Genomic DNA, 56526 nt, shown 5'->3' with positions numbered 1-56526 from the left:
CTTTGGCTTGAGCCGGGGCAGCATCGACATCTGCGCCCGCGATTCGATCTGGAACACGCCGATGGTGTCGGCGCGGCCGATCATCTCGTAGGTGGCCGGGTCCTCGGCGGGGATGCTGGCCAGGCTTAGCCGCTGGTCCCGATAGCCATGGATCAGGTCGAAACAGCGGCGAATCGCGCTGAGCATGCCCAGCGCCAGCACATCCACCTTGAGCAGCCCGACCGCGTCCAGGTCGTCCTTGTCCCACTGGATGATGGTGCGCTCGGCCATGGCCGCGTTTTCCACCGGCACCAGGGTGTCCAGCGGCTGTTCGGAAATCACGAAGCCGCCGGGGTGCTGGGACAGGTGCCGGGGAAAGCCGATCAGTTGCCCGGTCAGGCTCAGGACCCGGCGCAGCACCGGGCTGTCGGGGTCGAAACCGGCCTCCAGCAGACGCTCGACGGCCGGCGGAGTATCGCTCCAATGGCCGCAGCAGTCGGCCAGGGCATTGACCTGGTCCGGCGGCAGGCCCAGGGCCTTGGCCACATCGCGCACCGCGCCGGCGCCGTGGTAGGTGCTGACCACCGCGGTCAGCGCGGCGCGATGGCGGCCGTAACGCTGGAACACGTACTGCAGGACTTCCTCGCGGCGTTCGTGCTCGAAGTCCACGTCGATATCCGGCGGCTCGTTGCGCTCGCGGGAGAGAAAACGCTCGAACAACAGGGTCGAGCGGTCCGGGTCGATCTCGGTGATGCCCAGGGCGAAACACACCGCCGAGTTGGCCGCCGAGCCCCGGCCCTGGCAGAGGATCGACTGGCTGCGGGCAAAACTGACGATGTCGTGCACTGTGAGGAAATAGCTCTCGTACCCCAGCTCGGCGATCAGTTCCAGCTCATCGTCGATCTGCTTGAGCACCTTGGGCTTGGCGCCCCCGGGCCAGCGCTTGACGATGCCGCGCTCGGTCAGCTCACGCAGCCAGCTGGTGGGCGTCTGGCCTTGGGGCACCAGCTCCCGCGGGTATTGGTAGTGCAGCTGGCCGAGGTCGAACTGGCAGCGCTCCGCGATCCTCAGCGACTCCTCCAACAGAGCCGGCGGATACAGCCCCTGCAACGCCTCGAGACTGCGCAAATGCCGCTCGCCATTGGGGTGCAGGCGCTGGCCGGCCTCGGCCACCCGCACGTGATGGCGGATCGCGGTCATGGTGTCCTGCAAGGCCCGGCGCCCACGCACATGCATATGCACATCGCCGCAGGCCACGGCGGCAATACCCAGTTCCCGGGCCAGCGCCAGCAGCTCGCCCAGGCGCCGCTGATCGTCCTGGCCGCAGTGCAACTCCACGGCCAGCCACAGCCGGTCGGCGAACACCTGTTGCAGCCAGCGCCCGGCCTCTTGCTGCTCGCTCTGTGGCTGAGCGTCCGCCAGCCACAGGGCCAACAGCCCCGGCAAGGGTTGCTCGAAGTCTTCCCGCAGCAACTGGTACTGGCCCTTCTGCGCCCGGCGCCGGCCACGGGTGATCAGCCGGCACAGGCCCTGGTAACCCTCCAGGTTCTCCACCAGCAGCACCAGCTTCGGGCCGTCGTCGAGGCGCATTTCACTGCCGACGATCAGCGCTAGGTTGCAGTCCTTCGAGGCCTGCCAGGCACGGACGATGCCGGCCAGGCTGCACTCGTCGGTAATCGCCAGGGCCTGGTAGCCCTGGGCTGCCGCCCGCTCGAACAGCTCGCGGGCACTGGAGGCACCGCGCTGGAAACTGAAGTTCGACAGGCAGTGCAGTTCGGCGTAGCCCTTCATGCGAACCAGCCCTGCAACAGCAAGGGCCCCGCCTCGCCCACCGGGCGATACGCCCAGCCCTGCTGGCCGCCGCGGGTCTCGATCAGGTAATAGTCGCGGCGCACGTCACCGCCGTCCCACCAGCCGGACTCGATGCGTTCCGGCCCCATAAGGATGCGCGCCGCCCCCTCCGACAGCGCCAGCGGCTCGCGCAACAGCCAGCCCGGGCGCCGGGGCCCGGGCAGCAGCGGGCTGGCCTGGCTGTCGCCGAGCGGCTGCCAGCTGCATTCGGGACGGTGGTCAGAGTGGAAACGCAAGCCATGCACCGCCTCGTCCCCCAGGCGGGCCCGCAGGCGCTCGCGCAACTGCTCCCAGGGCAAGGACTGCTGCGGACGCTCGTCGAACAATTCGCGGTTCTGCGGCACGAAGCGCGGCAAATCCTCGGCCACCAGGCGCACGCCACGCACCGGCGCCGGTACCTGGACCTGCTCCAGGCGCCCGCGCGCCAGTTCGAACAGCATCCCCGGCTCGCGTTCGGCGCTGAGCAGGCCGACCTTGATCAGGCTGTCGGGCAACTCGACATGTTCCAGGTGCAGGTCGAAGCGCTGCACCCCGCTGTCACGGCCACAGAGAAACGCCGCCAGATCGCTGGTCAGCCGGCGCAGGGGAAACAGCAGGGCCTGATGGGACAGCACGTCGAAATTCAATTCGATGCGCAGGTCGAAACGGTCCGGCGGCTGATAGAACGCCAGCGCCAGGGAGCGCTCGCCCAAAAGAGTATCCAGGTGCTTGAGCAGGCCCGCATCGAAACGCCGGGCCAGGGTGTCCCGGGGCAGCCCGCGAACCTGGGCGAAAGTGCGCAGGCCCATGCGCGACAGGGCCGTGGCCGCGCCCGGCGGCAGGCCGAGACGCTCCACGGGCATGCCCCCCAGGGCCTGGCGCAATTGTTCCAGGTCGGTCACCGCCAGCCCGTCGTAGGCATTGGCCAGCACCCGGGCCGCCGCCGGATTCGGCGCGCTGACGATGCGGTGGCGAAAGCCCAGCGCGCTCAGCTCCTGGCGCAGGCGCGCCTCCAGCTGTGGCCAGGGGCCGAACAGGCCCAGGCTCGACTCGATCTCGAACACCAGGGTGCGCGGGTAATGAAGGCTGACCTGGGAACTGAAGCGGTAGGCCCAGGCCGCGAGAAACTGCTGCCAATGGGCGATCTCGTCGGCGTCGTATTCGGCGCTGGCGAAGTTCTTGCTCAGGGCCTGGGCGGCGGTCAACGACTGCCCGGGCCGCAACCCCAGCTCACGGGCGGCGGCATTCACCGCCTGGATCACCCGGCGCTGCGGCGTCCCGCTGAGCAGCGCCAGCGCAGCATCCGGCTCGGGGCGCTGGCGCAGCGCCGCGTCCAGCGCCAATTGCGGGAACAGAATACAGACCCAGCGCATGGCAACCTCAGTGCCCCGGGGCGAAGGCGATCGGCGCCGCATGGGCCAGGCCGCCGCGGCACTTGAGTATCCGCAGCTGCGCCGGCCGGGCCTCCACGGCAAGGCGCAGGGCCGCTGGCGAGGGGTTGATGGCTTCCTTGAGGGGACGGTAGGCAAAGGCCAGGGTCTGGCCGGTTTCGGCCGCCACCTGCAAACGCCGCAAGGCGCGGTCGTCGGCCTGTTGCGGCCAGCACAGCACGGCCCCGCAACTGCCCGAACGCAGGCATTGTTCGGCGGCCCACAGGGCGTCCCGTTCGCCGGCCTGGATCACCGACAGTTGGCGCAGGTCGACCCCGGCGCTCTGCCAGGCCTGGGGGTACGGCACATGGGGCGGCGCCACCAGCACGATGCGCTCGCCGGCGGCCGAAAGCCGGGCCAGGGTCGGCCACAGCAGTTGCAGCTCGCCGACACCCTGGGCGGCGATGAGGATTTCCGTCAGCGCCGCTTCCGGCCAGCCGCCGCTGGGCAAGGCCGCGTCCAGCATGGGGTGGCCGGTGGGTTGCGGGCTGGCGGCGGGTGCCGTCGGGCGGCCCTTCCACACCCGGCCGGCATTGAACAGCGTCTCCAGTGCCACGACGGCGCCCATCAGCCTTGCCTCACCAGGCCACAGAACACCCCTTCGATGGCCAGGTCCCGGTCCTCGCCGATCAGGATCGGGGCATAGGCCGGGTTGCGCGGCAGCAGGCGCACGCCATCGGCCAGGCGCTCGAAACGCTTGATGGTGACCTCGCCGTCCAGCCGTGCCACCACGATCTGGCCGTTGCGCACTTCGCTGTCGCGGCGCACCGCCACCAGGTCGCCGTCGAGGATGCCGTCCTCGATCATCGAGTCGCCCTGGACCCGCAGCAGGTAATCGGGGGTACGGGAAAACAGCGCCGGGTCGAGCAGCAAGCGGCTGTGCACCTCGGCATCGGCGCCGATCGGCAGGCCGGCGGCGACCCGGCCTAGCACCGGGATCTCCAGCAGCTCGGGGCGCGATGGCTGGTTGAGCAGGCGGATGCCCCGGGCCTGGTTGGGGTTGACCTCGATGAAGCCGGCCTCGGTCAGGGCTATGACATGCTTGCGCGCCACGCTGCGCGAGGCGAAGCCGAAGGCCTCGCTGATTTCAGCGAGGCTCGGGGGCTGGCCATGTTCGGCGATGCGCTCGCGGATAAAGGTCAGGATGGCACTGCGGCGGGGAGATAAAGTGGTCATGGAGTACATTTGTACTCCTCTCGGGTTTTCCTGACAAGAACCGCCAGTCAGCCCAGGCCACGGCTCGCCAGGAAAGCGCTGATGTAATCGATGAACGCCAGCACCTTGGCCGTGGCCCGCCGGTGGCTGGGGTAGACCGCGAGGATGTGCGGCCCGAAGCAGTCCGGGTCGATGGCATAGTCGGCCATCACCCGCACCAGGCGGCCGTCGGCCAGGTAAGGCGCGGCGCTCCATAGCGGGGTGTGCAGCAGCCCGCGCCCGGCCAGGGCATTGGCCAGCAGCAGGTCGTAATTGTCGCTGCGCAAGCGCGGCGCCCGGGGTTGCGGCAGGCTCAGGCGCTGCCCGTCCCGTTCGACCCACCAGAACTCACGGCTGAGCAAGGGATGGCGATAGAGCAGCCATTCGTGTTCGTCGAGGGTCTGCGGCGTCACCGCCACGCCCTTGCGCGCCAGGTAGGCCGGGCTGGCGCACAAGGCCAGACAATTGCTGCCGACCACCCGGGCGATCAGCCCCGGCAGGTCGTCATGGCCTTCGCGCAGGGCCAGGTCGTAGCCGCTTTCCAGCAGGTTGACGAACTCGTCGCACAGGTCCACCTGCAGGTCGATCTGCGGATACTGCTCAAGGAAACCGCCACACACCTGGTCGAGAAAAGCCTGCCCATAAGCCAGCGGCGCGGTGATCTTCAGGTTGCCGCGCAGGCCATGCTGCAACTGCTCGATTTCCTCGCCGGCCTCCTCCAGCCGCTGCAGGACCTGGCGCGCGGTTTCCAGGTAGAGCCGCCCCACTTCCGTCAGCAGGATCCGCCGGGTACTGCGCTCGAACAAGCGCGCGCCCAACTCGACTTCCAGGTGATTGACCGCCTTGGTCAGGGCCGAGGGGGTCTTGCCCAACTGCTCGGCGGCGCGGCTGAAACTGCCCAGCTGCGCGGTGACCACGAACATTTTCAGTGCACTCAACTTGTCCATGCTTTTTCCATTCAGGCAAAAACGTTTTTCGTCAGCGAGGCGTTCTGTCGGCTATGGCAAGCCACTAATCTGGGCATCAGACGCAATAACAAGGAAATACTCAATGAAAAGATTCATCCCGAATCTGCTGACGATTGCAGTAAGTTTTGCCTCGATGGAAGCCATGGCCGCCACCGACCTGGTGCTGTTCAACGGCCAGGTGTTCACCGCCGATCGCGCCCAACCCAAGGTCCAGGCCCTGGCGGTGGCCGACGGCAAAGTGCTGCAAGTGGGCAGCGACGCGCAGATCAAGGCCCTGATCGAAACCGGCACCCGAGTCATCGACCTCGGCGGCAAGACCCTGATGCCCGGCCTGATCGACAGCCATTCCCACGCGATCTTCGGCGGCCTGGAAATGACCTCGGCCAATATGCAGGACAAGGTGGTCGGCCTCGACGAGCTGGAGCGAAAGCTGCGCGCCTGGCGCGACGACGGCAAGGCCCGGCATGGCGATGTCCTCAGCATCGCCGGCATGAGTTCGGCCTACTGGGCCCAGGCCGAAGCCCTGGGCCAGCGCTTCAACACCGGCGAATGGGCCAAGGTGCCCGTGGTGTTCACCGGCAGCGATCACCATACCGCCTGGGCCAACGCTGTGATGCTTGAGCGCGCCGGCATCGACGCCGCCCTGCTCAAGACCCTGCCGCAGGCCGAGCGCGACACCATAGGCCAGCTCGCCGACGGCCGCCCCAACGGCTTCCTGGTGGACGCCGGCTGGGACCGGGTCGCGGCGAAAATGCCGGTGCCCAGCAGCGCCGCCCTGCTCAACGCGGCGCAATCGGCGGTGCGCTACAACAACAGCCTGGGCATCACCGCCTGGATGGATCCGGCGGCCAACGCGGCCCCCGGCGAAGCGGTGTTCGCCCTCAAGCCCACCGCCCAGACCGTCGGCGTGCTGCCGGCCTACAAGGCGCTCGCCGAGAGCGGCGGCATGAGCGCCCATGTCGCCGCGCTGCTGGTGGCCAACCCGAAAAGCCGCCCTGCCGACCTCGACGTGCTGGAGCAGGTGCGCCAGCAATTCCAGGGCATCCCCAACCTGACCCTGCCCGGCGTCAAGATCTTCGCCGACGGGGTGATCGAGTACCCGGCCCAGAGCGCGGCGATGATCGATCCCTACAGCAACTCGCACAAACAGGGCGAACTGCTGATCGATCCCGAGCATTTCGGCGAACTGGTCAGCGCCATCGACCAGCGCGGCTGGCTAGTGCACATCCATGCCATCGGCGACCGCGCGGTGCGCGAATCCCTCAATGGCATCGCCCAGGCGCGCCAGGACCGCCAGAGCGGCATCGCCCACTCCATCACCCACCTGCAAATGGTCAACCCGAAAGAGTTCACCCGCTTCAAGCCGCTGGGGGTCATCGCCTCGATGCAACTGCTGTGGGCCTCGGCGGACGACTACACCCTGGACATGATCAAGCCCTACGTCAGCGCCCTGGCCTTCCGTTACCAGTACCCGGCGCACTCCCTGCTCAAGCAGGGCGCGACCCTCGCCGGGGCCAGCGACTGGCCGGTGTCCTCGCCCAACCCGTGGAATGCCATCGCCCAGGCCATCACCCGCAAGGGGCCGCTGGGGGTGCTCAACGCCGACGAACGCCTGGACCGCGAAACCATGTTCTACGCCTACACCCTCAATGCCGCGCGCGCCATCGGCCTGGAGCAGCAGATCGGCTCGCTGAGCGCCGGCAAGCAGGCCGACTTCATCGTGCTGGACCGCGACGTGTTCCGCGTCGACGAAAAGGCCCTGCATGAAACCCAGGTGCTGCAGACCTGGTTCGCCGGCCGCGAAGTCTACGCCCGGCCTCTCTAACCTGATGCATCTAACCCGATGCATCTAACCCGATTCATCTAGACCGGTTCATCTAAAAAACACCTGCCCCACTGCCCGCCCCCACGTCCTTGCGCACGTGGGGCCGGCGCAGCCTTGCCTGAAATCCGCCCCTAACAATCACAACAACACGGGACGCCCACATGAAGACCCTCAGCCTGTTCGCCATCGCTGCCTTGAGCCTGTTGCCCCTGGGCAGCCAGGCCCTGCCCTTGAACGATGACGTTGCCCTGGAGATGGAACTGACCCTGGCCAGCGACTACCGCACCCGCGGTATTTCCCAGACCCAGAACGACCCCGCCGCGCAGGCTGCCGCAACCCTGCTGCACAGCAGCGGCCTGTACCTCGGTGCATGGACCTCCAACGTGGATTTCGGCGGCGGCCTGAAGACCCGCCAGGAAGTCGACTACTACGCCGGCTGGCTGTGGCAGGCCAGCGACGCGATCAGCCTCGACCTGGGCTACCTCAAGTACAGCTACCCCAGGGAAGGGCAATTCAACCAGAGCGAGGTCTACGGGATTTTCAGCGCCTACGGGTTCAGCCTGGCGGCCTACTACTCCAGCGACGCCGCGGGCATCGACAGCCAGCAAAGCACCCTGTACCGCTACCTCGGCTACGAAACCGAGCTGCCCCTGGGCCTGGGCTTGAAGCTGCGTTACGGCGAGATGGACTTCAAGGATCCGCGGTTGATCCCAGCCTCGGGCCAGGGCGAGGATGCCTACCACGAATGGGAGGCCAGATTGACCCGCGAAGTGGCGGGCGTGGTGCTGGGCCTGAGCTATATCGATACCGATCTGTCGAAAAGCCAGTGCACCAGCAACTACGGGTTCAGCGACCTGTGTGGCGCGACCTGGGTCGCCAGTGCCAGGAAAACCTTCTGAATCCGATGGGCGCTGGTCGGCACGAATCGATATGCAGACCCGCGCCCTTTCGACATTTTTTGACCAATCCCTATCTATGACAACACCATCCTCTACACCGACCACTTCCTGGCCCGGGTCATCGAGTTGCTCAAGCACAACCAGGAACGCTTCGACACCTCGATGCTGTACGTCTCCGACCATGGCGAGTCCCTCGGCGAAAACGGCCTGTACCTGCACGCCGCGCCCTACGCCCTGGCGCCGCAGGCGCAGCCCCATGTGCCGATGCTGATGTGGTTCGGCCAGCAGGCCCTGGCCGACCTGGGCATCCAGCGCGACTGCCTGCAAGGCAAGAGCAGCGAGCCGGACCTGAGCCACGACAACCTGTTCCACTCGGTGCTCGGGCTGTTCGAGGTCAGGACCAGCCTGTACCAGCCGCGGCTGGACATCTTCCATTCCTGCCGGCCGAACATGACCGCGGCGCACTAAAGGCACAGAACCTGTAGGAGCAGCCGGTCGACGCTCGATTGCTCGCGATGGCCGCACCGCGGAATGCCTGGCACACCGCGTTATCGTTCATCGCGGGCAAGTCGGATCGCCGCCCGCTCGCTCCTACAGAAGAAGATCGCGCACGTCCTGTAGGAGCGAAGCTTGCTCGCGAAGGCCGTGACGCGGAATGTCTGGGAAACCGCGTTATCCTTCATCGCACGCAAGCTGTGCTCCTACAGAAGAAGACCGCGCACGTCCTGTAGGAGCGAGGCTTGCCCGCGATGGCCGTGACGCGGAATGTCTGGGAAACCGCGTTATCCTTCATCGCACGCAAGCTGTGCTCCTACAGAAGAAGATCGCGCACGTCCTGTAGGAGCGAAGCTTGCTCGCGAAGGCCGCGACGCGGAGTTTCTGATGCACCGCGTGATCGTTCATCGCGGGCAAGTCGGCTCGCCGCCCGCTCGCTCCTACAGAAGAAGACCGCGCACGTTCCGTAAGGCCTAACCGCGCTTGAGGATCAGGTCCATGACCCGGTCGGTTTTCAGCGCCTCGGCGGCCAGCGCCGGATGCTGCGCTTGGCCACGGATATGGGCGTTCATGCCGAGCACGTGGTGCCACTGGATGTGCTCAGGGTTGTCGATGAAGAGGCTCAGCTGTTCATCGGCGTCCAACTGCAGCGGGTGCTCGTCGAACACCGAGAAGCTGATACGCCCCTGGCTGCCGATGATTTCCACCCGGTCCACCCGACGGTCCGCGACGAGGTTCCAGGCACCCGTGCCCAGGGCGCCACAGGCGAAGCGCCAACTGGCACTCACCGCGTCCTCGGCGCTGTATAGCCCAGCCTGCCGCGCGGTGAAACCAGCGACATCGGTGATGTCCCCCAGCAGGTACTGGAACAGGTCCAGGCCATGGCTCGCCAGGTCGGCGAAGTAACCGCCGCCAACGATCCGCGGGTCGGTGCGCCAGTTGCGGCCGCCACTGCGATCGGCCTCGGACGGGGCCTTGGTCAGGGTCCAGCTCAGGTGGCGCACCTCACCGATGCGCCCGTCCCGCAGCCATTGCCGCACTTGCTGGAAGCGCGGCAGGGAACGGCGGTAGTAGGACACGAACAGGTGCAATCCGGCCTGCTGGAAAACCTGCTGCATCTCCAGGCTTTGCCCGGCGTTCAATGCCATCGGTTTTTCCACGCAGCAGTGCTTGCCGGCGGCGGCCACCTGCAAGCTGTAGGCGTGGTGACTGTCGGGTGGCGTGGCGATGTACACCGCGTCCACTTCGGGGTCGTCGATCAGCGCCTGGGCATCGGTGTAGAAGCGCGCGATGCCGTGGCGTGCCGCATAGTCCTGCACCGCTTCCAGGCGCCGGCCCATCACCGCCACCAGGGCCGAGCCCGGTGCCTTGTAGAAGGCCGGGCCGCTCTTGCGCTCGGTGACGCTGCCGCAACCGATCATGCCCCAGCGCACGAGCGGCATGCCCTCTCCTCCTGTGCCCATTGGCCGGTCAGACCGCTTGCAGGGCGCGCAGGTCGAGACGGCCGTCCTGCAGCGGCGGACACCAGTAGTAGCCGCCGGTGATCGGCCGGCTCATGCGGTACAGGCCGTCGACTATGCCGTCTTCCAGGCCGCTCATGCGCCGCAGCTGGACTTCGAAGGCGTGGAGGCTGTGGCCGAAGGCGAGGAACATCAGGCCGCCCTTGTCGCCTTCAATCCACGGCATCGAGCGGCGCACCATAAAGGCCTCGGGGGTGAAGCTCTCCTGGGCGGTGCGCTTGACGTGGGCCGAGTCCGGCGCGTCGTCCAGCTCTTCGTTGTCGCTCAGGCGGCGGCCGATGATGTTGTCGCGCTCCTCCTGATGCATCGCGGCAAAGCCCTTGAAGTCGTGCTGCCACTGCTGGATCGCGGCGAAGCTGCCACCGCGCAGGCCATCAGCGCCTTCGGCCAAGGCCGCGGCGATGGCTTCTTCATCGTGGGGGTTTTCGGTGCCGTCCTCGTAACCGGTCAGGTCGTGGCCGGTCTTGTGGCGGAAGGTTTCGTTCATCTGCACCAGGCGCAGCGCCGGGGCCAAGGCGGCCGCCAGGTCGTTGCTGCGGTGCAGCAGCTCGCCGCGGTCTTCGCCATGCAGCCAGACCCACAGCGCATGCTGGGTCGAAGGGTTGTCGACGCCGACCCCGGTCAGCGCCGGGAAGGCCTTGAGCCCCTGCACGCGGGCGCCCAGCGCCTTGACCAGCGACGCGCCGAAACCTGCTACCGCCGTTTTCCCGTCCACCAGCGCCAGCAAGCGATCGATCGCCGCTGGCAGCGCCTCGATGGATTCGAGGGCGAAAAACAGGTGACGAGCCTGGGTCGGAACGGGGGTGGCAAGAATGCCCGGCTGGTAGTAACTCATAGCGACTCCTTGAAGAAAGCCCGGAGTTTACCCGGCGCACCACAATTTGTGGGGGTTTAGACACGCATGGGCCGACGTGGTGAATGGTCACGCCGCCGGAGCCGTGCCCTACAACTGGCCGCCCTCTTCCCGATAGGCACTGGGGCTCAGCCCGGTCCAGCGCTTGAATGCCCGGCGAAAACTGCGCACGTCGCTGTAGCCCACCGCCTCGGTGATGCGCTCGATGGACAGCTGCGGGTTGGCCAGCAGGCTCAGGGTGCGCGCCCGGCGCACCTGCTCCAGCAGCGCGTCGAAGGTCAGGTCATGCTCGCTCAGGCGTCGGCGCAGGGTGCGCCCGCTCATGTTCAGGTCGCTGGCGACCTGCTCGATATGGCTGCCCTGGGTCAGGTCGCGGGAGATGGCCCGCTCCACCGCCTGGATCAGGTCCAGCTTGCGGTGCACCTGGGCGCTTTCCAGCTCCAGCAGCTTGAGCGCCTGGCGCAGGGCCACGGCGTGGTGGTTGGGCAGGCGCGTGTCGAGCCAGTGGCCGGCGATGACCATGCGGTTGTGCAGGCAGCCGAAGTGCACGTCTGGCCCCAGCAGGCGCAGGTACTCGTCCTGGTAAGCCGGGGCGGCGTGCATGAACTCGACCCGCAGCGCCTTGAAGTCGGCGCCGACCAGGGCGCGGCCATAGACCGGCAGGCTGGCGAAGAACTCTTCGACGGCAAAGATCTGCACATCGCTGTAGGGCAGCCGGCATTCGGCCTCGACGAAAAACTCGTCGCCCTGCTGCCGGACGTTGCAGCTGACGATGCCGCCCGAGGTGTGCTGGTGGCGGATGCCGATGTCGAAGGCATCGCGCAGGGTCTTGCACAGCGACAGCACATGCCCCAGCAGGCCCAGGGTGCCGAGCACGTTCTGGTGCCCGACCCACAGGCCCAGGCCCTGCCGGGGCAAAGCCTTGAGCGCGCGCTGGATCATCGCCACGGCCTGGCGGTAGGAGATGCGTTGCGCGGGGTCCTGCAGGTCGTCGAGGGTAAAGCCCAGGCCGCGGCACAGGGCGTGCGGGTCGACGCCGTGGCTGCCGGCGACTTCGGCCAGGGTCTGCAACAGGAAGGGTGAAACCAGGGCCAGTTGGTACTGTGGATCGACGGCTTTCGTCTGCATGGGCATCGGGTCCCGAGCCGGTTCGGCTGCAATTCTTATTCTGGTTATGCGCCCCGCTCCCGGACAGCGCCAGGGCGAGGCGAGCGCCCGCTCAGCATAGCGTTTTCCGCTCGCATTCACGGAAGGATGTAACAAGTCATTGCAGGCTGGCCGCGAAAGTCCCCCTCAGTGGCCGCCAATACCCTGCCTGGCCAGGCGCCGAAGGCTTATTCCTATGGGGCGGCCGGAAACCGGCCAACTGTGCGCCCACTGACAATAATAAGAGCCCGAACATGAATTCGACCCGCACCCATCTCCCCCGGCGCCTCGCCGCCAGCCTGGCCTGCATCGCCGCCCTGCCCGCCCTGGCACCGGCCACTGAATCCGGGGTCGACAACATCGGCACCGGCACCGACGGCTTCTTCATCCTGCCGCTGGACGTCAACGGCCTGCCGGACCACATGTTCGCCTTCAACCTCTATTACAACCACTACGAAGCGCGGAAGCTGAATATCAGCTCCCTGGGCGGCAAGGTGCCGGACGTGCGGATCGTCTCCGACGCGATCATTCCCCGCCTCGACTACCTGAGCCCGCTGCGGGTGTTCGGCGGTCGCCTTGGCGGCTACGTGGCGCAGCCCTACCTGCGACAGCAGGTGGGAGTCTTCGGCCTCAAGGACCAGCGCGAAAGCATGGGCGACACCACCATCGCGCCGATCATCCTGTGGGACATGGGCAAGAACCTGACCCTGGGCGCCGCCGTGGAAATCACCATTCCCACCGGCAAGTACGACGCGACACGCCTGGCCAATACCAGCAATAACTTCTACACCTACAAGCCGCTGGTCTCGGTGACCTGGATGCCCACCCCGCGCACCGAACTGTCGATGAAGACCACCTACAGCTTCAACGAGGAAAACCACGCCACCGACTACAAGTCCGGGCAGATTTTCCACTTCGACTATTCCGCCAGCTACAAGGTGACCGACAACCTGAGCCTGGGGGTCAACGGCTACTACCTGAAGCAGACCACCGACGACAAACAGTACGGCCGCACCGTGCAGTTTCTCGGCGAGGACGTGGACGACGGCGTGCGCGGCCAGGTGTTCGCCATCGGCCCGGCGCTGTACCTGACCTTCCTCAAGTACGCCAGCGCGGAGATCCGCTGGACCAAGGAGTTCGACGTGGAGAACCGGCCCGAGGGCGAGATGCTGTGGGCCAAGCTGACGATTCCGTTCTCCTTGTGACACGCAGTCCCGTAGGAGCGAGGCTTGCCCGCGATAGCCGTGACGCGGTCTGCCGGTGGACCGCGTTATCGTTCATCGCGGGCAAGCCTCGCTCCTACAGGAGAAGGACGCGCCTGCTCGATTGCATGCGATGGGGCCCTCAGCCCCACCGCAAAAACCTAGCTATAGACCGGCCAGCTGTCGACGATCCGCCCGCCGCGCACTGCCAGCAGGTCGCCGAACTGCAGCAGCACCGCTTCGCTCTGCATCGGCCGCAGGAACACCTGGTCGTCCGGGCCCAGGCCCACGGCCGGCGAGCCGTTGACCATCTCCTGGTTGGAACTGCGGCCGAACAAGCCGTTGCTTTGCAGCCCCGAGGGCGACTCGAACTCGGCCAGCCAGTTGCCGCCGTAGATGAAGAATGTCTCGCGCTGGTTCGGGTCCCACCAGGCGAACAGCTTCGACTTGTCGTCCAGCGCCGGGATGCGCACCGGGCCGGTGCTTTTCAGCACCGGCGTGGCGATATAGGCCGCCGGCCGATGTTCGCTGAGGGACGGCAGGTCGTAATGGGTCGGCTTGAGCATCGCCGTGCCCACCGACACTTCGCTGCTCAACTGTTCCTGCTCATGCATGCGGTAGCTGGGGCTGCCGGCGGTATTCAGGGTCAGCCCCGGCTGCCAGAGCGCCGGATGGTGTTGCCGGGTGAAGTCCACGGCGCTCTGGTAGCGCTGCATGACCTTGGCGAACAGCGCTTCGGGCGAGCCGAGAATGCCCGGCACGCCCATGCCGACAAAGGGGTCGTAGCCCATGAAACCGGCGAACTCCAGGTGCTGGGGATTGGCGGCGATCAGGGTCAGCAGCGGCCCCAGTTCGAGGCTGTCCTTCACCCCGCCGCGGTGCAGGCCGACGTCCAACTCGATATTGATCCGCAGCCGGGTGCCCAGGCCGCGGGCCAGGGCCAGGTATTGCTGCAGGTGTTCCGGGGTATCGATCAGCCATTGCAACTGCCGGGCCGGGTCGAACGGACCTTTGTGGCTCTGGTAGAACAGTTCGGCGGAACGCACCGGCAGCGGCTTGCCCAGCAGGATATCGGCCTCGGGAAAACGCTGGGCGTCGTGATTGAGGAACGGCTGGTGGAACGACATCAGGCGCTGGGTGCCGGCGCGCTGGCCGATGTAGTCCAGCAATCCCGGCGACGGCAGGGATTTCTCCACCAGCCGCAGCTGCTTGCCGCCGCGCTTGACCGACTGCATCACCACATCGATGTTGTGGTCCAGGCGGTCGAGGTCGATCAGCATCACCGGGCGCATCGGACCGTGGGCCTTGAGTTCCTGGTTCAGCCCGCGGAAATAGTCACTGTAGGGCCCGCCCCGGTCGGCGGGCCGCAGCCAGGCGCCCACGCCCGCCAACAACGCGCCGACACCCGCGGTACCGAGCAGGAAGTTGCGTCGATTCATCCTATTTATCTCCCTTCAGACCACGCCCAGGATGGACGACAGGTGTGCATTGAGGAACTTGCCGCCGGGGTCCAGCGCCTCGCGCACCCGGGTGAACTCGCGCCAGCGCGGGTACAGCGCCTGCAACTGCCGGGCGTTGAGGCTGTGCAACTTGCCCCAGTGCGGGCGGCCGGCGTACTTCCAGAAAATCGGCTCGACGGCAGCGAAGAAGTTGTGGTGATCCATGCCGTAGTGCTGGTGCACCGAGATCGAACAACTGTCGCGGCCCTCGAACATGCTCAGGGGAATGTCGTCGGCCTGGACGTAGCGGTACTCGATGGGAAACCAGGTGCGCAGGTCCTTGTCGCGGATCAGCTTGAGGATTTCCCGCAGGCACGCCGGGCCGTGCTCGGCCGGCACCGAGTACTCCATTTCATTGAAGCGCACGTTGCGCACGTTGGCGTAGACCTCATAGGAGTCGCCGACCCGGTCATCGAAACTGGCGAAATGCCGCAGGCTGTTGAGCAGGGTGCGGCGGGTTTCGGGAAAGTCGCTGAGGTATTTGTCGAGGTTCTCGATCAGACTGACGAACTCGTTGCCGCCCTCTTCCGCCGGGTCCACCGGCGGGGTCGCCGGGTCCTCTGTTTCATTCAGGGCAATCGACAGCGCGTAGTCGGAATGGGTGACCACCAGCATTTCCCAGTGCTGGTTGTCGCGGGTGTTTTTCGCCAGGTCTTCGAGCAGTTCCTCGGTCTTGGCGATCCACTGTTTTTCCCGCAGGCGATAGGCCGGACGATTCTGCAAACGCACCCGGGTGGCGACGCCCAGGGCGCCGAGGGACACCCGCGCGGCGCTGAAGACCTCGGCGTTACGGCTGCTGTCGCAGTCCAGCACCTCGCCGCTGGCGGTCACCAGTTGCAGGCCGCAGACCTGGGCCGAATAGGACTTGAAGCCGACCCCGGTGCCGTGGGTCGAGGTGGCGATGGCCCCGGCCAGGGTCTGGTAGTCGATGTCGGCCATGTTCGGCAGGGCCTGGCCGATCGCCTTGAGCGGCGCGCCCATGCGCGACATCGGCGTGCCGGCGGCGAACTCGGCCTGCAAGGTGGCGGCATCGTGGCTGAGCAGGCCGCTGAAAAAACTCAGCGACAGCAGCGTGCCGTCGGTGGGCACCAGGGCGCTGAAGGAATGCCCCGAGCCCACCGGGCGGATCTTGCCCGGGGTTTGGCGAATCACCTGCACCAGCTCGTCCAGGTCCTTGGGCGCCAGCCGCGCCAGGGGCAGGCAGCTTTGCGCGCCGGACCAGTTGCGCCAGGGAATCAGCCGTGGCGCCCGCGCCAGCTCGGCCAGCAGCGGGTTGCTGGCCAGGGCGCTGAACACTCCGGCTACCCCTGCGCGTTGCAGCAACTGACGTCGTGTGAGGTGCATGGTCATGCCTGTGTCCCTGTGCCGGGTTATTGGAGGTCTTGTGCGGACATGAAGCGGATCAGGGCGAGGAACTGCTCCTCGGAACACTGCATGCACAGGCCCATCGGCGGCATGCCGTTATAGCCATTGATACTGTGGTCCAGCAGGGTGTCGGCGCCTTGGGCGATGCGTGGCCGCCAGGCCTGGACATCGCCGGTCAGCGGCGCGCCGGACGCCGGGTTGGCGTGGCAGAGTTTGCAGCTGCTGTCGTAGATCCGCGCCAGCGCCGAATCGTCGGGCAGCTGCTGCACCGCGGTGGCCGATGGCGGCGCGGGCTGGTCGCCACAGGCAACCAGCAGCCCGCCGAGCGCCAGGCACAGCGCGACGCGCCCCAGGCGATACAGCCTGGCGATGGATAAAGACAGCAGCGAGGCAGTCGGCGCCGGCATGGTGTTCCTCTCTGGTGACGGTCGGGATCGACCCAGAGCCAACACTAAGGCAGGCGCCGCCACCGCCTGAGGGCATTGCGGGCCAGCGAGGGGGGCATCTGCGGCCAGCCCCGCGAGGGCGATGGGTTGGCGCAACCGCCGCTATGCGGCTATCGNNNNCTTGCTCGCGATGAGCGATAACGCGGTGTACCAGGCAAACCGCGTCGCCCTTATCGCGGGCAAGCCTCGCTCCTACAGAAGCAAAGCCTGTCTTTCCGCCGTTCGTTCAAGCGCCAGGCCGGCAACACCCCAAAGCCGCTCCGCCAATTGTTCAGCGCCGGTTGCAACAAAGGCTGTTTTTCCAAGGGAAAAAGCGGCTACTCTTGGCCCAAAGAACCACACCATCACAGCTCTGCTACACGACTTTCCGCCATTTTGGCCCAGCTTTTTGCTAAAGACCCGAGACATCAAGGCGTATACCCGTAGAAACAAGCCTTGAAGACCTGTCTCGCCCGTCAGTGCCGGCGCGCTATCCAGCCCGCCGGTGCATTGCCCATTGCCATTACGGAATAGAGTCATGACCACAGCCCATCTGTTGAACACCCTGTTTCCCGTCGCCGCCGACATCCCCGAGCAGTACCGCCTGGACGGTCAGGTCGAGCAACGCGAGTACCTGGTCGAGGGTCAGTTGAAGACCTGGAACGGGCCCCTGGCGCTGGTGCGCAGCCCGGTGTACCTGGCCACCGCCAATGGCGACGAGCAAGTGATTCTCGGCAGCACCCCGCTGCTCGACGCCGACACCGCGCTGACCGCCCTCGACGCCGCCGTGCGCGCCTATGACCGTGGCCAGGGCGCTTGGCCGACGATGCGCGTGGCCGAACGCATCCAGCACGTCGAAGCCTTCCTCGGGCGCATGCGCGAACAGCGCTCGGCGGTGGTCAAGCTGCTGATGTGGGAAATCGGCAAGAACCTCAAGGACTCGGAAAAAGAGTTCGACCGCACCTGCGACTACATCGTCGACACCATCAACGCCCTCAAGGAACTCGACCGCCGCTCCAGCCGCTTCGAGCTGGAACAGGACACCCTCGGCCAGATCCGCCGCGTGCCGCTGGGCGTGGCCCTGTGCATGGGCCCCTACAACTACCCGCTGAACGAGACCTTCACCACCCTGATCCCGGCGCTGATCATGGGCAACACCGTGGTGTTCAAGCCGGCCAAGTTCGGCGTGCTGCTGATCCGCCCGCTGCTGGAAGCCTTCCGCGACAGCTTCCCGGCCGGGGTGATCAACGTGATCTACGGCAGCGGCCGGGAAACCGTCAGCGCCCTGATGGCCAGCGGCAAGATCGATATCTTCGCCTTTATCGGCACCAACAAGGCCGCCAGCGACCTGAAGAAACTCCATCCCAAGCCGCACCGCCTGCGCGCCGCCCTGGGCCTGGACGCGAAAAACCCCGGCATTGTGCTGCCGGAGGTCGACCTGGATAACGCGGTCAACGAGGCGATCACCGGCTCGCTGTCGTTCAACGGCCAACGCTGCACCGCGCTGAAGATCCTCTTCGTCCACGAAACCCTGGTCGATGCCTTCATCGAGAAGTTCAACGCCAAGCTGCTCAGCCTCAAGCCGGGCATGCCGTGGGAACCGGGGGTGGCGCTGACGCCGCTGCCGGAGTCGGGCAAGGTCGATTACCTGCATGCCCTGGTGGCCGACGCCATCGACAAGGGCGCCAAGGTGGTCAACCCCGGCGGCGGCGAATCGCGGGCGTCGTTCTTCTACCCGGCGGTGCTGTACCCGGTGAACAGCCAGATGCGCGTGTACCAGGAAGAGCAGTTCGGGCCGGTGGTGCCGATCGTGCCGTATCGCGACCTGGAAACCGTGATCGACTACGTCCTGGAATCGGACTTCGGCCAGCAGCTGAGTATCTTCGGCACCCAACCGGCACAAGTCGGGCGGCTGGTGGACGCCTTCGCCAACCAGGTCGGGCGGATCAACCTCAACGCCCAGTGCCAGCGCGGCCCGGACACCTACCCGTTCAACGGGCGCAAGAACTCCGCCGAAGGCACGCTGTCTGTGCATGACGCGTTGCGCACCTTCTCGATCCGCACCCTGGTGGCCACCAAGTTCCAGGAGAGCAACAAGGAGTTGATCAGCGACATCATCCGTAACCGCGAGTCGAGCTTCCTGACCACCGATTACATTTTCTAGAAATGGAGAAGATCCCCTGGGCCTGCTGAACTCCTGGCGATCCTTGCGCCTGCCACCGCTGTTGCGTCGGTTCCTGCTCCCGGTACTGGACCCGTATCGGCGCTACCGCTACGCCAAGCTGATCCATGCGGTGCGTGTGGCCCTGGGGTTGCTGGCCACCATCGCGCTGACCACCGGCCTCAATCTGCCCCACGGCGAATGGGCGTCGGTGACCATGCTGGTGGTGATCGGCGGCTTGCAGCACCACGGCAATATCGGCAAGAAGGCCGCGGAACGGGCCATCGGCACCCTGATCGGCGCGGGCGTCGGCCTGGTGCTGGTGGTGCAGCAGGCTTACCTGGGCATGTCCTGGCTGACCTACCTGGGCATGTCGGTGGTGTGCGGGTATTTCTCCTATCACGCTATCGGCAAGGGCGGTTACACCGCGCTGCTGGCGGCGATCACCGTGTTCATCGTCGCCGGCCATGGCGACAACCACGTCAGCGATGGCCTGTGGCGCACGGTGGACATCCTGATCGGCATCGCCCTGGCCCTGGCCTTCTCCTTCGCCATTCCGCTGTATGCGGTGTATTCCTGGCGCTACAACCTGGCCAGCGCCTTGCGCGACTGCGCCACCCTTTACGGACGCATCATCGGCGGCCAGTCGGTGACCGACGATGAACACCTGAAGTTGCTCGGGCGCCTCAACAGCACCTTGCTGCAACTGCGCTCGCTGATGCCCTCGGTGTCCAAGGAAGTGCGGATCTCCATGACCGAACTGGACGCCATCCAGCGCAACCTGCGCATGTGCTTCAGCACCCTGGAAATCCTCGGCAATACCCGGCCGAACCTCAGCGACCCACAGGCCCGCGAGCAACTGCAACAGCTGCTCAAGCACGAGCACCGGCAGGTGCGCATCCAGCTGGTGGGCATGGCCCGCGCCCTGCAATCCGGCGCCACCAAACGCCTGGGACGGCCCCTGGAGGATAAGGCGTCCTCCGCCCTCGCCCCCTCGGTCGACAGCACGCTGGACGGCTACCGCCTGCTGACCCGGCAACTGGTGGCCAACCTCAACGAGATGCGCCAGCGCCTGGCGAAAAGCGCGGAGCACTGGAAGATCTGAGGGCCCCGCGCCCGCCGCCCAAGTAGCGCCCGCTAGAACAATTCGCTGAACGGAATAAACCGCGCCGGCTCACCGGCCCGCAAGGTGCTGCCCTCGAGGATCTCCACCAGCCCATCGGCCCAGGAAGCGCCCAGCAACACCCCGGAACTCTGGTTCGGATACAGCACGGCGCGGCCCTCCTCCAGCCTGGCCCGCAGGTACTCGCGGCGGCTGCCCGCTTTCGGCCAGTCGAAGCCGACGCTGACCGGGAAGCTCAATGGCATGACCTCCTCGACGCCCTGGATGCGCAACAGGTAAGGCCGGGCCAGCAGGCCAAAGGTCACCAGGGCCGAGGTCGGGTTGCCGGGCAGGCCGATCACCGGCACCCTGCCGAAGCGCCCCACGGTCAGCGGCTTGCCGGGTTTTATCGCGAGCTTCCAGAACACCAGGGTGGCGCACTCGCGCAACACCTGGCCGAGGCAATCGGCGTCGCCGGCGGACACGCCGCCGGTGGTCAGAATCAGGTCCGCGGCGCATTGCAACTGCTCCAGGCGCAGCCGGGTCTGTTGCGGCTGGTCGGGGAGAATCCCGGCATCGATCACCTCGCAACCCAGGGCACTCAGCCAGTGGCTGAGCAGGGTGCGATTGCTGTTGTAGATGCAGCCGGGGCGCAAGGGCGTGCCCGGCTCGGCCAGTTCATCGCCCGTGGACAGCAATGCCACCCGTGGCCGCCGCACCAGCGGCAGATGGGTACAGCCCTGGGCCGCGGCGATGGCCAGTTCGAAAGGCCCCAGGCGTTTGCCGGCGCGCAGCAGCACTTGCCCGGCGCGGTTCTCCTGGCCTTGGGCGCGGATATTCTGGCCGGCCCTCAGCGGCTGCTTGAAGCGAACGCGACCGTCATCAAGCAGCTCGACGTTCTCCTGCATCTCGATGCTGTTGGCGCCCGGGGGCAGCGGCGCGCCGGTGAAGATTCGCGCGCAGCTGCCCGGCAGCAATGGCTCCGGGGGCTGGCCGGCGAAAATGCGTTGCGACACCGCCAGCGGCTGCCCGTCCCAGCCATCGAGGTTCAAGGCATAACCGTCCATGGCGCTGTTCGGCCAGGGCGGCAGGTCCAGGGTCGCCACCAGGTCGCTGGCCAGCACCCGTTGCCGCGCCTCGCCCAGCGCCACCGGCTCGCTGTCCTGCAGGCGTTGCGCCTCGGCCATGGCCAGCAAGCGGGCGATGGCCTCCTCCACCGGCATCAGCGGTGACGGGCTCATCCGCGGGTCCCGCAGGCTTGCACCTGCTTGAGGTGCGGCACGAAATTGCACGGCCGATGGCGGGCGTCCAACTGCTCGGCAAGGATACCTTCCCACGCCGTTCGGCAAGCGCCGGTGGAGCCCGGCAGGCAGCACACCAGGGTGCCGTTGGACAGCCCGGCCAGGGCCCGGCTCTGCACGGTGGAGGTGCCGATATCGAGGATGGAGATCGCCCGGAACAGTTCGCCGAAACCGTCGATCCGCTTGTCCAGCAGGCAGCCCACCGCCTCGGGCGTGCTGTCGCGTCCGGTGAAGCCGGTGCCGCCGGTAATCAGCACCACCTGGATATTCTCATCGGCGATCCACAGGGCGACCTGGGCGCGGATCTTGTACAGGTCATCCTTGAGCAGGTTGCGCTCGCTCAGGGTGTGGCCGGCTTCCAGCAGGCGGCTGACGAGCAATTGCCCGGAGGTATCGGTGGCGTATTCGCGGGTATCGCTGACGGTCAGCACGGCAATATTCAGGGGGACAAACAATGCATCCGATTTCACACTCATGTCTTTCTCCGGCGGGCAGTCATAAAAACCATGGCCAGAGGCTAAAGCGCTGAAACCGTCAGTGTCTAATCACTCTGGCCGACCACTTTATCGAGCCCATCTATCAAGGATTTTTTCCCTGGAAAACGCGGGTCGGCGCTGGTGGAATCCACGGCCGATAGAGCCTTTTGATTGCCCATTCGATACTTCCGATTGGACTCGCAGGGGCGACAATGAGATCGTCCCGATACCCAACCAGCGTGCCTTGAACCATGACCCCGACCTGCCCTGCCTCCCCTTCGTCCATCCCCTGCTCGGTACTGCTGCTGGCCGGAGGCCGTGGCGCGCGCATGGGCGGGCGGGACAAGGGCCTGCTGCCCTGGCAGGGCAAGCCGCTGATCGCCCATGTGCAGGCGGCGGTCCGGCCCTTCAGCGACGACCTGATCATCTCCTGCAACCGCAACGCCGAGCAGTACCGGGTCTATGCCGACCAACTGGTGGAGGATTCGCAGAAGGATTTCCCGGGCCCGCTGGCGGGCGTGCTCGCCGGCCTGGCGGTGGCGCGTCATCCCTGGCTGCTGGTGTTCGCCTGCGACGCGCCGAAAATCGATGGCGCCCTGATCGGCGCCATGCTGGCGGCGCGCCCCGCCCCGGACTCGGTGCTGATGGTGCAACAGGCCGGCCACTGGCAACCCATGTTCAGCCTGATCCCCAAGGCCTTGCTGGCGAGCCTGCAACAAGACTGGGACGCCGGCGAACGCAGCCTGCAGCGGGCCTTGTCGAAGCACCGGCCGCAGGCCCTGGTCTGCGCCGAGGACGACCCGCGCCTGAGCAACTTCAATACCCCTGAACTACTTTTTTAACGGCGTGTTTTAACAGCGCTTTTTTAACAGCTCCGCGTGCCACCGAACGGGCGCACAGTCTTTTCCTCCAAAGGTCGGATCAGGATGTTCAGGCACTTCGTGCATCCTGGACAGCGACCTTCCCCCTGACATCCAACCCCTTCTTCAACAGGTGCCACCGTGGACATCAAACAACTCAAGTTCCTTATCGCCCTGGACCAGACCCGACACTTCGGCCAGGCCGCTGCGCGTTGCCACATTACCCAGCCCACCCTGTCCATGCGCTTGCGCAATCTGGAGGACGAGCTGGACCTGGTGCTGGTCAAGCGCGGCCAGCGTTTCGAAGGTTTCACCGAGGCCGGCGAACGGGTGCTGGCCTGGGCGCGGACCCTGCTCGCCGCCCATGACGGGCTGTTCGCCGAGGCCGCCGCGTGCCGTGGCCAACTGGTCGGCAGCCTGCGCCTGGGCCTGGTGCCGTTGAGCAGCTTCAACCCGATCGGCTACGTCCAGGGGCTGTCCCGGAGCTTCCCGGAACTCAAGTTCGCCCTGTCGTCCATGAGTTCGGACCAGATCATCGAAGGCCTGGGCAACAACCAGCTGGACCTGGGCGTGTGTTATCTGGACCACGTGAACCCGAACTACTTCGAGTTTTTCGAGATCGGCGAAACCCGTGTCGGCCTGCTGTACGACACCCGCCACTTCCATTTCGAAGGCAGCGAAATGAGCTGGGAAGAAGCCGCCGAGCTGCCCCTGGGGATGATCAGCAATGGCATGCACTACCGCAAATCCATCGACCTGAGTTTCCGCAGCCGCGGCCTCGACCCGCAGCCGATCCTCGAAAGCGATTCCACCTATCAGCTGTTCCAGGCCATCCACGAAGGCTTCTGCTGCTCGATCATGCCGCTGTCCAGCACCCTGGAAAATCCGATCGAGAACCTGGCGTTCATCAACCTGCCGGATGCCAGCGTGCTGGCGCCCCTGGGCCTGGTGATGCGCAAGACCGAACCGCGCTCGGCCATCGCCGAAAAGTGTTTTGCCGAAGCCAAGAAACTGTTTGCCGGACAAGAACCAACGGCCGACTAAAGGTGCTGCGCCGCATGGCGCCTCCCTGCCCTACCAGCGACTGGCGGCCAGTTGGTCGCTCTCCCGGCCATCCACCCAGCGCTCGCCAGATGGCGTCTGCTCTCTCTTCCAGAACGGCGCGCGGGTCTTCAGGTAGTCCATCAGGAAGGCACAGGCCTCGAAGGCCGCCTGCCGATGGGCGCTGGCGACGCCGACAAACACGATGGGTTCGGCCACCTGCAACAGCCCTACCCGATGCACGACCGTTACCCGTTGCAGCGGCCAGCGCTGATTGGCCTGGTCGAGGATGCGCTGCAACGAGCGTTCGGTCATGCCCGGGTAATGTTCGAGGAACAGGCTGCCGACCTGTTCCCCCAGGTTCAGGTCACGCACATAACCGACGAAGGTCACCACCGCGCCAATGCAGGGGTCCTCGCCGTGCACCTCGCGGTGCAGTCGATCGAGGTCGAGGGCCTTGGCCTGGACGTGCAGGGTCATGGCTCAGCCCCCGGTGACTTGCGGAAAAAACGCGATCTCGTCGAAGTCCTCGATGGGCGCGTCGAGGTTGCACAGGTCCTGGTTCAGCGCGCACATCAGGCTGTTTTCGCCGAGCACCGCCTGCCAGGTCTCGCCCCTGGCCATCAGCAATGCCCTCACATCGCCGACGCTGCGCAACGAATCATCCAGCGCGATCTTCTCGCCGCCGATACCGAGCTGCTCGCGATAACGGGCAAAGTAGTTGATCAGAATCATGCCGTGACTCCCGCTTCGAAGGTGCCGGATCGTCCGCCCTGTTTCTTCAGCAACTGGATGCTGTCGATAACCATGCCGCGGTCGACCGCCTTGCACATGTCGTAGATAGTCAGCGCGGCCACGCTGGCCGCGGTGAGGGCTTCCAGCTCGACACCGGTGCGGCCGTTCAGCCGGCAAGTGGCGACTATCCTGACGCTGTCGGGCTCGACGGCTTTCAGGTCGAGGTGAATCGAGCTGAGCATCAAGGGGTGGCACAGCGGAATGAGCTCATGGGTTTTCTTCGCCGCCATGATGCCCGCGATGCGCGCGACCGCGAACACGTCGCCCTTGGGGTGGCCGTTCTGCTGGATCATCTGCAAGGTGGCGGGCCGCATGCGCACCCAGGCCTGGGCCTGGGCTTCGCGGTCGGTGGGCTGCTTGTCGCTGACATCGACCATATTGGCCCGGCCTTCGACGTCCAGGTGAGTCAGGGTGGTGGAATCGTGGTTCATGGTTATCCTCGCAGCCGGCTGGCTGGGTTGAGTGCTTGATGTCGCCCGGGAAAGCCTGGGGCGAATGCGTGGACGCCGATCAGCTCAGCACGAAGTCCACCGGCTGCAGCACCGGCGGCAGCTGCGTCGCCCCCAGGGCATCCAGCACCTCGCGCTCGATGGTGCGCACCAGGGCATTGGTCGGCAGGTCGTTCTCGTCCCGGCCGAAGGGGTCTTCCAGCTCGTCGCCAATGGCATCCAGACCGAAGAACGTATAACTGACGATGGCCGTGAAGATCGGCGTCAGCCAGCCCAGGGGCTCAGCCATGGCAAAGGGCAGCAGGATGCAGAAGATGTAGCTGGTGCGGTGCAGCAACAGCGTGTAGGGAAAGGGCAATGGCGTGCCCTTGATCCGCTCGCAGATGGTCTGGGCGTTGGTCAGGCTGCTCAGGTGATTGGCCAGCAGCGTGTAGCGCCATTCGTTGATCGCCCCCGACTCGGCAAGCACCGAACACTGCTGGCCGACATGGCGTAGGATGCTGTCCGGCACGTTGGGCGCCTGGGCCGACGGCGACTGGCTCAGCCAGGTGCCCGCCGCGCTCAGTTCGTCTTCCTGGCGCAGCCTGGCGTTGAGCGCATGAGCGAAGCCGCAGAGGTCGCGCAGGATCTTGCCGCGCTGCCGCGGATCCTTGATCGCCTGGGTTTCGCGGATCATCGAGCGCACCTCCGTCACCAGCGTGCCCAGGGCTTTGCGCGCTTCATACCAGCGGTCGTAGCAGGCGTTGTTGCGAAAGCTCATGAAGATCGACAGCGACAGGCCCAACAGGGTGAAGGGCGTGGCGTTGACCCTGGAAAAATAGGCCGGGTACAGGGTCTCGATAAACACGATCACCGAGGCCAGGAGGGTCACCAGCAGGCTGCGCAGGGCGATGCGCTTGGCGATCGAGCCCTTGAGCGAAATCAGCACATTGATCAGGTTGGGTTTGGATCTGACGATCATCGCAAGACAGCCTTTTTGCAGAGAAAGAAACCGCGCGGATCAGCCGCCGGTCATGTTCATGAACCGCACCACTTGCACCTCGTCATTGAGTTCGAAGTTGTGGCGGTACGGCTTGATTTTCATCGCCTCGACAATGGCCCGCTCCAGGCGCTCCGGCTCGCCCGGATGGCTGCGCAGCACCTGCTTCAGGTCGACCGAATGCTCGTTGCCCAGGCACAGCAGCAGCCGGCCCTCGACGGTCAGCCGCACCCGGTTGCAGGTGGCGCAGAAGTTGTGGCTGTGGGGCGAGATGAACCCCAGGCGAATCTCCGGCGCCTCGGCCAGGCGCCAGTAACGCGACGGCCCCTGGGTCGATTCGGTGGAGTCGATCAGGGTGTAGCGCTCGGCGATGCGCTCGCGCACCTGGGCGCTGGAAAAGAACGCATCGGCGCGGCTGTGCTCGCTGATCACCCCCAGGGGCATCTCTTCGATAAAGGAGATGTCCAGCCCACGGTCGATGGCAAAACCCACCAGGTCGTTGATCTCGTGATCGTTGCGCCCTTTCATCACCACGCAGTTGAGCTTGGTGTGCTGGAAACCGGCGGCATTCGCCGCATCGATGCCAGCGATGACCTGGGCCAGGTCGCCGGTGCGGGTCAGCTCGCGAAAACGCCTGGCATCGAGGCTGTCGATGCTGATGTTCAGGCGCTTGAGCCCGGCCTCGAACAAGGGCGCCGCCAGCTTGCCCAACTGCGAGCCATTGGTGGTCATGCACAGCTCGCGCAGCCCCGGCAGCGCGGCGATGCGCCGGCACAGCTCGACGACTCCCGGGCGGATCAGCGGTTCGCCCCCGGTCAGGCGGATTTTCCGGGTGCCCAGGGCGACGAAACTGTGCGCCAGCTGATAGAGCTCCTCCAGGGTCAGGATGCGTTGCCGCGGCAGGAACTGCATGTCTTCGGCCATGCAATACACACAGCGAAAGTCGCAGCGGTCGGTCACCGACATCCGCAGATAGTCGACTCGCCTGGAAAAACCATCCCGCAGGATTCGATCTGACATTACCGCCTCCATCAACACTTCAGGCGTATCGACCCGAGGGCTGTTATTGGAAGGCCACCCTTATATATGGGGCCTTGTTGCGGCAAGACTAAGTTCAATTAAAAGCGCCGTCTAATCGCTATTAACAACCGGTTGATCAATAGGATCTATCAAGCGGAAAAGCGCCTGAAAGCACGTCATCTTAAACAAATAATCCATTGATTTATTTTGGTTTTTTCCTTGATAGAGGATCTCGATCATATGGTCATTAATAGCGATTAGACAGGCACTTCACGGCCAACATAGGCTTGCTCCCGTAGTACTTGAGCGGCACCCGTGAAGTGAATAAATGCGCATGAGTTGTAACTGGCTTCAAATAAAAACGCATTTAACCGCACAACAAAACAGTCATTAGGCACAGCCTACGTGCGATGTCCTGGAGAAGAACCATGAGCGAAGTTGAACGCTACAAACCCTACAAGGGAGCAGCCGCCGGTTGGGGCGCGCTGATTGCCGTGACCAGGAACTGGTTGGGCAGCGAAAACGCTTTCAAGAACATTCGCACCATGCTCAAGACCAACCAGAACGGCGGTTTCGACTGCCCGGGTTGCGCCTGGGGCGAATCGCCGGAAAACGGCATGGTCAAGTTCTGCGAGAACGGCGCCAAGGCAGTCAACTGGGAAGCCACCGGGCGCCTGGTCAATCCGGCCTTTTTCAATAAATACACGGTGTCGGCGCTGGCGGCGCAAAGCGACTACTGGCTCGAATACCAGGGCCGCCTGACCCACCCCATGCGTTACGACGCCAGCCTGGATCGCTACGTCGAAACCAGCTGGGACGATGCCTTCGCCCTGATCGCCAAGCACCTGAACGGGCTGGAGTCGCCCGACCAGGCCGAGTTCTACACCTCGGGCCGTGCCAGCAACGAGGCCGCCTACCTCTACCAGCTGTTCGTGCGCGCCTACGGCACCAACAACTTCCCCGACTGCTCGAACATGTGCCACGAGGCCAGCGGCCTGGGCATGGACGACAGCGTCGGCGTGGGCAAAGGCACGGTGACCTTCGATGACCTGGAGGAAGCCGACGCCATTTTTGTCATCGGCCAGAACCCTGGCACCAACCACCCACGGATGCTCGAACCGCTGCGCGAAGCGGTAAAGCGTGGCGCCCAGGTGATCTGTTTCAACCCGCTGAAAGAGCGCGGCCTGGAACGCTTCCAGCACCCGCAGCATCCGCTGGAAATGCTCACCAACGGCTCCGAGCCCACCTCCTCCGCCTACTTCCGCCCGGCCCTGGGCGGCGACATGGCGGCCATGCGCGGCATCGCCAAGTTCCTCTGGCAGTGGGAACGCGAAGCCCTGGCCAACAACGGCGAGGCGGTGTTCGACCGCGCCTTCATCGCCGAGCACACCTCGGGCCTGGACGCCTACCTGGCCGAGGTCGACGCCACCAGCTGGGAGCACATCCTCGAACAGTCCGGCCTGTCCCTGGAGGACATCGAACTGGCCGCCCGCATGTACCGCAAGGCCAAGCGGGTGATCATGTGCTGGGCCATGGGTGTGACCCAGCACACCCACTCGGTGCTGACCGTGCAGGAAGTGGTCAACGTGCAATTGCTGCGCGGCAATATCGGCCGTCCGGGCGCCGGGCTGTCGCCGGTGCGCGGCCACAGTAACGTGCAGGGCGACCGCACCATGGGCATCAACGAACTGGCCCCCGCCGAGTTGCTCGATGCCCTGGAGGCGCGTTTTGCCTTCAAGGCGCCGCGCAAGCACGGGCACAACACGGTGATGGCGATCGCCGCCATGGAAGCAGGTCGCGCCAAGGTGTTCATCGGCCTGGGGGGCAACTTCGCCCAGGCCACCCCCGACAGCCCGCGCACCCACGCGGCCCTGCGCAACTGCGAGCTGACCGTACACATCGCCACCAAGCTCAACCGCAGCCACCTGGTCACCGGTCGCGAGGCGCTGATCCTGCCGTGCCTGGGGCGCACCGATATCGACCTGCAAGCCCAGGGCCCGCAAGGCGTCACCGTGGAAGACACCTTCAGCATGGTGCACATTTCCCACGGCCAGCTGAAACCCAAGTCGCCGCTGATGCGTTCGGAACCGGCGATCATCGCCGGGATCGCCAACGCCACCCTGGGCAGCCACCCCATCGACTGGCTCTGGGTGATCGAGGACTACAGCCGGATCCGCAACCTGATCGCCGACACCATCCCCGGCTTCAAGGACTTCAATAAAAAGCTGCTGCACCCCGGTGGTTTCCACCTGGGCAACGACGCCGCCCAGCGCATCTGGAAAACCGCCACCGGCAAGGCCCAGTTCACCCCCGGCGTATTGCCGGAACACCTGGTGAGCAAGGGCGTGCGCGACCTGGAGGTGAAGCCGCAGCTGATCCTGCAGACCATGCGTTCCCACGACCAGTACAACACCACCCTGTATGGCCTGGACGATCGTTATCGCGGGGTCTACGGCATGCGCGACGTGGTGTTCGTCAACGAGCAGGACATTCGCCAGCTGGGCTACGAGCCGGGGCAGAAGGTCGACCTGATCTCGCTGTGGGGCGACGGTCGCGAGCGCCGGGTGAGCGGCTTCACCCTGATCGCCTACGACATTCCAGCCGGCCAGGCCGCCGCCTACTACCCGGAAACCAATCCTCTGGTGCCGCTGGAAAGCTACGGCGACCGCACCTTCACCCCGACCTCGAAGTTCATCGCGATCCGCCTTGAACCGGCGCCGGCCAGCAACCTGATCCAGTCCTCCGTCGATTGAACCTGCCCGGGGNCCCCGGCCCTTTCGAAACCTGCACTGCCGTTGACCGCGAGCCGCAAGGCTCACCGCGGTCGGCCGGGCTGTGCACAGCTATCGAGCCACTCTGAGGGTATCGTCATGTCAAACCTGGAAGCGCTCGACCTGGCGCGAATCCAATTCGCGTTCACGGTCTCGTTCCACATCATCTTTCCCGCCATCACCATCGGGCTGGCCAGCTTCCTGGCCGTGCTCGAAGGCCTCTGGCTGAAAAGCAATAATTCGGTCTACAAGGACCTGTACCACTTCTGGTCGAAAATCTTTGCCGTCAACTTCGGCATGGGGGTGGTCTCCGGGCTGGTCATGGCCTATGAGTTCGGCACCAACTGGAGCCGTTTCTCGGACTTTGCCGGGAGCATTACCGGGCCCCTGCTGACCTATGAGGTGCTGACCGCATTTTTCCTCGAGGCCGGTTTCCTCGGGGTGATGCTGTTCGGCTGGAACCGGGTCGGCCGTGGGCTGCACTTCTTCTCCACGGTCATGGTGGCCATCGGCACGCTGATCTCGACCTTCTGGATCCTCGCCTCCAACAGCTGGATGCAAACGCCGCAGGGCTTCTCCATCGTCGATGGGCGGATCGTGCCGATGGACTGGCTGGCCATAGTGTTCAACCCGTCGTTCCCCTTCCGCCTGGCGCACATGGCGATCGCCGCGTTCGTCGCCACCGCGTTTTTTGTCGGCTCATCGGCGGCCTGGCACCTGCTGCGCAAGAACGACACGCCGCAAGTGCGCAAGATGCTGTCGATGGCGATGTGGATGGCCTTGATCGTCGCGCCGATCCAGGCGGTGGTCGGGGATGCCCACGGCCTGAACACCCTGGAACATCAGCCGGCGAAAATCGCCGCCATCGAAGGCCACTGGGAAAACATCGGCAACCAACCGACGCCGCTGGTGCTGTTCGGCATCCCCGACATGGACGCCGAGAAGACCGGTTATGCGATCGAAGTGCCTTACCTCGGCAGCCTGATCCTGACCCACAGCCTGGACAAGCAGATCCCGGCGCTCAAGAGCTTCCCGAAAGAGGACCGGCCGAACGCGACCATCATCTTCTTCAGCTTCCGGATCATGGCCGGGCTGGGCATGTTGATGATCCTCACCGGGCTGCTCGGCCTGGTTCTGCGCCGCAACGACGCGCTGTACCGCAACCGGCTGTTCCTGCGCCTGGTGCTGTGCATGGGCCCGACCGGGCTGATCGCCATGCTGGCCGGCTGGATCACCACCGAGGTCGGCCGCCAGCCGTGGGTGGTGTACGGGCTGCAACGCACCGCCGACGCGGCGTCGAACCACTCGGTCAGCCAACTGAGCATCTCCCTGGCGCTGTTCGTGTTGATCTACTTCTCGGTATTCACCGTAGGCATCGCCTACATGATGAAGCTGGTCCGCAAGGGCCCGCAGCCCCATCACGATCATCCGCCACAAGGCGGCCCCGGCCAGGACCGCACGCCGCGCCGGCCGCTGTCCGCCGTTCCCGAGACCTTCGCGTCCGGCAACCCTGCCAACTGAACAAGGAGCTTGCCCATGGGCATTCAAGGTATAGATCTGTCGTTGATCTGGGGCGTGATCATCGCCTTCGGGGTGATGATGTACGTCATCATGGATGGCTTCGACCTGGGACTGGGTATCCTCTTCCCGCTGATCCCGGACGCGCAGGAGCGCGATGTGATGATGAACACCGTGGCGCCGGTCTGGGACGGTAACGAAACCTGGCTGATCCTCGGCGGCGCGGCGCTGTACGGGGCCTTCCCGCTGGCCTATTCGGTGACTCTGGAAGCCTTGTACCTGCCGCTGATCTTCATGCTGGCCGGCTTGATCTTCCGCGGCGTGGCCTTTGAGTTCCGCTTCAAGGCCAGCCCGGAAAAACGCCATATCTGGGACATGGCGTTCATCGGCGGCTCGCTGCTGGCGACCTTCTGCCAGGGCATAGTGATTGGCAGTTACATCGCCGGGATCCCGGTGGTCGATCGCCAGTTCGCCGGCGGCAATCTCGACTGGCTGGCGCCGTTCCCGCTGTTCTGCGGCCTGGGCCTGATCGTCGCCTACGCGCTACTGGGCAGCACCTGGCTGCTGGTCAAGACCGAAGGCATGCTGGAGTCGCGGATGCGCCACTACAGCCGGCCACTGGCGTTCGTGCTGATGGCGGTGGTCGCGGTGCTCTGCGTGTGGACGCCTGTGCTGCATCCGGAGATCGCCAGCCGCTGGTTCACCCACGCGCATATCCTGGTCTTCGGCGCTCTTGTAGTTCTCGCGCTGCTGGCGCTATTCGGGCTGCTGCGCACCTTGCGCCAGCATCACTCGCACTGGCCGTTCGTATTCACCCTGGCGCTGGTGTTCCTTGGCTACATCGGCCTGGCCTTCAGCATCTGGCCGAACATCGTGCCGCCTTCCATCAGCCTGTGGCAGGCCGCATCGCCCCCGTCCAGCCAGCTGTTCATCCTGATCGGCACCCTGTTCATCCTGCCGATCATCCTGATGTACACCTGCTGGAGCTACTACGTGTTCCGCGGCAAAGTGAGGATCGGCGATGGTTACCATTGACAGCGAAACCCTTCGCACCCCTGCCAGGTCGAGGCCGTTCTACCAGCAGGTGGCGCAGCTGAGCCTGCTGTTCCTTGGCGGGCTGGTCATGCTGGCCGCCGCCACCGCACTGATGATGGAGATGGCTTATGGAAGGCTCTGAGGTATCGAGCACTGAAGGTCCGGCTGCCCCCTGGTATCGGCGGCTGGCGTGGCTGGTGGGCATCTGGCTTGGCAGTGTGCTGGCCTTGGGTGCAGTGGCCAGCCTGCTGCGGCTGATGATGCAGATGGCCGGGATGAGCAGTCACTGATTGCTGGCCGCACCGGTGAAGGTCCGGCGCCTTTCCCGGTTTGTGGTTTCAATCTGCCAGATGCAACGAGCCCGCGAGGCCCTCACCTCGTGGGCTCGTTGCATCCGGGTCAGGGCTGGCGTTCGGCCAAGGCTTCCAGCAGATCGGCCGAAGGCACGAAGAACAGGCCACCGGTCACCGCCGTGCTGAAATCCAGCAAGCGGTCATAGTTGCCCGCCGGCCGACCGACAAACATGTTTTCCAGCATCTGCTCGATGGGTTCCGGCGAGCGCGCGTAGCCGATGAAATAGGTGCCGAACTCCCCCGCCCCCGGCCGGCCGAACGGCATGTTGTCGCGCAGGATCTTCACCTCTTCGCCATCCTTGGTGATGGTGGTCAAGGCACTGTGGGAAGAGGTCGGCTTGACTGCATCCTCGAGCTCGATATCAGCCAGTTTGGTACGCCCGATCACCCGCTCCTGCGCCTCGACCGACAGCTCGTTCCAGGCGTTCATGTTGTGCAGGTACTTCTGCACCAGCACATAACTGCCGCCGCTGAAGGCCGGATCTTCATCACCGATCAGGGTGAACTCGATTGCCTTGCGCCCGACCGGATTTTCCGTGCCATCGACAAAACCTATGATGCTGCGCATGTCGAAATAGCGGAAACCCTGCACCTCATCGACCACCACGACCGCATCGCCCAGCGCCGCGATCAGTTGCGTCGCCAGCTCGAAGCACAGGTCCATCTGGTCCGCGCGAATGTGCAGCAGGATATCGCCGGGAGTCGCCATGGCCCGACGCTCTTGCGGACCGAACTCACGGAAGGCATGCAGGGAAGCCGGGCGCGGGCCGCCGAAAAGCCGGTCCCAGGCCGCTGAACCAAAGCCGCAGACGCACGACAGGTTCCCCGCGGGCACCCGCTTGCCGACCGAACGGGTGAGGCCCGCCACGTCTTCGCACCAGCCCCGCACCTTGGCGGCCGCCTCATTGCCGGGGGCCAGGGTGGCGACGATAAAAATCGCGCTGCGGGTAATAGGGTTGCAGACGGATTGCGGTTCAGGACTGGCGTCGGATATCGGCATGTTCTGTACTCGGCGAAACGGGATGGAAGAACCGCAGAGTAGCAAACAATCGCTCAGTCACAGCGTCTGCTTGGTCCCATGCGCTTATTGCGCCGCCACCCGACGGCGCAACCCCAGGCCCCAGCCCTGCTGCATGCCGGCCGCCGCCAGCAGGATGGCGATCACGCCGATCCATTGCAGCAATTCCAGGCGATGGCCGAAGGCGAACCAGTCGACGAAGATCGCCGCGATCGGGTAGATGAATGACAGCGCACCGGTCAGCGCGGTCGGCAGTTTCTGGATAGCACCGTACAACAGCACGTACATCACCCCGGTGTGCACGATGCCCAGGGTCAGCAGGCTGGCCCAGGCACCCGGCGCCGCGGGCAGCGCGGAAAGATTGGCCCAGGGCGCCAGCAGCAACACCCCGGTGCAGACCTGGATCAGCGCGATCAGGTGCGGCGGCGTGCCAGTCAGGCGCTTGATCAGCAGCGCGGCGAAGGCATACAGCAGGGCCGCCCCCAGCGCCAGGGCGATCCCCAGCAGATAGTCGTTGCCCCCCGCCCCCTGCTCGCCATGGGCACTGACGATCGCCAGCATCCCGGCAAAGGAAATGCTCAGCCAGAACAGTTTCTGCGCGGTGATTTTCTCGCCGAGGAACAGCGCCGCCAGCCCCACCAGCATGAACGGCTGGACGTTGTAGACCGCGGTGCCGATGGCGATCGAGGCCCGGGAATAGGAGGCGAACAGCAGCACCCAGTTGCCGACGATGGCGACACCACTGAGCACAGCAAGGAGAAAGGTGGTGCGCGTCAGGATGCCGGGGCGCAGAAAACCGAAGCCGGCACAGATCAGCAGCAGGGTCGCGGCGCCGAACACGCAGCGCCAGAACACCACGTCCAGCACCGGCTGCCCGGACACCAGCACGAACCAGCCGATGGTCCCGGAAATCAGCATGGCGGCGGTCATTTCCAGTGAGCCGCGGCGTAACAATTTGTCCATGATCATTCTCCTCAACAAGTGCCAAAAGTATGACAATCGGCTCCTGCCCCGCTCAAGACTCAACGGCAGGCTAAAATCGGCTTACACCTTTTTTATCAAGGTATTTCTTAGGTTTTACCTAATGAGGCTGACATGATCGACGAAATTGACCAGGCGCTGATCAGTGCCCTGATGGAAGACTCGCGCCGTTCGCTCAAGGCCCTGGCGCAGATCAGCGGGCTGTCCTCGCCCAGCGTCGCCGAACGCCTGCGACGCCTGGAAGAACGCGGCGTACTCAAGGCCTATACCGTCGAAGTCGACCCGAGGTTCTTCGGCTATCAATTGCAGGCCATCGTGCGCATCCGGCCGCTGCCGGGGAAACTCCAGGAAGTCGAACGACAGATCCTGGCCATCCCCGAGTTCACCGAGTGCGACAAGGTCACAGGCGAAGACTGCTTTATCGCCCGCCTGCATGTGCGCGACATGGAGCAACTGGACAGTCTGCTCGACCACCTCAACAGCTGCGCGGAAACCAACACCGCGATCGTCAAGAAAAGCCCGGTGAAACGGCGATTGCCGCCGATGGCGTAATGCCTGAGCTCACAAACCGCGCTTGCCCCTGGCGTCCAAAAAACTGGCTAGACTCAAGGCCTCATCGACGAAGGATTCGCACCGTGAAAACCCCTTTTCTGTTACTGGCGGCATTGATGCTCTCAGGTTGTGGAACCATCGATACCGTCTTCAGGGAGGATGCGGTGGCCAGCCAGAAACTCAAGGAACGAAAATCCTACTGCGGTGGAGTCCCGCGTATCTACAGTGGCGTGACTTATGACTTCTGCAGCATGCACGCCCCGGTGCCAGAGAACGGAAGAATTCCCACCGGCCCGGCCTCGACCCAGGCCATCCTGCTCGACATGGCCGTTTCAGGCGTGCTCGACACCTTGCTGTTGCCCTACACCATCTATCAGCAACAAACCGACGGCAGCCTGATCATTGCCGAATAACGCCTCTGGATAGCAGCAAAGTCTGCGGGCCCTGCCACGTCCCGGCTTGACCCTGGCCGGACGACCGGATCGCAGACAACAAAAAGCCCGCCGAAGCGGGCTTTTTTGTTTCAAGGCTGGCGATCAGTCGTCGCGGCCCATGATGCCGAACAGCTGCAACAGGCTGACGAACAGGTTGTAGATCGATACATACAGGCTGATGGTCGCCATGATGTAGTTACGCTCGCCGCCATGGATGATGGCGCTGGTCTGGTACAGGATGCACACCGAGGAGAACAGCACGAAGCCGGCGCTGATCGCCAGTTGCAGGCCGCTGATCTGGAAGAACAGGCTGGCCAGGGTTGCACCCAGCAGGACAAAGAAACCGGCGGTGATGAAACCACCGAGGAAGCTCATGTCCTTGCGGGAGATCAGCACGTAGGCCGACAGGCCGCCGAAGACCAGGGCGGTCATCGCAAAGGCCGAGCTGACCACTTCCGCACCGCCCTGCATGCCCAGGTAACGGTTGAGGATCGGGCCGAGCAGGAAGCCCATGAAACCGGTCAGGGCAAACGCCGACACCAGGCCCCAGGCCGAATCACGGAGTTTGTTGGTGAGGAAGAACAGACCGTAGAAACCGATCAGCACCACGAAGATGTTCGGATAGCCGACCCGCATCTGCTGGGCCACGTAAGCCATCACGCCACTGAAGGCGAGAGTGAGAGCGAGTAGGCCGTAGGTGTTGCGCAGGACGCGGCTAACTTCTAGCTGCTCGGCCTGCACGCTGTTATTAACTGCGTAATCCTGTTCGCGCATGGCGACACTCCTGTTGGTTTGAAACGTTCAGTGGCAAAGATCATAACAGACGCTCTGCAACAAGCCATGCGCAGAGTTTGACAGTGTGTTTCATTCAGGTATTATGGCGCCCGCAACAAAAACGGAGGTGTGGCCGAGTGGTTTAAGGCAACGGTCTTGAAAACCGTCGACTGTAACAGGTCCATGAGTTCGAATCCCATCGCCTCCGCCATATTCGTCACGCTAAAGCCCCGATTATTCGGGGCTTTTTCGTTTCTGGCGGACAAGCTTGCGGCCGCCTCGACAAGCCGTCGCTTCCGCCTGTTTTCGGACGCGCCCTGAAAGTAGGCGCTCGCGATTGAATTCTGTACGCCCCGGCAAATCCCCGACCCAATCGGCGTCATGCCAATGACGCATGCTTCGCCCCCATCCTCCGGCGTTCTGCCGACCGAGCACATTCCCCCTTCCCCCTACATCTCGTCGCCTCAAATCGCATGCCGGGCAAACCTCGATTACTGCATATTCAAACAGCATTAGTATATGAGGCAGTACCAATACATCGATGACTACTGCGATGCCCCCGAGTTTTTTCTAACAACAGTCTACATAAATTATAAATATAGCCCCTATAAACCCAGCACCGCCCCCTCAGCCGAAATACAACACTTAAGAGAAACGACTTAAACCATAACCCATAACAAACTTAATAGATAAAACACAAAAGCAATCTCGCAAACAGTAGAACTACACCCCCTCCTAAAGCATTAGCTCCTACCTATCAACTCATCAGCAAATTTAAGATTTGTCTGATGCCCATATCAGCCCTGCAAGGTTATTATACTTTTAACTTCCAGCTAAAAAGACTGAGACGACTCGAACCACACCATAATGAAATTGATCATCGTCATTTTTCTTAACACCCCGAGAACCTCATGAAAAACCATTTCCTTATCAACTTGGCGATTACCGGAATTCTATTGCTGTGTTCTGGACCCTCCAAGGCAGGCATAACACTGGACGGAACGAGGGCCATACTTGTCGGCCCTAAGCAGGAAACGTCCATCCTGGTGATAAACCAGGAATCGGAACACATCATGATCCAATCCTGGGTCGACTCCTTTAATGCAAATGCTGAAAAGGACATACCTTTTGCCATCACCCCTTCCCTGAATCGCGTGGACGGGAACCAGCGGATGTTGTTGCGTATTTTCTATTATGGCCAGGGGCTACCGACTGATAGAGAGTCGGTGTTCCGCTTGAACGTGCAGGAAGTACCTCGAAAGAGCAAAAGTGAAAACTCACTACAGATTGCCGTGCGCCAGCGCATCAAGCTTTTCTACCGGCCGGCAAACTTGAAAGGCAGCGCTGACGAGGCCCCGGCAGCATTGCTGTGGCGCGTGACTTCCAAAGACGGAAAACCCGGTTTGGAAGTCCGGAATGACTCGGCGTTTCACGTCTCTCTCGGCACGGTAAATATCAAGGATGGCTCAAGCAGCTATCCAATTCCTGCGGAAATGATCCCACCCTATACAAGCCAGTCATTTGCAATCGCAGGAGCTTCTTCGACGCCAGGTGGAACAGCCAAGGTCGAGTTCGAAAGCATCAATGACCTTGGTGAGACCGTTCTTCACTCAAGTAAGGTCGCCAACTGAAATCAGCTCTAAAGCAGAGCCAGCCGAATATCGGCCATAACCTGCAGCAAGAACTCCGACACCATTATGTACAGCACCATATAGATAAGGTGAAACATGCCTGGATAATTCTATACAGTGGTAACGCCAGGTAATTTGCAAACAAGCCATTTGCGAACTCGCTCAAGAGAGAACATGCAGTGAAGTCCACAACAGATAAAACATTGCACACCGTAGTCGCACGGTGCTTATCTGCAATAGTATTCACGATTATCGTCGCATCACCTTCCGCGAGGGCCGCCCATTTTTATGTAACTGCATTCGGGCATGGTACGTTATCAATTCCAGAAAACTCGGCCAGCGGAAAAATACTAGCCCGGGAGTACATTACGCCGATGCAAGCCTGCGGCCAGAATGAGTGTTATTTCAAGTATTTAAATAATTACGAACTCGGTCTGTACAATGCCACCGGCCCGAGATTACAGACGAACGTTCCGGGCATATCGACTCGTATGCTGATCAATGGACAAGCATACGAAGGACAGACGTTTAAGCCACCGATCAAGTTCAGCCAGCCGCTTGAGGTGCAGCTGCTCAGCAATGGTCAACCAAATTCAGGTGGCTCTCTTGCTGGCTCGCTGATAAGTCCGACCTATTTCCGTTTTCAGATGAACGACACATACCTCAGCATCCGCATGGAGGCAAAAATCACGCCAATCTCTGGTACTTGCTCGGTGCAGAACCAGACCGTGACATTGCCTAAAACAGCGTTGGGCGGATTAGGCCAGGTCGGTTCGACAGCCGGCGCCAAGAATTTCCAGATTCAGATCAACAACTGTCCGAAGGGGTACAACCGAATTGGTTATACCCTTGAACCGGTCGGCGGAGTCATCGAAAACACTCCGGGCGTATTACCCCTTACTGCCGGCTCGACCGCGCATGGCGTGAAGATCCAGATCATGGACGATAAGGGCAGACCGGCAACAATGGGAACCTCGGTAACCGTGGACGCTTACAACAAGGAGACCGGTGGTTCGTATGCGATTCCCATGCAGGCGTCCTACATCAGGACGGATGCCACCGCCACACCGGGAACGGTAAACGGGGCGTTGAACGTGCTGATGGACTATCGGTGATCCCTCATGGCTGCCAAGCTTGCGGCACAACGCAGCCATGGGAAACATCATCAGCCGAAATATAATACTTAAATAAACTATAACCCCATGGAGCCTTATGGCTGAAGGAACCTAACGACTCCCACACTACGAACTTAATAGACAAAACACCAAAACAATCTCCTGAGCAGTAGAACCGCGTCCCTCCTAAAGCATTAGCACCTACCTGTCAGTTCATCAGCAAATTTAAGATTTGCCTTATACCCATACATATTTCAAGCCTATTACACTTTAACCCTCCAGCCAAAAAGACTGAGGCGAATCGACAAATCGAATTACAACCATAATTAAATTGATAATCGTCAATTTTCTTAACGCGCCATACGGTGGTAGCGCCAGGTGATTTGCAGACAATCAATTTGCAAGCTCGCTCAAGAGAGAATACACAATGAAGTCCACAACAAACAAAACGACGCGCACTGTAGCCGCACGGTGCGTATCTGCAATAGTATTCACGATTATCGTCGCATCACCCTCCGCGAGGGCGGCTAGTATAGTTGCATTCGGGCAGCAGATATCAATTCCAGAAAACTCGGCCAGCGGGAGAATACTCGCCCGGGAGTACATTACGCCGATGCAGGCCTGTGGCCGGAACGAGTGTTATCTCAATTATTTAGCCAACTACCCATACGGTGGTCCCACGGGCACCGGGCCGATAATACCGACGAAGGTTTCGGGCATATCGAGTCGTGTGCTGATCAATGGACAAGGGTATCAATCACAGAATTTTAATCCAGCGATCAAGTTCAGCCAGCCGCTTGAGGTGCAGTTGCTCAGCGATGGTCGACCAAATTTAGGTGGCTCTCTTGCGGGTAGCGTGGGGTCAAGTCTGTACTATTACTGGGTTCGGTTTAACGGCAACGACCTCTACATCTACCTGAATGGAACAATCACGCCAATCCCCGGCACTTGTTCGGTGCAGAACCAGACCGTGACATTGCCTACAGAACAGTTGAACAAATTAGACCGGATCGGTGCGACAGCCGGCGCCAAGAGTTTCCAGATTCAGATCAACAAATGTCCGAAGGGGTACAACCGAATTGGCTATACGCTTGAACCGGTCGGCGGAGTCATCGAAAACACGCCGGGCGTATTACCCCTTACTGCCGGCTCGACCGCGCATGGCGTGAAGATCAAGATCATGGACGATAAGGGCAAACCGGCAACAATGGGAACCTCGGTAACCGTGGACGCTTACAACAAGGCAACCGGTGGTTCATATGCAATTCCCATGCAGGCGTCCTACATCAGGACGGATGCCACCGCCACACCGGGAACGGTAAACGGGGCGTTGAACGTGCTGATGGACTATCGGTGATCCTTCATGGCTGCCAATCCTGCAGCACAACGCAGCCATGGGAAACAGGGTTTCGAGTTGATAAAGCCAATCGACATGACATTGTAGGGCCGCTCGCACACCGACATCGTTATCTGTCAAAAGCAACGGTGCCTGGCTCCTCGGACAGTTGGCAAGCAGTAGTGGAAATCTACGCGCCTATCAAGGGCAAGCCGCACATCACCCAGATCCACCGGATCTAAGTACGTTTCAAAAGCATCGGGCCACGCACAAGTTGCGGGACTCGATGCTTTATCACAGCTCTCTCCTTCCAGGCTCTCGCCCCCAAGTACTACAGGCTAAAGCCTTGATTATTTTGAGCTTTTTCGTTTCTGGCTCAGGCAAGGAACTGCATGCCAAGGCAATGCCGTTACAGAACTTTCCGACTGGCCCCTCCTCCGGAACACAATCCCCTCACTTGCTGCCAGTGCGCGACCACCCATCATCCATGGCGCCCGCTGTATTGACGACTATCAGCGCCACGACACAGGCAAACAACGCGAACACGGCAAACACCCCCATCACATGCAAGTAAGGCAGTGCGTTATTCCACGCCCGAGCCACCCCCAGGAATGCGGCAAACAACCAGCTACTCATGGAGAGCGCGCCCAAGAGAGCAAGGCGAGTGCGGTCGGAGTTGGATAACGAGGCAAAGGGGGCCTTCTGCAGCAGCGGGAAACCGATCCGGTGCAACAAGGCGCCGTTGAGGCTAAGCAGCGCGACGACACTGGCCTTAGCCCAGAGCTTTTGATTGAGCAGGTACCCACTGCCCTCATAGAGGTAGCCCTGGAGCACCAGCAGCAAGCCACTTCCCCAAAGAGCCAATAGCGCGAGCATGACGATCTTTTGAGTCTCGTCGAGGTACTCACGCTGCACCTGGTTCAGCACTTCCTTGCGCCAGCTCCAGAGCTTTTGATCAGCCTGTAACACCCTCCCCAGAGCAATACAGGTGGCAATCAGATGACCATACACGAGTAGCATTTTGAGCATTACCTTGACCTTATTCTTATGTGGGCAATGCACTCCCTCGCACCCTTGATTTGAAACTAAATGATACACATTAATATTTGTATCAAACAAGTTACCTACCCAGCCATCCATCCGGATCTGGAGTCGCCTGCCCTCTCGCACAGTCTTCGCGTCATAAGCCATCCCCGGGCCGACGGCATACATTGGCCCTTGAGCGTTGGCTTGTATCTGTATCGAAAAGGCCTGAGGGTCGACCAAGCCATCGGTACCGCCGAGCACCGCCACCATCATGGGTACAACGGCCGGCAGCCCTCCTGGCCCTATGCAAGGAGGAGAAAGCAAAGAGCCCGGCACTATGGCCGGGCTCTGGTTATTTTCTGGATTCCATCATCTTGTCGGCGAGAGTTTTGGCTCTTGCGATCAACAGGTTCTGCCTGTCTTCGTGAGTGGCCTCTCCTACGATCGGTGCCGTCAGGTTGCTTTCCGCAATCAACGCAGCGCAGAAGTACTGATCCCAGACTCTTTGTTCCGACGCCTGTTTGCTTACTTGGTCGGCGATCATATGCGGCTCCTTTTGGCGAGGTAGCACCGCTATTTTACGCCTTAACGCTATCGGCCCCCGCCATAGCGGATAGTCGGCAAATGCTTGGGTGCCCGGCCGGGGCGCTCAAACGCACGGCGCTGATTCGTAGCTACTTCATTCCGATCTCTTCCGCGAAACGAAGCAGGTATCCGTCAGGGTCCAGGACCAGGAAATTCCTCTGGCCAAACTGCCGATCGTTGCTGCGGTACCAATGCTCTTCGACAGGCCTCCTGATCGGCCAGCCCGCCTTTTCAAGCGCGCAAACCAGAGCCTGTGCATTCGGACACTCGATGGAAAGATTCATGCCTCGGCCGTAGGGAGGCTCCAGGGGCCCCACGCGCCAGGGCGAATCGTCATGCCAGTCCTGCTCCAGCATGATCTGGCTGCTGCCAAAGGAGAGAAAGGCAAACTTGTCTTCGGGGCGGTCGTACTCGACCCTGAAACCCAGCACATCACAATAGAAATACAGACTCTGCTGCAAGTCCGAAACGATCAGTTCCGGCACCAGGGCGTTCAACTTGAACATGCTCTTGCATCCATTCAGTTCCTTGGCCGGCCAATTTACCCTGGTTCTCAGTCATTGCCGGCTTATTTAGCACGCGGCATTACCTGTCATTGAACCTTCTGCCCGTTGCCAATCTTCTTGGCCCTGTCGATCCCCCACTCAAACGCATCTTCCATGTCCAGGCCATCCGGGGCCAGGTCATTGTCTTCGAGAATAACGCTGCCATCCGGCTTGTAGATGCCGATGAACATCTTGAGCGAGCCATCTCTGAGGATCTCTGATCGCACCTTGATCTGGCACCCATTTGAAAGGGTTTCACTGTAATTCAAATGACGCTCAGTCATGGCCGCATCCCTCAGTAGATGAAGTTCGAGTAAGGCACAGCCCATTGATTCACGCCAGTCAAGGGCCCCCACCAATGGTTAGAGACGATATGCCAGATTTTCCGAAGGCAAAAAAAGCCCCGCACAGTGGCGAGGTCGATCTTCTATCTGTCAGCGCTTCAGCCGGCAGGTTTCAGTGGCGCCGGGGCCGCCATGACATAGCGGGACATCAGGTAGGCCACCAGCCCGCCCAGCGCCGCGCCCGCCGCATCCGCCAGAAACAGCGCCAGTTGCGAAGCCGAATGCTGGTAGACCCTGCACATCGCCACCCAGGCATTTTCCATGAAGTCGGAAGCCCAATCCCAACCGCAGGGGTAGACCATCAGGAAAGCCAGCCCGGCGAGGGTTATCCATCCGGACAATCTGGACGGGGCCTGCGAAAGGACGAACCGGGCCAGCTGGCAGATACCGACAAAGAGCCAGGCCGCCAGCATGCTTCTCATGAATTGATCGAATAACTCGAAAAAGGCCATGGCAACCTACGCCGAAAAATCACCGAGCGATGATAGCCATTCGCGTCGCCATAAAAAACCCGGCGCAATGGCCGGGTTTTCATCAATCGTGTAGCGGTGCCTGCGGGTGGCCCCGCGAGTCCGATCCTGCGCCGAGCCCCTTTATCGGGCCGCAGTCTGACAGGTTCCTGCGCCCTCCTCCCCCGCTCCACCTGCAACCTGGACCAGGGCTTCCAGCAAGGCTTCGGTGTGATTGATCGATTCCCGGATCTCATCGAAGGCATCCTCCAGATCGCGCACCTTCGCTGTCGCCGAAGCGCCGCACAAGGCTTCCTGGATCTGGAACTCATCCTGCTTGAATTGCAGGACATTGGCCCGCAGGCCTTCGATACGAAGGGACAGCTGCGAGATGTGGTGGCGGCGACGCTGAACCATTTCGGTTCTCCTTTATGGCCCTCTTACTTATTCAGATCGTCGCGCGCCGACGGATGTTCAGCGATTCCTGACCAAAGGCACAGCGCTCCATGCCAATGGCCAGACCCTCAAAGCTTGCTGTCCAGCGCCACCACCAAGGCCGCGTCCCGTCCGTAGATGTCCGGGGCATAGGACAGCTGACCATGGCTGTCGGCTTGCGCCGTCCAGTAGGTGAGCAGGATAGGTACCGGCGTCGACAGCCTGAACTCATGGGTGAGCCCGGTGCTCAGCAACTCGTCGGTACGCACCCGCTCCGCCGGGCTCACCAGCAGATCGCGCAGCTGCAACGCATGCTCGACCCGCACGCAGCCCGAACTGAAGGCCCTCGGCCCCTTGTTGAACAGCGCCTGGCTGGGCGTGTCGTGCAGATACACCGAGAACGGGTTGGGGAACCGGATCGCCATCTGCCCCAGCGGGTTTCTCGGCCCGGCGTCCTGGCGCAGGAGGATATTGCCGGGGTTGTCCCAGTCGATATCTTCCACCGCCAGGGGATGCCCCTCGCTATCGAGCACCTGCAGGTTCTGCCGATTGAGGAAGGACTGGTCACGGCGAATTTCCGGCAACTTGTCTTCGCGGAAAATGGTCGGCGGCACTGTCCAGGTCGGGTTCAGGGTCAGGCGCGTGACCTGGGATTTCAGCAAGGGCGTCTGGCGCTCGGCACGCCCCACCTGGGTCCGGGTCTGCCACACCGGCACCCCGCCCTGATAGACGATCAACTGCGCCGCGGCCAGGTTGACCAGCAGGCTGTTGGGCTCCAGGTCCTGCGCCAGCCAGCGAAAGCGTTCGAGGTTGATGCGCAGCTGTTCGCGGCGCATCTGCGGGCTGATGTTCAGTTCATTCAAGGTCCCCGCACCGATCACCCCGTCGGCTTGCAGCGAATGGCTGAGCTGGAAGCTTTTCACCGCACTCACCAGGTCGCTGCTGTAAAGGGTGTCGCCCTCGTTGGCGAGAGTGCTCAGGTACCCCTCCTTGAACAGCCGTTGCGCCAGTTCCGGCACCCGCGCGTCCTGCATCTGCGGACGTAGCAGCGGCCCGCTGGGAAGCGGCTGCCAATGGGGCAATGCCAGCTGGCGCTGCTGGGCATACAGCTGGCGCAGGTTCTGATATTGCTCGAGGCTCGGCCGTGCCAGCGCGAAGGCCGCCGGGATGTCCTGCAGGCCGGGCCCGGCGATGGCGAGCACCTGCGCCTGGCGATCCAGCTGCAAGGGATGGGCGTGCCACATCGGTTCGAAACGGGCCTGCGACAGACGGCCGTAATGCAGGTCATGCAGGGCTTGCAGGTAATGCTGGCTGAAGCTCAGGTCGGCGCACAGCGCGTCGCCCGCGAGCGCACTGGCCGGTGAACGGTAGTCGGCCGGGTCCAGGCCATCGTCGGCCAGTTGCTGCAACTGTGCCTGCAACGTCTCCAAACGCGTGCCGGATGACCAGAGCAGCTGGTCACCCTGCTGTTGGTAAAAGGCCTGTAACAGACTCTGGGCGGGGATATCCAGATGCGCCGCCAACCCCGGACAGGCAGCGGACAATCGAGTGAATACCAGTTGCACAGGGTTTTCATGATCGACCAGTACATCCTGAGCAGTCGCGACCAACGGCGCAGCGAGCAGGAAAAGGCTCAAGTAACATGCGTGTTTTTTGAACAACTGCTTTACTCCAATCATGGCCATCATTGTGATGGTCAACCTCGGCAGTGGCTGCGAAAAATCGTCCAACCACCGGTAACCAGAACTGCCAGGAGAGCGACAGGACGTCAGGAGCCAAAGCGACTGTGGGGACACTCTAGAATGCCGACCTTCCTGCGCCGACTCTGTCTGGCAATCACCACCCTAGGCGCGATCTGCAGCCCCGCGCTCGCCGCCAACAACCCGACTCCGCTGCTTTACAACAGCCTCGCCCACGCCGCTCCAGAACTCAATCCCCAAGTGCTGAAAAGTGCCCTGAGCGCCATGCAATGCGCAGTCAACAGTGGCGCCAGAAAGGCCCGGCACCTGGCGGTCATCGACTATTCGCAGCCGTCCACCGCCCGCCGCCTGTGGATCTTCGATTTGAATAAAAGAACCCTGGTGCTACGCGACCTGGTCGCCCACGGGCAGAAATCCGGGGAAAACTTCGCCACCCAGTTTTCCAATCGCATGGGCAGTTTCCAGTCCAGCCTCGGCCTGTTCCGCACCCAGGAAAGTTATGAAGGCAGCCACGGTTATTCGCTGCGCATGGACGGCCTGGAGCCGGGCTTCAACGACCTCGCCCGCGACCGGGACATCGTGATTCACGCAGCCGATTATGTGAGCCCCCTGTGGAGCCAGCGCCAAGGGCGCATCGGCCGCAGCCTGGGTTGCCCGGCCGTGCGCCCGCAGGTGGCGCGCCAGGTGATCGATCGCCTCAAGGACGGCCAGTTCATGTTTTCCTGGTACCCCGACCAGCGGTGGCTGAAATCCTCGCCCTACCTCAACTGCCAGCCACGCCAGGTGGCCAGCATTGTCGGCGGCGGTTAGGCCGGGCCCCTCAACCGGCGGCTGAGGCCGCCGCTTTCGCCTCTTCGGGTACTTTGACGAAGACGCTGTAATTCGCCCCTTCCATCACTTCGAAGGCGATGAGCTTTTCCACCAGCGGACGGCTCAGCACCTTGCCGGCATTGAGCAGCAGCATGCCGTTGTCGGCATTCAGGTTGCGCGCCAGGGTCATGCCGGCAGCCAAGTCTCGAGTGGCCAGGACCTTGACCCTCGGGTCGTTCAGGGTGTCATCGCTGAGGAACACCGCGCAGACCCCGACGAAATCCTCCACCAGCCCGGGGTCGTAGACTTTACCGGCGTACTTGCGAATGAACAGCAGCGCTTCAGTGCTGCTCATCTGCCGTTCGAGTATCAGCCCGCGCTGCAGCTCGATGAAATCCACCGCCAGCTTGAGCCAGCGCGAACCCAGCGGAATGGCCTCGCCCTTGAGGTGATCGGGAAAGCCGCTACCGTCCCAGCACTCCTGGTGATGCAGGATGATGCGCGCCGCGTCCTTCGTCGGATCCAGGGTCATCAGCAACGACTCGCTCTGTTTCGGGTAGGCCCGGTACAGATCGAGCTCGGTGGAGGCCAGCAGGTCCGCGGGGGTGGTCACCATGCTGTCGCTCCAGCCCAGCTTGCCGATGTTGTACAGCGCGGCGGCCATGGTCATGTCACGGCTGTCGGCTTCCCCCAGGCCATGGGTGGTGCAGTAGACACGAATCAGCTCGATGATCTGGCGGTTGCTCTGCTTGGCCTTGGGCAACCGCAGGTTCGCCAGCAGCGAAAACACCTCGGTCCCGGTCACGTAGCTGCGCTTGAGCTCTTCATACGCCAGGTCGAGCATGTCGGCGGTCTGTTGCAGCTCGGCGGTGCGCGCCGCCACATGTTTTTCCAGGGTTGCGTTGAGCGTCTTCAGTTGTTTGTTCTGCTGCCGGGTCAATTTCTCCAGGCGCTGGCGCTCGCTCTCCGAATGACGATAGGCCAGGGCCTGGCGCAGGGTCACCAGCATGTCCTCATCGTTCCAGGGCTTGCTGATGTAACGATGGATCTGCCCTTGGTTGATGGCCTTGGCGATCAAGGTCATGTCGGCATAGCCGGTGAGCAGGATACGTAGCGTCGATGGATAACGCTGATGGATATGGGCCAGCAGGGTGGCGCCGTCCATGTTGGGCATGCGCGCATCGCTCATGACCACGTCGACCGGCCGCTGTTCGAGGATTTCCAGGGCCTTGGCGCCGCTGTCGGCCAGCAGGATGTCGTAAGGCTGGCTGCGCAACAGCCGGCGAAGGCTATTGAGAATCGATTCTTCATCGTCCACCAGCAATACCGTCGGTCTGCTCTGGGCTCCGCCCGTTGTAGGTTCTTCCATGTCTCCCCGCTCCCTTTTGACGTCGATCAGACCTTCCTTCTGGGACAGGCTAGATGACTTGTAGCCTTTCGCTATGAATTTGACGCCGGCCGATTAGCGCATACGGGGGAGCCTGACTATGCTCAAGGCGAAAATGGATTGCATGCTCAGGAAGCAGGAAGGGAAGCCCGATGAGCTTATATACAAGGTGCCCGCGCCGGGTTGGAGTACGGCGATGATGTCGTCGGCAGACCGGACCAACCGGCGAATTCTGATCGTCGACGATACGGCGTCGATCCACGAGGATTTTCGGAAGATCCTCGCCCATGCGGATGCCCCCGGGGACAGTCTCAGCGACGCCGAGGCCGCCCTGTTCGGCACGCCCGTCAGTGCCTCGCTGGAGCATTTTTTCCTCGACTCGGCGTTCCAGGGCCGCGAAGCGCTGGACAAGGTGCAAGCGGCGCTGGACCACGATGCGCCTTATGCCATGGCGTTCATCGACATGCGCATGCCACCCGGCTGGGACGGCCTGGAAACCATCGAGCGGCTGTGGCAGGTCGATCCCAAGCTGCAAATCGCCCTGTGCACCGCCTACTCCGACTACTCCTGGGAAGACATCGCCGAGCGCCTGCAACTGGGCGACCGCCTGCTGATCCTGAAAAAACCCTTCGACGCCATCGAGATCCGCCAGATGGCCAGCGCCCTGACCGTCAAATGGCAGATGACCGAAGACGCCGCGCTGAAAATGGATCAGCTGGAACAGGCGGTCGAGGAACGCACCCGCGAGCTGGCCGACGCCAACATCATCGTGCAGAACAGCCCCACCATCCTCTATCGCCTGCGCGGCGAGCCTTCGTTCACGCTGATGTACATTTCCCACAACATCACCAAGTTCGGCCATCTGGCGGCGCAACTGGTGGCCTCGCCCGACTGGGCCCAGACCCTGATCCACCCCGCGGACCAGGCCAAGGTCAGGAGCGCCATGCTGCGGATCCTCGATCGGGATGTGGCGGGGGCGTCCATCGAGTTCCGCATGCGCACCGGCGATGGTGCCTTTCGCTGGGTGGAAAACCGCTATATCCCGGTGCGCAACGACCAGGGCCAACTGGTCGAAGTGGAAGGGATCATCCTCGACATCACCGAACGCAAGCTGGCCGAAGAAAAAATGGCCCTGATGGCCCGCACCGACAGCCTGACCGGGCTGGCCAACCGCGCGACCCTGATCGAGCGCCTGCACCAGGCATTCGCCGCGGCCAGGCGGGGAGCCGCGCCCTTCGCGATGTTCTACCTGGACCTGGACCACTTCAAACGCATCAACGACACCCTCGGCCACCCCATAGGCGACCTGTTGTTGCAGGAAGTGTCCCGGCGCATCAAAGCCTGCACCCGGGAAAACGACGTGGTGGCGCGCCTGGGCGGCGACGAGTTCGCGATCCTGCAACTGGACGTCGACGAGGCCACGCACTGCGCCGCGCTGGCCACGAAAATCCGCGACACCCTGGTACTCCCCTACTCCCTGGAAGGCAACGAGGTGCGCATTTCGGTGAGCATCGGCATCAGCCTCTACAGCCCGCAGACCCTGAGCGCCGAAAGCCTGATGGCGCAGTCGGACATGGCGCTGTATCGCTCCAAGGACCAGGGCCGCAACCAGTTCCATTTCCACAGCGAGGAAATCAACCAGGAAGTCACTGAGCGGGTGACCCTGGCCAACGACCTGAAACTGGCCCTGGAGCGCGACGAACTGCACCTGCATTACCTGCCGGAGGTCGATCTCGGTACCGGCAAGATCCTCGGCATGGCGGCCCAGGTCCGTTGGCTCCACCCCCAGCGCGGCTGGCTCGAGGCCGAGGATTTCATGCCCGCGGCCGAGAAGACCGGTATCGTCATCGCCCTCGGCCATTGGCTGCTGGACCAGGCCTGCCGGCAGATGCGCGCCTGGCGCGACCAGAACGTGGCGCCGCCCTTGATCGCGATCCATTTGTCCCTGGTCCAGCTCAAGACCGGCCCGGAACTGATCTACGACGTGTTGCGCACCACCGCGCGCTGGGACCTGTGCCCGTGGGACCTGAGATTCGACGTGACCGAGGGCACCCTGGCCCAGACCAAGTGGACTCACAACGACATCCTGCCCAGGCTATGCGAGCTGGGCGTGAAGATCGCCATCGACGATTTCGGCACCGAGTATTCCTCGTTCGACTACCTCAAGACCTACAGGGTCAACCACCTCAAGCTGGCCCAGCGCTTTCTCGACAGCGCCAGCAGCGACCCGGACAACGCCATGACGCTGCGGGCCATCCTCAACTTCGCCCGTGAGGTGGGCATCGGGGTCACCGCTGAAGGGGTGGAAACCCAGGAGCAGCGCACCACCCTGATATCCAACGGCACGCCACTGGGGCATTCGCCCGGCATGGCAGTCGACAGCGACCAGGCTGGCGAACTGCTCAAGGCCAGGTCTGCCGCGGTGGATGGCAGCCCCTGGTCGGCGGATCCGACATCGGAGAATCTCAGGTGAGCCCTTTATCCGTGGTGCCCAATCGGCGGATCCTGATCATCGACGACACACCGGCGATCCATCAGGACTTTCGCAAGATTCTCAGCCCCGAAGACGAAGGGCTTCTGGGCAACACCGAAGCCTTGCTGCTCGGCGCCAACCGCAAACCCCATCAGCACTTCGAGCTGGACTCGGCCTATCAGGGCGAGGAAGCCGTGGAACTGGTCAAGCGCGCCCAGGCCGAAGGCCGACCCTATGCCCTGGCCTTTATCGACATGCGCATGCCACCGGGCTGGGATGGCCTGCAGACCATCGAACATCTGTGGAAGACCGACCCGCAGTTGCAGATTGCCCTATGCACCGCGTTCTCCGATTACTCATGGGAAGCCATGGCCGAACGCATCGAGTTCGGCGACCAGCTGCTGATCCTGAAAAAGCCGTTCGACAGCCTCGAGATCCGCCAGATGGCCAGTGCCCTGACCTGGAAATGGCAGCTGGCGCAGGACGCGGCGAGCAAGATGCGCAACCTGGAACAGACCATCGAAGAACGGGTTCAGGAACTGCTGAGCGTGTCGCACCTGCTGCATTACGATGTGCTCACGGGGCTGCCCAACAGTACCTTGCTGGGCGATCGCCTGACCCAGCATCTGTCCCACTCCCGCCGCCATGATCGCCAGTTGGCGGTGATGTTCATCGGCCTGGACCGTTTCAAACGCATCAATAACGCACTCGGACACCCGGCGGGAGACGAGATGCTCAAGCTCGTCGCCCGCAGCCTGGCGACCACGTTGCGCGAAACCGACTCGGTATTTCGCTACGGTTCGGACGAGTTCGTGGTGATTATCGGCGACATCCTGCACCCGCAGCAGACCCGAGGGGTGGCCGAAAAACTCCTGGCCGCCGTCAACACCTCTCACTCAGTGGCGGGCCACGACCTGACGGTCACCGCCAGCCTGGGCATCAGCATCTACCCCTACGACGGCGCCGATGCCGTCACGCTGATCAAGAACGCCGAGACCGCCATGCGCAACGTCAAGGACTGCGGCCCCAACAACTTCAGCTTCTTCATCGAAGACATGAACCTGCGCGCGCGCCAGCAACAGACCCTGGAAACCGGCCTGCGCCTGGCGTTGCAGCGTGAGGAGTTCGTCCTGCACTACCAGCCCAAGCTGGACCTGGCCCGGGGTACAGTGGTCGGTGCCGAGGCGTTGGTGCGCTGGAACCGACCCGGCCATGGCAGGGTGTTCCCCTCGGACTTCATCCCGGTGGCCGAAGACAGCGGGCTGATCGTCGCCCTCAGCCAATGGGTATTGCGCCGTGCCTGCCTGCAATCGCAGGCCTGGCAGGCGCAGGGCCTGCCGCCCATCTGCATGTCGGTGAATGTGTCGGCCATCGACTTCCGCCAGCACGACTACGTCGAGCGCCTTACCCGCACACTGGCCGAGACCGGGCTCGACCCGACCTTGCTGGAACTGGAAATCACCGAAAGCGTGCTGATGCAGAACGTCGACGCCACCATCGCCACGCTCCGCGCCATCAAGCAGCTGGGGGTGCGCCTGGCCATCGACGACTTTGGCACCGGCTACTCGAGCTTGAGTTACCTGCAGAAATTCCCGGTCGACGTGTTGAAGATCGACCAGTCGTTCGTGCGTGACCTGGGTACCGACAGCAACGACGCAAAACTGGTCAGCAGCATCATCGACCTGGGCAAAAGCCTGAACCTGAGCATCATCGCCGAAGGTATAGAGACCGCCGAGCAACTGGACTTTCTCAAGCGTCATCACTGCGAGGAAGGCCAGGGCTTCTACTTCAGCAAAGCCGTGGAGCCCGAGGAATTCGCCCGCTTCCTGGCCAACTCCCAGCGACCTCACCTGCCTCATCCATAAAGCTGTGCCTGGTAAGGATACCGACCATGTCGTCACTCGCACTGCTCCTTTCGGCCAGCCTGCTGCTCGCTCCAGGCGCCGGGGCCGCGCCATTGGAAGGACCGCTCAAACCTCTCCCCGCAGCGCCGGTGCTGGACAGCAAACGCGTCGAACTGGGACGACGCCTGTTCAACGATCCGCGCCTGTCGGTGAATAACAGCCTGTCGTGCGCCAGTTGCCATCGCCTCGACCAGGGCGGCGCCGATACCGTCCCGCACTCTCTGGGTTTCGATGGCAAGCCCGTGTCGGTCAACACCCCGAGCGTGTTCAACGCCAGCCTGAACTTCCACCAGTTCTGGGACGGTCGGGCCGAAACCCTGGAAGACCAGGTGCATATCGTGGTGCAGAGCCCCAGTGAAATGGGCAACGACTGGAAAGTCGTGGTGCAGCGCATCGCCGACGATCCGGCCTATCGCAGCGCCTTCGCCGACGCCTACCCCGACGCCGTGACCCAGAGCAATATCCAGGACGCCCTGGCCGATTACGAACGCACCCTGCTCAGCGCCAACTCGCGCTTCGACCAATACCTGGCGGGCAACACCGAGATCCTCGACATCGAGGAAAAGTACGGCTACCAGCGCTTCCAGGAATACGGCTGCATTGCCTGTCACCAGGGGGTGAATATCGGCGGCAACATGTTCCAGAAGTTCGGCGTGCTCGGCGACTATTTCGCGGCCCGGGGCAATCCCACCGAGGCCGACCTGGGGCGGTTCAACGTCACGGGCGAAGAAGAAGACCGCAATGTGTTCAAGGTGCCGAGCCTGCGTAACGTCGCAGTCACTGCGCCGTACTTCCACGACGGCTCGCAAGCCACCCTCGAAGGCGCCGTGGCGGTGATGTTCAAGTACCAGTTGGGACGTACGCCGTCCGAGGAAGACAAACGCCTGATCGTCAAATTCCTCAACACCCTGACCGGCGAGTGGCAAGGCAAACCCTTATGAAAGTATCCCGTCGCGTGAGCATCCTGCTGCTGTCCGCCCTCGCGGTCCTGCTGGCTTCAATCCTGCTGTTCCTCTACCTCAAATCCAGATCCGACCAGACCGTGACCTACACCGAGTCCCGCGACCTGATCCGCCAGATCAAGCAGCAGAACTCGCTGTGGGAGAACGAAATACTCAAGGCCAGGGTGGCCATCACCCACAACTACGACCCGCTGGTTTCACCGCTGAACGAGATGACGCGCCTGTGGCTGGATTTCGACTCGATGGAGGCGCAGAACCAGCGCAACGATTCGCCGCTGTGGCGCAACGCCCATGACGGTTATCTGAACGCGATGAAGGAAAAGACCCGATTGGTGGAACAGTTCAAGTCGCACAACTCCGTGCTGCGCAACTCCCTGGCCTTCCTGCCGACCGCCGAGGACGACATCCAGCAGGAACTGGCGAAAATGCGCGACGCGGACAAATTGCAGCTGCAGAACATTGCTACCGATACCTACGACCTGTTGCTCAGCAGCCTGGAGTTCGCCCAGGTCACCTCCGCCGACCGGGCCGCGGACATTCTGGTGGGTCTGAACAAGCTGGCGGTCAACAAGGAGCGCTTGCCCACTGAGTTCCATGGCCTGATCGATACCCTCAGCAACCACGTCGGGCTGATCCTGCGCGAGCAACCCAAGGTCAACCACCTGCTAGAGGAAATCGAAGTGGTACCGGTCGCCGAACGCCTGGACGACATCACTGTCCTGCTCAACCGCGACCAGCAGCAGGCCGAGGCCGTTGACCAGCAGTACCATTTCTACCTGCTGCTGTTTTCCTCGTTGCTGGTGCTGCTGCTGATCTGGCTGGGCATTCGCCTGATCCGCAGCTTTGCCGAGATCAACCAGATGAACCGGGCCCTGGTGGCCGCCAACGACGAACTCGAGCAAAGGGTCGAAGAACGCACACGCCAGCTCAAGGATACCCAGAGCGAGCTGCTCGACACCGCCCGCCAGGCCGGCATGGCGGAAATCGCCACCAACGTCCTGCACAACGTCGGCAACGTGCTCAACAGCGTGAACATCTCCGCCGACCTGGTCAGCCGCAAGCTGCGCAACAGCAAGGCCCAGGGGCTGGGCAAGGCGATGCAGCTGATCAACCAGCACCAGCAGGACCTGGGCCGCTTTTTCACCGAAGATGAAAAGGGCAAGTTGCTGCCCGGCTACCTGAACCAGTTGGTCGAGGCCATCGACCTGGAACAGCAAGGCATGACCGAGGAGCTGACCCAACTGAGCAAAAGCGTCGATCACATCAAGGACATCGTCGCCACCCAGCAATCCTATGCGGGCGCCAACAGCCTGCTGGAACCCCTGTCGGTCAGCGAATTGCTCGAAGACGCGCTGCGCATGAACTCCGGCGCCCTCACCCGCCACCATGTGACAGTGCTCAAGGAGTACAGCGATGTGCCACGGATCATGGGCGACAAGCACCGCCTGCTGCTGATCCTGATCAACCTGATCAGCAACGCCAAGTACGCCATGTCCGACCTGTCCAATCAGACACGCAACATGACCCTGGGGGCGACGGTGGTCGACGGCGAAACCCTGCAGATCAGTGTGCGCGACGAAGGCGAAGGCATAGCCCAGGAAAACATGACCCGCATCTTTGCCCACGGCTTCACCACCCGTAAGGAGGGCCATGGGTTCGGCCTGCACAGTTGCGCGCTGGCGGCCATCGAGATGAATGGCCACCTGACCGCCCACAGCGACGGCCCGGGCAAAGGTGCGCTGTTCGTCCTGCAGATACCCCTGATACCCGCCGAAGGTGAGCCATGAACAACCCGATAAACCGGCGCGTCCTGCTGATCGACGACACCCCTGCGATCCACGACGACTTCCGCAAGATCCTCACCCCCAAGACCGGCGACAGCGTCGACCTCGATGCAATGGAAAGCGCGCTGTTCGGCAGTGCGCCGAAAACCACCGCCACGGCGTTCGAACTGGACTCGGCCTACGGTGGCCAGGAAGGCCTGGGCAAGCTGCTGGAGGCGGCGAGCAAGGGGCAGCCCTACGCCCTGGCCTTCGTCGACATGCGCATGCCCGATGGCTGGGATGGCGCGCAAACCATCGAAGAGTTGTGGAAGCACGATCCGTTGCTGCAGGTGGTGGTGTGCACCGCCTACTCCGACTACTCCTGGGACGAGTTGCTCGATCGCCTGAACGGTCATGACCGCCTGCTGATCCTGAAAAAGCCCTTCGACAATATCGAAGTCCAGCAGATGGCCAACACCCTCACCATCAAATGGGAAATGACCTTGCGGGCGCAGTTGCAGATGAGCGAGCTGGAAGAGCGGGTGGAGCAACGGACCCTGGCGCTCACCCAGGCCAGCGCCGCGCTGCAACGGGAGATCGACGAGCGCAAGCTGCTGGAAAGCCAACTGGTGCAATCGGAAAAGCTCGCCTCCCTGGGCCAGTTGGCCGCCGGGGTCGCCCATGAAATCAACAACCCGATCGGCTTCATTTCCTCCAACCTCGGCGCCCTGGACAACTACTTCAAGCACCTGCAGGAGATGCTCCAGGCCTACGTCAGCGCCGAACACGGGGTCGCCGCCAGCGAGCTGCGCGATCAGCTGAAACAACTGCGCACGGAGATCGAGCTGGATTTCCTCCTCGAGGACATCCCCCTGCTGATCAAGGAGTCCAAGGACGGCATCGACCGGGTCAGCCAGATCGTCAGGGACCTCAAGGACTTTTCCCGGGTCGACTCGACCCAGGAATGGCAGTGGACGGACCTGCAACAGGGCATCGACTCGACCCTGAACATCGTCGCCGCCGAGATCAAATACAAAGCCGACGTGGTCAAGGAATACAGCGAGCTACCGGAAATCGAGTGCCTGCCTTCGCAGATCAACCAGGTGGTGATGAACCTGGTCGTCAACGCCGCCCAGGCCATGGGCAACCAACGGGGCACCATCACCCTGCGCAACGGCGTCGAGGGCGAAAACGTGTGGATCGAAGTGGCCGACAACGGCTCGGGCATCCCGCCGGACAGCCTGCAGAAAATCTTCGACCCGTTTTTCACCACCAAACCCGTGGGCCAGGGCACGGGGCTGGGGCTGTCGCTGTCCTACGGAATCGTCAAGAAACACCGCGGCGACATCTCGGTGCGCAGCGAGGTCGGTATCGGCACCACCTTCCGCGTCGAGCTTCCGGTGCATCAGAGCCGAAAGGCCAGCTGAACGACCCCGCGATACCGCCTCTGTAGGAGCCAGGCTTGCCGGCGATCCAGGCAACGCGGTGGGTCAGGCAGACCGCCATCGCGGGCAAGCCTCGCTCCTACACCCTTCCCCGAGGCATGCAGCATTCTCGATGGCGCCACTGCCTCTGTAGGAGCCAAGCTTGCTGGCGATCCAGGCGACGCGGTGGGTCAGGCAGACCGCTATCGCGGGCAAGCCTCGCTCCTACATCACTCTCCCGGGGCATGCCGCATGTTCGATGACACCACTGCCTTTGTAGGAGCCAGGCTTGCCGGCGATCCAAGCGACGCGGTGGGTCAGGCAGACCGCCATCGCGGGCAAGCCTCGCTCCTACACCCTTCCCCGAGGCATGCAGCATTCTCGATG

Annotated in this window: 53 protein-coding genes, 1 tRNA gene and 1 pseudogene (1 of these 55 only partly in view); 25 read left to right on the top strand and 30 right to left on the bottom strand. The window is 62.9% G+C overall.

The features are described from left to right. The 5 genes in view from ACTJKT_RS20070 to ACTJKT_RS20050 are tightly spaced (at most 38 nt apart) and all read right to left on the bottom strand, a layout consistent with a single transcriptional unit that may run on beyond the window. Positions 1-1770: the 5' portion of an error-prone DNA polymerase gene (locus ACTJKT_RS20070; RefSeq protein ID WP_440788283.1), read on the bottom strand. Its footprint begins 1314 nt before the window's first position; the window shows 1770 of its 3084 coding nt (coding positions 1-1770); the start codon lies at positions 1768-1770; its stop codon lies beyond the left edge, outside the window. Continuing rightward, positions 1767-3182, bottom strand: coding sequence for a Y-family DNA polymerase (locus tag ACTJKT_RS20065; RefSeq protein WP_440788282.1), 1416 nt, complete (start codon positions 3180-3182; stop codon positions 1767-1769). Before ACTJKT_RS20065 ends, ACTJKT_RS20070 begins: the two co-directional genes overlap by 4 nt. Before the next feature lie 7 nt (positions 3183-3189). Then, positions 3190-3807, bottom strand: coding sequence for a translesion DNA synthesis-associated protein ImuA (imuA, locus tag ACTJKT_RS20060; protein WP_440788281.1), 618 nt, complete (start codon positions 3805-3807; stop codon positions 3190-3192). Further along, on the bottom strand, positions 3807-4424 hold the full coding sequence (lexA, locus tag ACTJKT_RS20055; RefSeq protein ID WP_102677864.1) for a transcriptional repressor LexA: 618 nt from the start codon (positions 4422-4424) through the stop codon (positions 3807-3809). The genes imuA and lexA overlap by 1 nt, the downstream gene beginning before the upstream one ends. Positions 4425-4462: 38 nt before the next feature. Next, on the bottom strand, positions 4463-5380 hold the full coding sequence (locus ACTJKT_RS20050) for a LysR substrate-binding domain-containing protein (protein WP_440788280.1): 918 nt from the start codon (positions 5378-5380) through the stop codon (positions 4463-4465). 103 nt (positions 5381-5483) lie between these two features. Between ACTJKT_RS20050 and ACTJKT_RS20045 the strand changes: the two genes are divergently transcribed. The 3 genes and pseudogenes from ACTJKT_RS20045 to ACTJKT_RS20035 form a co-directional block, all read left to right on the top strand. After that, positions 5484-7226, top strand: a complete 1743-nt coding sequence (locus ACTJKT_RS20045; RefSeq protein WP_440788279.1) for an amidohydrolase — start codon at positions 5484-5486, stop codon at positions 7224-7226. A gap of 161 nt (positions 7227-7387) precedes the next feature. Then, positions 7388-8125, top strand: a complete 738-nt coding sequence (locus ACTJKT_RS20040) for a TorF family putative porin (protein ID WP_440788278.1) — start codon at positions 7388-7390, stop codon at positions 8123-8125. Positions 8126-8191: 66 nt separating this feature from the next. Then, positions 8192-8593: pseudogene (locus tag ACTJKT_RS20035) on the top strand (sulfatase-like hydrolase/transferase); the annotation flags it as partial. 500 nt (positions 8594-9093) lie between these two features. Here the strand turns inward: ACTJKT_RS20035 and ACTJKT_RS20030 are convergent. The 3 genes from ACTJKT_RS20030 to ACTJKT_RS20020 all read right to left on the bottom strand — a co-directional run bounded on the left by ACTJKT_RS20030 (position 9094) and on the right by ACTJKT_RS20020 (position 12121). Continuing rightward, complete coding sequence (locus tag ACTJKT_RS20030; RefSeq protein ID WP_440788277.1) at positions 9094-10062, bottom strand: Gfo/Idh/MocA family protein; 969 nt, start codon at positions 10060-10062, stop codon at positions 9094-9096. A gap of 28 nt (positions 10063-10090) precedes the next feature. Continuing rightward, on the bottom strand, positions 10091-10975 hold the full coding sequence (locus ACTJKT_RS20025; RefSeq protein ID WP_440788276.1) for a Dyp-type peroxidase: 885 nt from the start codon (positions 10973-10975) through the stop codon (positions 10091-10093). A gap of 108 nt (positions 10976-11083) precedes the next feature. After that, complete coding sequence (locus ACTJKT_RS20020) at positions 11084-12121, bottom strand: AraC family transcriptional regulator (RefSeq protein WP_440788275.1); 1038 nt, start codon at positions 12119-12121, stop codon at positions 11084-11086. 272 nt (positions 12122-12393) lie between these two features. On the opposite strand from ACTJKT_RS20020, the gene ACTJKT_RS20015 reads away from it, so the two are divergent. Continuing rightward, on the top strand, positions 12394-13344 hold the full coding sequence (locus ACTJKT_RS20015) for a SphA family protein (RefSeq protein WP_440788274.1): 951 nt from the start codon (positions 12394-12396) through the stop codon (positions 13342-13344). Between the two features lie 158 nt (positions 13345-13502). Here the strand turns inward: ACTJKT_RS20015 and ACTJKT_RS20010 are convergent, their stop codons facing one another. From ACTJKT_RS20010 to ACTJKT_RS19995, 4 genes are all read right to left on the bottom strand, one after another. After that, positions 13503-14711 (bottom strand): DSD1 family PLP-dependent enzyme, encoded by a 1209-nt coding sequence (locus tag ACTJKT_RS20010; RefSeq protein ID WP_440788371.1) that lies wholly within the window; start codon positions 14709-14711, stop codon positions 13503-13505. Positions 14712-14795: 84 nt separating this feature from the next. Further along, positions 14796-16124 carry a D-arabinono-1,4-lactone oxidase gene (locus ACTJKT_RS20005; RefSeq protein WP_440788370.1) on the bottom strand — a complete coding sequence of 443 codons (1329 nt, stop codon included), beginning with the start codon at positions 16122-16124 and terminating at the stop codon, positions 14796-14798. Positions 16125-16210: 86 nt separating this feature from the next. Then, positions 16211-16612, bottom strand: coding sequence for a c-type cytochrome (locus ACTJKT_RS20000; RefSeq protein WP_440788273.1), 402 nt, complete (start codon positions 16610-16612; stop codon positions 16211-16213). A 231-nt stretch (positions 16613-16843) separates the two neighbouring features. Then, complete coding sequence (locus ACTJKT_RS19995) at positions 16844-17170, bottom strand: hypothetical protein (RefSeq protein ID WP_440788272.1); 327 nt, start codon at positions 17168-17170, stop codon at positions 16844-16846. On the opposite strand from ACTJKT_RS19995, the gene ACTJKT_RS19990 reads away from it, so the two are divergent. Together ACTJKT_RS19990 and ACTJKT_RS19985 are read left to right on the top strand one after the other, a co-directional pair. Further along, complete coding sequence (locus tag ACTJKT_RS19990) at positions 17169-18794, top strand: NADP-dependent glyceraldehyde-3-phosphate dehydrogenase (protein WP_440788271.1); 1626 nt, start codon at positions 17169-17171, stop codon at positions 18792-18794. The genes ACTJKT_RS19995 and ACTJKT_RS19990 overlap by 2 nt on opposite strands. Before the next feature lie 61 nt (positions 18795-18855). After that, positions 18856-19896 (top strand): FUSC family protein, encoded by a 1041-nt coding sequence (locus ACTJKT_RS19985; protein WP_440788369.1) that lies wholly within the window; start codon positions 18856-18858, stop codon positions 19894-19896. Between the two features lie 32 nt (positions 19897-19928). Here ACTJKT_RS19985 and ACTJKT_RS19980 read toward each other — a convergent pair whose 3' ends face one another. Next, positions 19929-21134 (bottom strand): molybdopterin molybdotransferase MoeA, encoded by a 1206-nt coding sequence (locus ACTJKT_RS19980; RefSeq protein WP_440788270.1) that lies wholly within the window; start codon positions 21132-21134, stop codon positions 19929-19931. Continuing rightward, positions 21131-21670, bottom strand: a complete 540-nt coding sequence (moaB, locus tag ACTJKT_RS19975) for a molybdenum cofactor biosynthesis protein B (protein WP_009049721.1) — start codon at positions 21668-21670, stop codon at positions 21131-21133. Before moaB ends, ACTJKT_RS19980 begins: the two co-directional genes overlap by 4 nt. 251 nt (positions 21671-21921) lie before the next feature. Between moaB and mobA the strand changes: the two genes are divergently transcribed. Next, positions 21922-22512: a molybdenum cofactor guanylyltransferase MobA gene (gene mobA / locus ACTJKT_RS19970; RefSeq protein WP_106697965.1), complete on the top strand. Its 591-nt coding sequence runs from the start codon at positions 21922-21924 to the stop codon at positions 22510-22512. Positions 22513-22671: 159 nt separating this feature from the next. Next, positions 22672-23574, top strand: coding sequence for a LysR family transcriptional regulator (locus ACTJKT_RS19965; protein ID WP_440788269.1), 903 nt, complete (start codon positions 22672-22674; stop codon positions 23572-23574). Positions 23575-23604: 30 nt separating this feature from the next. Here ACTJKT_RS19965 and moaE read toward each other — a convergent pair whose 3' ends face one another. From moaE to moaA, 5 genes are all read right to left on the bottom strand, one after another. Next, positions 23605-24051 (bottom strand): molybdopterin synthase catalytic subunit MoaE, encoded by a 447-nt coding sequence (gene moaE / locus ACTJKT_RS19960; RefSeq protein WP_440788268.1) that lies wholly within the window; start codon positions 24049-24051, stop codon positions 23605-23607. A 3-nt stretch (positions 24052-24054) separates the two neighbouring features. Further along, complete coding sequence (locus tag ACTJKT_RS19955) at positions 24055-24306, bottom strand: MoaD/ThiS family protein (RefSeq protein ID WP_440788267.1); 252 nt, start codon at positions 24304-24306, stop codon at positions 24055-24057. Then, positions 24303-24797, bottom strand: a complete 495-nt coding sequence (moaC, locus tag ACTJKT_RS19950) for a cyclic pyranopterin monophosphate synthase MoaC (protein ID WP_440788266.1) — start codon at positions 24795-24797, stop codon at positions 24303-24305. The genes ACTJKT_RS19955 and moaC overlap by 4 nt, the downstream gene beginning before the upstream one ends. Before the next feature lie 79 nt (positions 24798-24876). Then, positions 24877-25776, bottom strand: a complete 900-nt coding sequence (locus ACTJKT_RS19945; protein WP_440788265.1) for a bestrophin family protein — start codon at positions 25774-25776, stop codon at positions 24877-24879. Positions 25777-25815: 39 nt separating this feature from the next. Next, positions 25816-26814, bottom strand: a complete 999-nt coding sequence (gene moaA / locus ACTJKT_RS19940; RefSeq protein ID WP_053279863.1) for a GTP 3',8-cyclase MoaA — start codon at positions 26812-26814, stop codon at positions 25816-25818. A gap of 428 nt (positions 26815-27242) precedes the next feature. Here moaA and ACTJKT_RS19935 point away from each other — a divergent pair, with 428 nt between their 5' ends. The 5 genes from ACTJKT_RS19935 to ACTJKT_RS19915 all read left to right on the top strand — a co-directional run bounded on the left by ACTJKT_RS19935 (position 27243) and on the right by ACTJKT_RS19915 (position 32428). Beyond that, positions 27243-29567, top strand: coding sequence for an FdhF/YdeP family oxidoreductase (locus tag ACTJKT_RS19935; protein WP_440788264.1), 2325 nt, complete (start codon positions 27243-27245; stop codon positions 29565-29567). Positions 29568-29684: 117 nt separating this feature from the next. Continuing rightward, positions 29685-31106 carry a cytochrome ubiquinol oxidase subunit I gene (locus ACTJKT_RS19930; protein ID WP_440788263.1) on the top strand — a complete coding sequence of 474 codons (1422 nt, stop codon included), beginning with the start codon at positions 29685-29687 and terminating at the stop codon, positions 31104-31106. A gap of 15 nt (positions 31107-31121) precedes the next feature. After that, entirely contained in the window at positions 31122-32138 is a 1017-nt protein-coding gene (cydB, locus tag ACTJKT_RS19925; RefSeq protein ID WP_440788262.1) for a cytochrome d ubiquinol oxidase subunit II, read from the top strand. Continuing rightward, positions 32125-32280 carry a hypothetical protein gene (locus ACTJKT_RS19920; RefSeq protein ID WP_440788261.1) on the top strand — a complete coding sequence of 52 codons (156 nt, stop codon included), beginning with the start codon at positions 32125-32127 and terminating at the stop codon, positions 32278-32280. The genes cydB and ACTJKT_RS19920 overlap by 14 nt, the downstream gene beginning before the upstream one ends. Further along, positions 32267-32428, top strand: coding sequence for a DUF2474 domain-containing protein (locus ACTJKT_RS19915; protein ID WP_080693440.1), 162 nt, complete (start codon positions 32267-32269; stop codon positions 32426-32428). Before ACTJKT_RS19920 ends, ACTJKT_RS19915 begins: the two co-directional genes overlap by 14 nt. A gap of 109 nt (positions 32429-32537) precedes the next feature. On the opposite strand, the gene ACTJKT_RS19910 is transcribed toward ACTJKT_RS19915, so the two are convergent. Beyond that, on the bottom strand, positions 32538-33491 hold the full coding sequence (locus ACTJKT_RS19910; RefSeq protein WP_440788260.1) for a Dyp-type peroxidase: 954 nt from the start codon (positions 33489-33491) through the stop codon (positions 32538-32540). A gap of 84 nt (positions 33492-33575) precedes the next feature. Further along, positions 33576-34472, bottom strand: a complete 897-nt coding sequence (locus ACTJKT_RS19905; RefSeq protein WP_440788259.1) for a DMT family transporter — start codon at positions 34470-34472, stop codon at positions 33576-33578. A gap of 132 nt (positions 34473-34604) precedes the next feature. On the opposite strand from ACTJKT_RS19905, the gene ACTJKT_RS19900 reads away from it, so the two are divergent. Then, positions 34605-35042, top strand: coding sequence for an Lrp/AsnC family transcriptional regulator (locus tag ACTJKT_RS19900; RefSeq protein ID WP_023964513.1), 438 nt, complete (start codon positions 34605-34607; stop codon positions 35040-35042). An 83-nt stretch (positions 35043-35125) separates the two neighbouring features. Continuing rightward, positions 35126-35455, top strand: a complete 330-nt coding sequence (locus tag ACTJKT_RS19895) for a YceK/YidQ family lipoprotein (protein ID WP_106697970.1) — start codon at positions 35126-35128, stop codon at positions 35453-35455. Between the two features lie 123 nt (positions 35456-35578). Here ACTJKT_RS19895 and ACTJKT_RS19890 read toward each other — a convergent pair whose 3' ends face one another. Further along, entirely contained in the window at positions 35579-36250 is a 672-nt protein-coding gene (locus ACTJKT_RS19890) for a Bax inhibitor-1/YccA family protein (RefSeq protein ID WP_007929309.1), read from the bottom strand. 123 nt (positions 36251-36373) lie between these two features. On the opposite strand from ACTJKT_RS19890, the gene ACTJKT_RS19885 reads away from it, so the two are divergent. From ACTJKT_RS19885 to ACTJKT_RS19870, 4 genes are all read left to right on the top strand, one after another. After that, positions 36374-36461, top strand: a tRNA-Ser gene (locus tag ACTJKT_RS19885). A 700-nt stretch (positions 36462-37161) separates the two neighbouring features. Further along, positions 37162-37881, top strand: a complete 720-nt coding sequence (locus ACTJKT_RS19880) for a fimbrial biogenesis chaperone (RefSeq protein ID WP_440788258.1) — start codon at positions 37162-37164, stop codon at positions 37879-37881. Positions 37882-38060: 179 nt separating this feature from the next. Beyond that, entirely contained in the window at positions 38061-38996 is a 936-nt protein-coding gene (locus ACTJKT_RS19875) for a fimbrial protein (RefSeq protein WP_440788257.1), read from the top strand. Between the two features lie 730 nt (positions 38997-39726). Beyond that, a complete protein-coding gene (locus ACTJKT_RS19870) occupies positions 39727-40353 on the top strand; it encodes a fimbrial protein (protein WP_440788256.1) in 627 nt (208 codons plus the stop codon). A gap of 432 nt (positions 40354-40785) precedes the next feature. Here the strand turns inward: ACTJKT_RS19870 and ACTJKT_RS19865 are convergent, their stop codons facing one another. From ACTJKT_RS19865 to ACTJKT_RS19835, 7 genes are all read right to left on the bottom strand, one after another. Then, positions 40786-41361, bottom strand: coding sequence for a hypothetical protein (locus ACTJKT_RS19865; RefSeq protein WP_440788368.1), 576 nt, complete (start codon positions 41359-41361; stop codon positions 40786-40788). Between the two features lie 349 nt (positions 41362-41710). Next, positions 41711-41902, bottom strand: a complete 192-nt coding sequence (locus ACTJKT_RS19860) for a hypothetical protein (protein ID WP_025804655.1) — start codon at positions 41900-41902, stop codon at positions 41711-41713. A 130-nt stretch (positions 41903-42032) separates the two neighbouring features. Next, complete coding sequence (locus ACTJKT_RS19855; RefSeq protein ID WP_440788255.1) at positions 42033-42449, bottom strand: bleomycin resistance protein; 417 nt, start codon at positions 42447-42449, stop codon at positions 42033-42035. Between the two features lie 86 nt (positions 42450-42535). Then, entirely contained in the window at positions 42536-42772 is a 237-nt protein-coding gene (locus tag ACTJKT_RS19850) for a hypothetical protein (protein ID WP_025804658.1), read from the bottom strand. A gap of 158 nt (positions 42773-42930) precedes the next feature. Next, positions 42931-43254: a hypothetical protein gene (locus ACTJKT_RS19845; protein ID WP_196762726.1), complete on the bottom strand. Its 324-nt coding sequence runs from the start codon at positions 43252-43254 to the stop codon at positions 42931-42933. A gap of 171 nt (positions 43255-43425) precedes the next feature. Then, entirely contained in the window at positions 43426-43698 is a 273-nt protein-coding gene (locus ACTJKT_RS19840) for a hypothetical protein (protein WP_440788254.1), read from the bottom strand. A 107-nt stretch (positions 43699-43805) separates the two neighbouring features. Continuing rightward, complete coding sequence (locus ACTJKT_RS19835; protein ID WP_440788253.1) at positions 43806-45377, bottom strand: L,D-transpeptidase family protein; 1572 nt, start codon at positions 45375-45377, stop codon at positions 43806-43808. A gap of 141 nt (positions 45378-45518) precedes the next feature. On the opposite strand from ACTJKT_RS19835, the gene ACTJKT_RS19830 reads away from it, so the two are divergent. Next, positions 45519-46226, top strand: a complete 708-nt coding sequence (locus ACTJKT_RS19830; RefSeq protein ID WP_097304210.1) for a murein L,D-transpeptidase catalytic domain family protein — start codon at positions 45519-45521, stop codon at positions 46224-46226. A gap of 10 nt (positions 46227-46236) precedes the next feature. Here ACTJKT_RS19830 and ACTJKT_RS19825 read toward each other — a convergent pair whose 3' ends face one another. Further along, complete coding sequence (locus ACTJKT_RS19825; protein WP_440788252.1) at positions 46237-47595, bottom strand: HD domain-containing phosphohydrolase; 1359 nt, start codon at positions 47593-47595, stop codon at positions 46237-46239. A gap of 214 nt (positions 47596-47809) precedes the next feature. On the opposite strand from ACTJKT_RS19825, the gene ACTJKT_RS19820 reads away from it, so the two are divergent. From ACTJKT_RS19820 to ACTJKT_RS19800, 5 genes are read left to right on the top strand one after another with little or no spacing between them, the layout of a single operon-like run. Continuing rightward, positions 47810-50086: a GGDEF/EAL domain-containing response regulator gene (locus tag ACTJKT_RS19820; protein ID WP_440788251.1), complete on the top strand. Its 2277-nt coding sequence runs from the start codon at positions 47810-47812 to the stop codon at positions 50084-50086. Beyond that, on the top strand, positions 50083-51951 hold the full coding sequence (locus tag ACTJKT_RS19815) for a putative bifunctional diguanylate cyclase/phosphodiesterase (RefSeq protein WP_440788250.1): 1869 nt from the start codon (positions 50083-50085) through the stop codon (positions 51949-51951). The genes ACTJKT_RS19820 and ACTJKT_RS19815 overlap by 4 nt, the downstream gene beginning before the upstream one ends. Positions 51952-51977: 26 nt before the next feature. Then, complete coding sequence (locus ACTJKT_RS19810) at positions 51978-52931, top strand: cytochrome-c peroxidase (protein WP_440788249.1); 954 nt, start codon at positions 51978-51980, stop codon at positions 52929-52931. Beyond that, positions 52928-54739 (top strand): DAHL domain-containing protein, encoded by a 1812-nt coding sequence (locus ACTJKT_RS19805; protein ID WP_440788248.1) that lies wholly within the window; start codon positions 52928-52930, stop codon positions 54737-54739. The genes ACTJKT_RS19810 and ACTJKT_RS19805 overlap by 4 nt, the downstream gene beginning before the upstream one ends. Then, the gene (locus tag ACTJKT_RS19800; RefSeq protein ID WP_440788247.1) at positions 54736-56142 is read left to right on the top strand and encodes an ATP-binding protein; all 1407 of its coding nucleotides are present in this window, start codon (positions 54736-54738) and stop codon (positions 56140-56142) included. Before ACTJKT_RS19805 ends, ACTJKT_RS19800 begins: the two co-directional genes overlap by 4 nt. The last annotated feature ends 384 nt before the right edge of the window (positions 56143-56526 follow it).

The organism is Pseudomonas sp. 22526 (assembly GCF_052044735.1).
Taxonomy (GTDB): Bacteria; Pseudomonadota; Gammaproteobacteria; order Pseudomonadales; family Pseudomonadaceae; genus Aquipseudomonas; species Aquipseudomonas piscium.
The sequence above is the reverse complement of the archived record's forward strand: the minus strand, read 5'-3'. Positions and strand labels throughout refer to the sequence as shown.

Excerpts from the sequence above, each read along its gene's own strand:
- ACTJKT_RS19915 (WP_080693440.1), top strand. The coding sequence starts at position 32,267 with ATGGAAGGCTCTGAGGTATCGAGCACTGAAGGTCCGGCTGCCCCCTGG.
- ACTJKT_RS19955 (WP_440788267.1), bottom strand. The coding sequence starts at position 24,306 with ATGATTCTGATCAACTACTTTGCCCGTTATCGCGAGCAGCTCGGTATC.
- ACTJKT_RS19820 (WP_440788251.1), top strand. The coding sequence starts at position 47,810 with ATGATGTCGTCGGCAGACCGGACCAACCGGCGAATTCTGATCGTCGAC.
- ACTJKT_RS19860 (WP_025804655.1), bottom strand. The coding sequence starts at position 41,902 with ATGATCGCCGACCAAGTAAGCAAACAGGCGTCGGAACAAAGAGTCTGG.
- moaA (WP_053279863.1), bottom strand. The coding sequence starts at position 26,814 with ATGTCAGATCGAATCCTGCGGGATGGTTTTTCCAGGCGAGTCGACTAT.
- mobA (WP_106697965.1), top strand. The coding sequence starts at position 21,922 with ATGACCCCGACCTGCCCTGCCTCCCCTTCGTCCATCCCCTGCTCGGTA.
- ACTJKT_RS20000 (WP_440788273.1), bottom strand. The coding sequence starts at position 16,612 with ATGCCGGCGCCGACTGCCTCGCTGCTGTCTTTATCCATCGCCAGGCTG.
- ACTJKT_RS19880 (WP_440788258.1), top strand. The coding sequence starts at position 37,162 with ATGAAAAACCATTTCCTTATCAACTTGGCGATTACCGGAATTCTATTG.
- ACTJKT_RS19930 (WP_440788263.1), top strand. The coding sequence starts at position 29,685 with ATGTCAAACCTGGAAGCGCTCGACCTGGCGCGAATCCAATTCGCGTTC.
- ACTJKT_RS19900 (WP_023964513.1), top strand. The coding sequence starts at position 34,605 with ATGATCGACGAAATTGACCAGGCGCTGATCAGTGCCCTGATGGAAGAC.
- ACTJKT_RS20065 (WP_440788282.1), bottom strand. The coding sequence starts at position 3,182 with ATGCGCTGGGTCTGTATTCTGTTCCCGCAATTGGCGCTGGACGCGGCG.
- moaB (WP_009049721.1), bottom strand. The coding sequence starts at position 21,670 with ATGAGTGTGAAATCGGATGCATTGTTTGTCCCCCTGAATATTGCCGTG.
- ACTJKT_RS20040 (WP_440788278.1), top strand. The coding sequence starts at position 7,388 with ATGAAGACCCTCAGCCTGTTCGCCATCGCTGCCTTGAGCCTGTTGCCC.
- moaC (WP_440788266.1), bottom strand. The coding sequence starts at position 24,797 with ATGAACCACGATTCCACCACCCTGACTCACCTGGACGTCGAAGGCCGG.
- ACTJKT_RS19840 (WP_440788254.1), bottom strand. The coding sequence starts at position 43,698 with ATGGTTCAGCGTCGCCGCCACCACATCTCGCAGCTGTCCCTTCGTATC.
- lexA (WP_102677864.1), bottom strand. The coding sequence starts at position 4,424 with ATGTACTCCATGACCACTTTATCTCCCCGCCGCAGTGCCATCCTGACC.
- ACTJKT_RS19825 (WP_440788252.1), bottom strand. The coding sequence starts at position 47,595 with ATGGAAGAACCTACAACGGGCGGAGCCCAGAGCAGACCGACGGTATTG.
- moaE (WP_440788268.1), bottom strand. The coding sequence starts at position 24,051 with ATGACCCTGCACGTCCAGGCCAAGGCCCTCGACCTCGATCGACTGCAC.
- ACTJKT_RS20015 (WP_440788274.1), top strand. The coding sequence starts at position 12,394 with ATGAATTCGACCCGCACCCATCTCCCCCGGCGCCTCGCCGCCAGCCTG.
- ACTJKT_RS20020 (WP_440788275.1), bottom strand. The coding sequence starts at position 12,121 with ATGCAGACGAAAGCCGTCGATCCACAGTACCAACTGGCCCTGGTTTCA.
- ACTJKT_RS20050 (WP_440788280.1), bottom strand. The coding sequence starts at position 5,380 with ATGGACAAGTTGAGTGCACTGAAAATGTTCGTGGTCACCGCGCAGCTG.
- ACTJKT_RS19890 (WP_007929309.1), bottom strand. The coding sequence starts at position 36,250 with ATGCGCGAACAGGATTACGCAGTTAATAACAGCGTGCAGGCCGAGCAG.
- ACTJKT_RS19920 (WP_440788261.1), top strand. The coding sequence starts at position 32,125 with ATGGTTACCATTGACAGCGAAACCCTTCGCACCCCTGCCAGGTCGAGG.
- ACTJKT_RS19935 (WP_440788264.1), top strand. The coding sequence starts at position 27,243 with ATGAGCGAAGTTGAACGCTACAAACCCTACAAGGGAGCAGCCGCCGGT.
- ACTJKT_RS19850 (WP_025804658.1), bottom strand. The coding sequence starts at position 42,772 with ATGACTGAGCGTCATTTGAATTACAGTGAAACCCTTTCAAATGGGTGC.
- ACTJKT_RS19805 (WP_440788248.1), top strand. The coding sequence starts at position 52,928 with ATGAAAGTATCCCGTCGCGTGAGCATCCTGCTGCTGTCCGCCCTCGCG.
- ACTJKT_RS20025 (WP_440788276.1), bottom strand. The coding sequence starts at position 10,975 with ATGAGTTACTACCAGCCGGGCATTCTTGCCACCCCCGTTCCGACCCAG.
- ACTJKT_RS19910 (WP_440788260.1), bottom strand. The coding sequence starts at position 33,491 with ATGCCGATATCCGACGCCAGTCCTGAACCGCAATCCGTCTGCAACCCT.
- cydB (WP_440788262.1), top strand. The coding sequence starts at position 31,122 with ATGGGCATTCAAGGTATAGATCTGTCGTTGATCTGGGGCGTGATCATC.
- ACTJKT_RS19905 (WP_440788259.1), bottom strand. The coding sequence starts at position 34,472 with ATGGACAAATTGTTACGCCGCGGCTCACTGGAAATGACCGCCGCCATG.
- ACTJKT_RS19990 (WP_440788271.1), top strand. The coding sequence starts at position 17,169 with ATGACCACAGCCCATCTGTTGAACACCCTGTTTCCCGTCGCCGCCGAC.
- ACTJKT_RS19995 (WP_440788272.1), bottom strand. The coding sequence starts at position 17,170 with ATGACTCTATTCCGTAATGGCAATGGGCAATGCACCGGCGGGCTGGAT.
- ACTJKT_RS19980 (WP_440788270.1), bottom strand. The coding sequence starts at position 21,134 with ATGAGCCCGTCACCGCTGATGCCGGTGGAGGAGGCCATCGCCCGCTTG.
- ACTJKT_RS19855 (WP_440788255.1), bottom strand. The coding sequence starts at position 42,449 with ATGTTCAAGTTGAACGCCCTGGTGCCGGAACTGATCGTTTCGGACTTG.
- ACTJKT_RS19945 (WP_440788265.1), bottom strand. The coding sequence starts at position 25,776 with ATGATCGTCAGATCCAAACCCAACCTGATCAATGTGCTGATTTCGCTC.
- ACTJKT_RS19800 (WP_440788247.1), top strand. The coding sequence starts at position 54,736 with ATGAACAACCCGATAAACCGGCGCGTCCTGCTGATCGACGACACCCCT.
- ACTJKT_RS19830 (WP_097304210.1), top strand. The coding sequence starts at position 45,519 with ATGCCGACCTTCCTGCGCCGACTCTGTCTGGCAATCACCACCCTAGGC.
- ACTJKT_RS19865 (WP_440788368.1), bottom strand. The coding sequence starts at position 41,361 with ATGCTCAAAATGCTACTCGTGTATGGTCATCTGATTGCCACCTGTATT.
- imuA (WP_440788281.1), bottom strand. The coding sequence starts at position 3,807 with ATGGGCGCCGTCGTGGCACTGGAGACGCTGTTCAATGCCGGCCGGGTG.
- ACTJKT_RS20030 (WP_440788277.1), bottom strand. The coding sequence starts at position 10,062 with ATGCCGCTCGTGCGCTGGGGCATGATCGGTTGCGGCAGCGTCACCGAG.
- ACTJKT_RS19845 (WP_196762726.1), bottom strand. The coding sequence starts at position 43,254 with ATGAGAAGCATGCTGGCGGCCTGGCTCTTTGTCGGTATCTGCCAGCTG.
- ACTJKT_RS19810 (WP_440788249.1), top strand. The coding sequence starts at position 51,978 with ATGTCGTCACTCGCACTGCTCCTTTCGGCCAGCCTGCTGCTCGCTCCA.
- ACTJKT_RS20045 (WP_440788279.1), top strand. The coding sequence starts at position 5,484 with ATGAAAAGATTCATCCCGAATCTGCTGACGATTGCAGTAAGTTTTGCC.